Below are 56926 nucleotides of genomic sequence, written 5' to 3'. Positions count from 1 at the left end.
TGCGGGGACGATTACGGGCGGGGCCGGGACGAATGCGGGCTCCAGCACCGATGGCGGCACCGGCGTCCAGGTCAATGCATCGTCATCGCGCGTGATCAACAACGGAACGATCGCCGGAGGTCTCGCGGGCGATGGGGTGAGCCACGGAAATGCCGTCACTTTGGCCGGCACGAACAATACGCTCGAGCTTCGGACTGGCTACGCATTCATCGGCAACGTCGTCGCCACAGGCAGCAATGCGACGCTTGCATTTGGCGGCAGCAGCAATGCCAGTTTCGACATGTCGGACATCGGGGGCGCTGCGCAGTATCGCGGCTTCGCGACCTACGCGAAGATCGGAAGCAGCACATGGACGCTGACCGGCACGACGGCAGTGGGAGGCAACTGGTCGGTCGCCGAAGGCATATTGCAGGCGGGCGGCCAGCGCGCCTTTGCCGCCAACGGGCTTATGAGGTCGCGACCGCTGCGACGCTGGATCTGAATGGCTACAATCAGACCATCGGCTCCCTGACCGGGGCTGCCGGTGCAACAGTCGCGCTGGGCTCGGCCGCGTTGACTGTGGGCGGTGACAACAGCAGCACGACCTATGCCGGCGCCATCACCGGCTCCGGCGGTGTAATCAAAGCCGGTGCGGGACAACTGACGCTTGAGGGCATCAACGCTTATACCGGCGCAACTAGCGTCGATGGCGGCACGTTGAGCCTGGGTCTCAACGGCTCGATCGCGACGTCCTCGCTCACGACCGTGAATGCGTCAGGCACCATCGCCGGCAACGGCACGGTCGGCAACCTCACCATCAATGGCGGCACGCTGGCGCCGGGCAATTCCATCGGCTTGCTCACGGTGCAGGGCAATCTCTCGCTGACGGCTGCGTCGAGCTACATGGTCGAGGTGTCGCCGACCAATTCGGACCGCGTCAATGTCACCGGCACGGCGACACTCGGCAATGCGACGGTGCATGCGCATTTTGCCCCCGGAAGCTATGTCGCCAGGCAGTACACGATCCTGAATGCGGCCGGCGGGGTGAGCGGCACCTTCGGCACGCAGGTCAACACCGACCTGCCGGCGACCTTCAACTCGACCCTGAGCTACGATGGCAACAACGCGTATCTCAACCTGGCGCTGGCTTTCGATCCGACGTTCGGCAACGGTCTCAATCGTAACCAGCAGGGCGTTGCCAAGACGCTGACGGATTTCTTCAACCGCACCGGCGGCATTCCGCTGGTGTTCGGCGAACTGAGTCCGGCGGGCCTCACACAGGCATCAGGCGAACTCGGCAGCGGCAGCCAGCAGACCACGTTCGACGCGATGAACATGTTCATGGGCGTGATGACCGACCCGTTCGCAGCAGGACGTGGCGAAGGCGCGGCCAGCGCATCCGCTTATGCCTTTGAGGCGACGGTCCCAACCGGCAAGCGCCATGCGACCGATGCCTTCGCCGCAATGCATCGCAAGGCGCCGCCGATGGCGCCGGCCTTTGAAGAGCGCTGGAATGTCTGGGTGGCCGGCTTCGGCGGAACGCAGCGGACCGACGGCAATGCCCTCGCTGGATCGAACAACACCTCATCAAACATCTACGGCACCGCGATCGGTGCGGACTACTGGTTCTCGCCGAACACCATTGCCGGTTTCTCGATGGCTGGCGGCGGCAGCAACTTCTCCGTGAATGGCGGCGGCTCCGGCCATTCCGATCTGTTCCAGGCCGGCGTCTTCGTGCGGCATAGCGTGGGCGCGACCTATGTCACCGCTGCCGCCGCCTATGGCTGGCAGGACATCTCGACCGAGCGCACCATCGCTGCGGCTGGCTTCGAGCGCCTGCACGCGCAGTTCAACGCGAATTCCTATTCCGGGCGCATCGAGGCGGGTCATCGCGTCATCACGCCATGGATGGGCGGCGTCGGTCTCACGCCCTATGCGGCGGCACAGGTGACGGCGTTCGATCTGCCGGCCTATGCGGAGACGGGCGCAGGTGGCGCGGCGACGTTTGCGCTGGCTTATGCCGGCAAGAGCGTCACGGCCACGCGCACCGAACTCGGCCTGCGCAGCGACAAATCGTTCGCGCTCAATGATGCGATGCTGACGCTGCGCGGTCGCACGGCCTGGGCGCATGACTTCGATACCGATCGCTCGGCCTCGGCGACATTCCAGGCACTGCCGGGTGCGAGTTTCGTCGTGAACGGCGCGGCACCGGCCCGCAATGCCGCACTCACCTCGGCATCGGCGGAGTTGAAGTGGATGAATGGCTGGTCTGTGGCCGGGACGTTCGAGGGGGAGTTCTCGGATGTCTCGCGCAGCTACGCTGGCAAAGGCGTGGTGCGATACGCATGGTGATGTAGTGCGCCGAAAGGCGCGTTATCCACCGCGCTTCAGCCAGATCAGATCGACCTGTTTGCCGGCAGCCGTGATGGCCGCAATATCCGCTGGTTCGAGAGAGCCTGACGCGGACAACAGATGCGGATCGAACTGCGCGGCCATGAGCAGGTCGATGACACGTTGCGGTGCCAGTTGATCGCGCAGGCCGGACGATGGATCGAATTCGGTGATGACGGCCCGCGTCCGGTTGAGCGTCGCCGTGGCGCCTGCCAGCACTTCGGGCTCATAGCCTTCGACATCGATCTTGATGAGCAGGACAGGTGCATCCTCGATGCCGAGTGTTTGCAGCGAGTCGTCAAGCGTGACGAGCGGGACGCTGCGGGATCGCAGGCCGTGCTGGAACGCCAGCGAATGACGTCCCTTGTTCGAGGACTTGTAGCTGTGAAGCTCGGCGACGCCCGACGTGCCGCCGACGGCCGCTGCCGTCACGATGACATTCGTTGCGTCGTTCTGCGCGATGTTGCGATCCAGCAGCCAGGCATTGAACGCGTCGGGCTCGTAGGCGACCACGCGCGTGACGGATGCGAGTTTGGCCGCATGGACGGCATGCCAGCCCAGATTGGCACCGACATCGATCACGATGCCCGCGCCGGGGGCGAAGCCGGACAGATGCGTGCGGATCCAGGCGGTCAGAACCGGCTCGTGGGATCCGTATTTGGAGATATGCCGTCCCACGACATCATGAGGCGTCACGAAGAACGCATGGTTCGATGGAACAGCGAACACCTTGTAGGCTGACCGCCATGGTGTGAGGAGGCCGCCGAGATAGCGAAGCGTTCCCGTAATGCTCAGTGATCGTCCCATGCCACGCCCCAGCCGTCGTCGAATCCCGGGCGCGACGGTGCCGCAGCTGGCGCATCAGATCAACGGATCAGGGACGTGAGGCGAAAGTCCCTTGTGCGTGCTGTTGTCGCGCAACGCCGACAACCGGCTCCGTGACGACGATTTTTGGGTCGGTACGATGGTAAACGGCGTTAACCCATCGGGATTGGCCTTCTCCATACTCCGAATCAAGACTTGGTTTCGGAGTGCGAAGACCATGAACACGTTGCTCATTGTCGTATGGACTTTTCTCGGCCTCTGCCTGGTGCCGCTCATCGGCGCGTCGCTGTTGACCGCCGTTGCGGCGACGGTGCGCGATCCGCGTGATTATCACTAGAGCGATCCCAGTCGCGTGGTGTGGGCAGGTTGCCCCGCCCACACCGGTTTTCAACAGTGGACGCTTATTGTGGGCCTAGCAGCCGCAGGCAGCGGCACTCGCGCCGACACCCACGCCCAGATTGAGGCCCTTGCTCAGCAGGCCGCCGACCAGGCCGTTCTTGCCAAGCACCCCGCCAGTGCCGGCGACATTGACGGCAACGGATGGGTTCACGGCGATGGTGCTGTTGAGCAGGCCGGAGGTCGCGACGCCGACGCCGGCTCCAAGTCCGAGGTTCAGCCCCTTGGCGAAGACAGGCGGACTCGCGAGCGAGGCGGCCACCACGACGATGGTTGCAATCTTCTTCATGCGTTCACTCCATTTTATGCGTGCGCTTGCTGCGCACAGACACATGAGAGCGACGCAATGCGATGCCTTCAATGAGATGAAAAGTTTAACGTTAGTAGGGGCGCGTGTCGGTGAATTTGCGTAAGCATGCACCATGATGCGCGTAGCGAAGCACCACGCGGTTGCTATCGATGGCGACGATCAGATGAAGCGGCGTCGCTGTGGCACCGCCAGCACACGGTTGCGGCCGGCATCTTTGGCGCTGTAGAGCGCGCGGTCAGCGCGGGCGAGAACATCCTCGGCGGTGTCGTTCGGTGCAATGCCGCTGATGCCGGCAGACATCGTGAGCGACAGGTCCGGCGCGACGGACGCCCAGTCGAGATCGGCGATGATGCCACGCAGGCGCTCGACGATCTGCAGTGACTGCTCGACCGTATTGTCCGGCAACACCAGCAGGAATTCCTCGCCGCCATAGCGACCGAGTTTGTCCACCATGCGGATATTGGCGAAGATCGAGATGGCGAAGCTGCGCAGTACCTCGTCGCCGACCGGATGACCGTAGCGGTCATTGATGCGCTTGAAGTGATCGAGATCGATGATGGCGACGCTGCAGATCGTGCCCTGCTGCTGCACCTTGGCGATTTCGTCGTTCAGGCATTTCATGATGTAGCGGCGATTGAAGGCGCCGGTGAGTTCGTCGAGCTGCGCCAGTTCCTCGATCCGCGCATTGGCTTCGCGCAGATCGTTGCTGCGGCGATACAGCATCTCGCGCATCGACGAACCGTAGAGGCCGGTGCTGGCACAGCGGCCGAGCGCGGTGACGAAGACTGCGACGGCGAGCAGGCGTTCGGTGGTGCTGCCCACGGGGAGGGTGATGGTGCGGTCGGTCATCAGGAACAAGGCCGCAAGTCCAAGCGTCGCAAAGGTCCAGACCAATGCCGTCTGACGCGCGCTCATCCGCAATGCGCCGAAGCCGAGCACCACGAAGATCAGCAGAATAAAATAGATGCCGACCTGCGGAGCGAGATAGATCGCGAAGAGCTGGATCGTGATGCTGGATACGCAGAGTGGGACAGTGAGGTAGTGGTCGCGGAAGCGATCGTTGAGATGCAGCTCGGACGCGTAGAGCGCGATGCCGGTGACGATCAGACCGGCAGCCAGATAGAGACCGCTTGCGGTCGCCGAGACAACGCCAGCGAAGTGATAGAGCAGCAACAATGCAGCATCGAGCCCGTAGCTCGCTGCCTGGGCGACATAGGCTGGCCGGCGCTGCGCGGCGCGGCGCGCCAGTTCCCTGCGCGCGTCTTCGCCGGCATCGCTTCGGCCGGATATTGCTCTGACGCTGGCGGCAGGTTGCATGATGGACCCGATACCTGAGTTGGTCAGTACTCCTGCGGGTAAAAACCTTGAGGCATGGTAATTCGCCAACGACGTCAGGTAATTAGGTAGCTTTGTTCGGCTTTGTTTGGCTGTTCGGTTAATCAATGGTGAGGCTAGCGCATGCGTTTGTTTGCGTGATCGGCCCTGTGGCGCGGGGTCGCGGCGGTGAACCTCTTTTACCGCCAGCGCGACAGACGGCTGTCTGTTCAGCCGGAAATCGCGAATGAAATTGCTTGTAACGTTCGTCGTGGGGACCACGACGTTACTCGGGTCGTCCTTCGGAACTCATGCCGCTGATCTGCTCTGGCAGGTCGAAAGCCCGTTCCGGTTTTTCAAGAATGCTGCATCCTTCGCGATGTATGAGCGCGGATATCCCGCTGCGCGCAACGAAACCGTGCTGCCGCCCGCCGATGTGGTCTGGCGCACGGAGCGTCGTCTCAACGATCCCGATTGCACCGACAAGACCAGCTTGACCAGCTGCGCCGCGACTGCGCGCGCAGGCTACAATCGCTCGCGGCTGGGCTGGGCATCGCAGACCATCGACGCCGTCTGCTACGACAGCCGGCAGGGTCGTTATCTCCAGACCTGCGACCGGCGCTATTCATGGGGCACGGCCAAGGAAGATTATGTACTGCCGGATGCGCACACCGTTGCGATCCGACTGGCGCCTGAGCGCATCGCCGAAACAGGCGCCTATGATTGCGTCTGGAGCTGGACGCCGCGGCGGCCGGGCAGCAAGACCGAAACCAAGACGCAGTCCTGCGCGACGCCGCTGAAGATCAATCGGCTGCCTTACGCCGTCGATCGCAACGTGTCGGGCGCATCGGTGCAGGTGAAACTGCCGGATGGTCGTACGCTCAGCGAGCCGCAGGTTGCCGTCGAGGATCTGTTCATCGTCGCGCTCGGGGATTCCTTTGCCTCCGGCGAAAGCAATCCCGATGTGCCGGTGACGTTCAGCGCCGTGCGTGAGATGGTCTATGATCCCACGCTGATGCGCGAGGAAATGGCGACGCGCAGCACATCCAAGTCGCTGCAGAAGCTGACGCCCGCCGCGCCTGCGGGAAGTTTCGACTACAAGAATTTGCCGCGGCGAAAACTCTCCGACGAAGAGCAGGAGCTGTATTTCCCGCTTGCGTCGGCGCAGTTCGACAAGGCCTTCAACGCCGCCAATCCGCGCTGGCTGAGTCCCGACTGCCATCGCTCGCAATATGGCTATCCGTTCCGCGTCGGCCTGCAGATGGCGCTGGAGAATCCGCATCGCTCGATCACGCTGGTCAGCCTGGCATGCACGGGTTCGGAAGTGACCGAAGGCCTCTTCCTCGAAAAGAAGGCGCGTGAAGGCGCTGGCAACACGATGGTGCGCTCGCAGCTCGATCAGCTTGCCGATCTCATCTGCAAGACTCCGCAAGGCCGCACCCAACGCGCGACCTATAATCTGCCGACCTATGCGAGCGGCAGCGTGCAGGTGGCCAATATGCCGGTGTCGAAAGCGTGGTGTGCGCCGTCGGAGCGCAAGCGGCCGATCGATACGCTGTTGCTGTCGATCGGCGGCAACGATGTCGGCTTCTCGCCGCTGATGGTCTATGCGATGACGGACTCTGCCGGTGATCTTGCGCCGATCGCGAATTTGCTCGGCAAGCAGATCCGGTTCTCGCCGCAGGTGTCGCGTGCCTATATGGAGCAACTCGACGAGCGCATGGTGGCGCTGCGCGATGCCCTGCGTGACGGGTTCGGCGTGCAGCCGGCGAATGTGTTGCAGACGGCCTATGAGCCGATCCAGTTCGACGAGACCGGTGCCTTGTGCGGCACGCAGCCGACGCTTGGCCTCGACGTCCACAAGAAGCTGTCGCTGTCGCGCGAGCGATTGGGGGAGACCGTCAACTTCCTCAACGATTTCTTCGCGCGCACCGCCTGCATCACCAATGGGCGCGGGGCAGGGTGCCCGGCGCTGGCAACGGGGGCAGGGACGGGTTTCCGGCTGATCACCGATCATCAGGCCGAGTTCACCAAGCGTGGTCTTTGCGCGCGGGATCCGAAGCGGCCGCAGGCCGACGGTGAGGCCATGGCGATGCCGCGGCGCTGGTTCGGCAAGGAGGAGTTCACGCCTTACTCGCCGGCGGCCTATCTGCCCTATGCTTCGAAATGGCGCCTGTTCCGGACCCCGAACGACGCGTTCCTGACGGCCAATGTCCATGCAACCGGCTTCACCCAGTTCGACATCCTGCAGCCGGTCTATGCGGCGATGTATAGCGGGGCGGTGCATCCGACGGCGGAAGGGCACGCCATCGTGGCCGATCATGTGGTGCGGCACGTGCGCTCCCTTGTGCGGAAATAGATCAATGATATCAATGGGCACGGATGGCGGGGGCCCGCCCGGCGGTGACGGCGCGCCGGGTGGCGCCGGTTCCAGCCATCCCCATTGGCGTTCTTGACCTTTTCGCGCCGCGCCCCTACAAAGCACCACTCGCTGTCGGCCCGTTTTGACGGACTTCCGACGCGGCTTCGATCTCCAGACAAACGAGCTCGCTTGGCGGCTCATCCACGGCGAAGATTTCCTTCGGTGATGGATCGGGCGCAAGAGGGCTGTCTGGATTCCTGAAACTATTCAATCGTCTCACGACGGATGCGGATCACTTAACGATGGCATTCAGCCCGTTCAAATTCCTGCAGGAAGTGCGCACCGAGACCAACAAGGTCACGTGGCCTTCGCGTCGCGAGACGACCATCACCACCATCATGGTCTTCATCATGGTGGCGCTGTCGTCGGTGTTCTTCTTCGCCGCAGATCAGATCATTCGCCTGCTTGTGACTTTCTTGCTCGGCATTCGCTAAACGGACCTGAATTATGAGCATGCGCTGGTACATCGTTCACGCCTATTCGAACTTCGAAAAGAAGGTCGCCGAATCCATCAAGGAGCAGGCGAAGCAGCGTGGCGTCGAAGACCTGTTCGAACAGGTTCTGGTCCCGACCGAGAAGGTCACGGAAGTGCGCCGCGGCCGCAAGATGGAAGCCGAGCGCAAGTTCTTCCCCGGCTACGTTCTGGTGAAGATGCAGCTCACCGACGAGGCCTTCCACCTCATCAAGAACACCCCGAAGGTTACGGGCTTCCTCGGCGCCGAGAACAAGCCGATGCCGATCTCGGAATCGGAAGCGATGCGCATCCTGCATCAGGTGCAGGAAGGCGTGGAGCGCCCGAAGACCTCGATCTCGTTCGAGATCGGCGAGAACGTGAAGGTGGCCGATGGCCCGTTCGCATCGTTCTCCGGCGTGGTGGAAGAAGTCGACGAAGCGCGTTCGCGCGTGAAGGTCGCCGTGTCGATCTTCGGCCGCGCAACGCCGGTCGAACTGGAATTCGGTCAGGTCGAGAAGGTCTGATCGCAATAGCGCGAAGCACTGCTTCGCGTTGATGAAGGTCGTGGGAGGAGAGGGCGGTTGCCAACCGCACTTGAACCGCACCACGAAACCTGAAACCGCCGGCAGCCGCCGGCACAACAGGAGTTTAGTATGGCAAAGAAAGTGACCGGATACCTGAAGCTTCAGGTGCCGGCCGGTGCGGCGAACCCTTCGCCCCCGATCGGTCCAGCGCTTGGTCAGCGCGGTTTGAACATCATGGAATTCTGCAAAGCGTTCAACGCGCAGACGCAGAAGGAAGAAAAGAACACCCCGATTCCGGTGGTGATCACGATCTATGCCGATCGTTCGTTCACCTTCGTGCTCAAGACCCCCCGATGTCTCACTTCCTCAAGCAGGCCGCCAAGATCCAGTCCGGATCGAAGCTTCCTGGCCGCGATGTCGCGGGCAAGGTGACCTCTGCGCAGATCCGCGAGATCGCCGAGAAGAAGATGAACGATCTCAATTGCGATTCCGTCGAATCGGCCATGCGCATGGTCGAGGGCTCTGCCCGTTCGATGGGTCTCCAGGTTCAGGGGTAATCGATCATGGCAATCGGAAAGCGTTTGAAGGCTATTCGCGAAGGCGTTGATCGCGAGAAGCTCTACACGATCGATGAAGCGATCAAGATGGTCAAGGAACGCGCCAAGGCGAAGTTCGACGAGACCATCGAAATCTCGATGAATCTCGGTGTCGATCCGCGCCACGCCGACCAGATGGTCCGCGGCGTCGTCTCGCTGCCGAACGGCACTGGCCGTACGCTCCGCGTCGGCGTGTTCGCCCGTGGTGCGAAGGCTGAGGAAGCCAAGGCTGCCGGTGCCGACGTCGTCGGTGCGGAAGACCTGGCCGAGAAGGTGCAGAACGGCGAAATCAATTTCGACCGCTGCATCGCGACCCCCGACATGATGCCGCTGGTCGGCCGTCTCGGTAAGGTGCTCGGTCCGCGCGGCATGATGCCGAACCCGAAGATCGGTACGGTGACCATGGACGTCGTCGGTGCCGTGAAGGGCGCCAAGGGCGGTTCGGTCGAATTCCGTGTCGAGAAGGCCGGCATCATTCAGGCTGGCGTCGGCAAGGCATCGTTCGACGAAGCCAAGCTGGTGCAGAACATCAAGGCTCTCGCCGACGCCGTCGTGAAGGCGAAGCCGGCTGGCGCCAAGGGCACCTATGTGCAGCGCGTGGCCGTGTCCTCGTCCATGGGCGTCGGCATCAAGGTCGAGCCGAACACCGTGCTCAGCTAAGCCGCAACACGGCTTGCAAATATCAGGGCGGGATCAGGCAACTGATCTCGCCCTTTTCTTTTGGGCTGTGATGACCGGGGGCCGTGTCTGTCGTCATTACAGTGGAATCATCGGTGAGGTTGTCAGGGCGTGTGTTGTCGTCTGACAAATCTCAAATTGGTGCTCTGCGCGTCAGTCTGCGAACATCGCGGACTATACCTGTCGTCCCATTCTCTTATCCGAGCGTCCCAGCAGAGCGCATCCATCTTGAACGCCGCAGCGCCTTGGTGAAGGAGTGCTTCAAAATCGGTGCGGGATCGGTGGAGTGTTCACGTTGGGACGTCAAGGCAAGCGCGTTGCTTCAGCGGCGCGGTGGGGTAGTCGATATCTTCGCATGGATGGCGCGGCGACGGATCTGTTGCGACGCGTGCTGCTGGCTTCGACGGCGCTGGTCGCTGTGCCGGTTATCGCCATTTTGGGCGCTGGTCGGGTCGGCGCGCAGGAGCTGATCGTCAATGGAAGCAACTCCCCATACGCCGTGACCAGCGGCATCAACAGCTTCTCAAGTATGAATATCAGTGGGACGGTGAACCAGTCCGGCGGCACTCTGGACGCTGCCAATGCCAGTGGGAACGTCTATATCGGCAGCAACACTGGAGCAGGCACCCTGAACCTGTCGGGCGGCACCTTCTCGGCAGGGCGGGTGGTCATCGCCTTACTCGCCAACGGTAGTGTCAACCAAACCGGTGGCACATTCATTTCCACTGGCGGGATAAATATCGGAACGGTTGCGAGTGGCAGTTATACGATTTCAGGGGCACCGTTAGGGGAGATTTTTATCTGGGCAAGAGCGGCAGCGCCACGCTGACAGTCGGCGGTACCGGATTGGTTGAATCGACGACGCTTCAGATCGGCGCCGGTGCGACCGGTACCGTCAATCTCGATGGAGGCACGATCTCTGCCGAACGTGTCACGACGAATGCCGGGCTATCGACGATCAATCTGAATGGGGGAACGCTGCAAGCAGCAGCCTCATCGACGACGTTCATGCAAGGACTGAATGTCGCCAATGTCCGTGACGGCGGCGCGGTGATCGACACCAGCGGATTTGACGTCACCATCGCGCAATCCTTGCTTCACTCGACGATCGGCGGCGATGCCGCGATCGACGGCGGGCTGACCAAGCACGGTGCGGGCACGCTGACGCTGACCGGGACCAACACCTATACGGGCGGCACGACGTTTCAGCAGGGCACGCTCAATGTCGGCAGTGCCGATGCGCTCGGAACGGCCGGCACGCTGTCCTTCACTGGCGGCACGCTGCGATATAGCGCTGCCAACCAAATCGACTATTCGAGCCGTTTCTCTAGCGCAGCCAATCAAGCTTACAGCATCGACACCAACGGCCAGAATGTCAGCTTCGCCAGCGGTCTCGCTTCCGCGGGCGGAAACCTGACCAAACTGGGCGCCGGCACACTCACATTGTCCGGGGGCAACAGCTATACGGGCACGACCACCATCGATGGCGGCACGCTGACGGGCGGCGCTGCAAATGCATTCAGCGCAGCAAGTGCCACCACGGTGAACACCGGCGGCACACTCGATCTCGGCGGCGTCGCGCAGACGATCTTTGCGGTTGCACTGGCAGGTGGCACGCTGACCAATGGTCAACTCACCGGCTTCGTTACATCGACAGGCGGCACGATCAATAGCATCTCCGGCGGGGCGACGCTGACGACGACCAGTGGCATCACGACGATCACGGGCATCAATACGTTTGTAGGTCCGACCACGGTCAATGGCGGCACGCTGGTGGTCAATGGTTCGCTCACAGATCCCGCAATCATTGCCGGCGGCACGCTGACCGGCATCGGTTCGGTCGGTGACACCACGGTCAATGCCGGTGGCACCTTTGCGCCGGGATCAGGCCTTGCGGGCACGTCGATGACGGTGAATGGTGCGCTCACGCTGCAAGCTGGCGCGACCTATCTCGTCCAGGTCAGTCCCGCGACCGCAAGCTTCGCCACCGTCACCGGCCCCGCAAATATTGGCGGTGCGACGGTCAGTGCGAACTTCGCATCCGGCAGCAACATCAAGAAGCAGTACACGATCCTGACGGCCGGTGCCGTGCAGGGGACATTCGCGGCGCTCGCCAACACCAACCTGCCGGCAAATTTCAGCAACGCGCTGAGCTATGATGCGACCAATGCCTATCTCAATCTCGCGCTCGATTTCGGCATTTCCGGCGGAACGCTGAACACCAACCAGCGGAATGTCGGCAACGCGCTGACCAACTACTTCAACACGACGGGCGGCATTCCCGCAGCATTCGGATCGCTTACCGCGGCAGGCCTGACGCAAGTCTCCGGCGAGACGGCAACGGGATCGCAGCAGGTGGCCTTCGATGCGATGAACCAGTTCCTGGGCATCATGACCGATCCGTTCACGGCGGGGCGGGGGGATTCAGCGAGCGCGATGAGCTATGCAGCGCCATCGAACCCGACGAATGCGTTTGCGATGTTCGCAAAAGCGCCGCCGAAGGCGTTCGCAGAACGCTGGAACGTGTGGGCGGCGGGCTTCGGCGGATCGCGATCAACCGATGGCAATGTTGCGCTCGGATCGAGTAACACGACATCGAACATCTACGGCAGCGCCGTAGGCGCAGACTACTGGTTCTCGCCGGCGACTGTCGCCGGCTTCTCGATGGCAGGCGGCGGCACGAACTTCTCGGTGGCAAATGGTGGATCGGGTCGCTCCGATCTGGTGCAGGTCGGTGCGTTCGTTCGTCATAGCCAGGGCTCGGCCTATGTCGCCGCAGCGGCAGCCTATGGCTGGCAAAGCATCACGACGGATCGGCTCGTGCTTGCAGGTGTGACCGATCGTCTGCAGGCCGCGTTCAACGCCAATGCCTATTCCGGGCGTGTTGAAGCCGGCAATCGCTGGCTGCTGCCGACGCTGGGTGGCATCGGCGTCACGCCCTATGCGGCCGTGCAGGTGACGGCATTCGATCTGCCGACATATGCCGAGACCTCGGCTAACGGCGCCACGACCTTCGGTCTGACCTATGCGGGCAAGACGGTGACGGATACGCGCACCGAGCTTGGTCTGCGCACCGACAAGTCCTTTGCCGTCAACGATGCGCTGCTGACGCTGCGCGGGCGTGCGGCCTGGGTGCATGACTTCAACACCGATCGCGCGATTGCCGCCACCTTCCATTCGCTGCCTGGCGCAAGCTTCACCGTGAACGGCGCGCAGGCCTCGCGCGATGCGGCGCTGACCTCGGCGTCGGCTGAAATGAAGTGGAGCAATGGCTGGGCAGTCGCCGCAACGTTTGACGGCGAGTTCTCGGACACCACCCGCAGCTATGCCGGCAAGGGCGTCGTCCGTTACGCGTGGTGATGCAGGGGCTTGCAGGCATCGAGGGCGGGACCGGGCAATCGGTCCCGCTTTCTTGGCGCAGTGCGTTAAGCGGCGACGGACGGGCCGGCGATCGGGCTGAGATATTTCATCAGATCGGGTGAGACCAATAGTTGCACGTCGCGTTCCTTCGATTGCCCCGCCAGCATCTGGACGTCCGTCGGTGACAGGCCGAAAAACTCCTTGAAGGCGCGGGTGAAGGCCGAGGGGTGGCTGAAGCCGACATCGAAGGCGAGTTGCGAGATGCGCTGCCTTGGCTGCAGCGTGTCGGTGATGAGGCGGAAGGCGCGGTGCAGCTTGCGCTGGGTGATATAGGCGCTGACGCCGCCGAGCGGTTCGAATAGCCGGTACAGCGTCGAGCGCGTGACGCCGAACTCGTCGATCAGCGTTTGCGGTTTGAGATCGGCATCCGACAGGTGCCGTTCGATAAACGACTTGATGGCGACCAGCGAAACGGTGCTGCGGCCGGATTTGGTCTCCACCTGCTGGCGCGACAGCGGTTCGAGGCAGGCGGCTGCGAGATCGATGGTTGCGCTCGCCATGGCGCGCGCATCGACCACCGGGATGGCAGGGCCCATGGCCATGATATTCTCCATCGTGTCCAGCAGCAGCCGCGACAGCGGGCCGGGTTCGCGGATGAAGCCGTGTGCGTCATCGATGAAGGGCACCATCGTCTCCAGCTTGCGCCGTGACAGAGCGAGGCTGATATTTGCGACGGCAGTCGCCTCGATGGTGATTTCCTGCGACAGGTCGATGAAGGCCAGTTCGCCGGCCTGAACCTGTTTGGTGTCGCTGGCTGTCGTCATCGTGAAGGAGCCGCTGGTGTAGCAAACGACCAGGATCTGGTCGGTGCCGCGTTCGGCGATGGTCCTTGCCGTGCGCGTGAAGCGGGCGGCGGCGCTGCGCGCACGCGAGAGTGTCACATCAGGCAGGATATAGACGTCCGAGCGGGCGGAGAATGGTGTGGACTGTGCGAAGGCCGGCACATCGAAGTCGAACACCGCTGACAGCATCTGCCCGTAGGACGCTGCGCTCTCGGGATCGCCTTCCGGAAACTCCGCTGTGTAGCAATCGATGAAGGTTACAGGCTGGTCGTCAGGCGGGGGCATGCGGATTCTCGGGCTTGTCGCGAAACACGCTGTCATATCGCCGGATGAACTTCAAATCGCTGCTTGATCCGTGTCCACCACGCCGCCGGCTTTACCTGCCGTCCCATTTGCTTAACCCAGCGTCCCAACGGCCATATTCGCCTTGAAAGAAGCGGGCCTCCTGCGGAAACAGTCGAAACAGGAATTTTGAAGCGGCTGTCAGTGAATGGGAATTTCCTGCACCGCTTGGTTGGGAATAGGCAATCGTCATGCGCAAGCGGCGTGTTCGGGATGGCAAGACGGCCAATTTTATCGCAACGACTTTCTCTCCGTCGATTTTGAAAACTGGAAGATTCTCGTCCCGAGGCATTTCAGCTCTGCTTGCTTTGCTTCTGGCAGCGACGGCGCTGTCCAGTCCGGCACTGGCCAATGGCGGCAATGGCGGCGCGTCAGGACGCGGCAATTCTGGTGGCATCGGCGGAGGTGACGGTGCCGACGGCACGACGCCGGGCGATGGTCTTTTTACGCCTAGCGGCGGCGGCGGCGGCGGTGGCGGCGGTGCGGGCGGCGGCCATGGCGCTGATGGTGGCCTTGGTGAAGACGCTGGCGCTGTTGTTGGGACCGGGGGGCAGGAGGAACTGCCGGGACGCCGAACGGAGCGGCCGGCAATCCGGGGGGAGACACCAGCCTCGTAGCAGGTGCCGGCGGCGGCGGCGGCGGCGGCGGATATAACGGAAATGGAGCAGGCAGCCCGATCGGCACCAATGCAGGTGTCTTGCAGGGCGGCTCAGGTGGTGCTGGCGGGCACGGCGGCGATGCCAACGGTGAAACATCCGGTGGCGGCGGTGGCGGCGGTGCTGGCGGATATGGCGCTATTGCCTCCGGCGGCGGACTGGTTACGAACACCGGAGGGTTGGTTGGCGGGGCAGGTGGCGCGGGCGGTCGAGGTGGAAACTCCGGATTTGGAGCCGGAGCCAGATGGGCCGGTATGGGCGGTAATGGTGGCGATGGCGGCATCGGTCTGTCGATGTCAGCTGGTATGGTTCTCAACAATCAAGGTACCATCGAAGGCGGCAGTGGCGGCGCTGCGGGCGCTGCCGGAACAGGTGGTATTCCCGGCCGCGCCGGCGCGAATGGTGTCGGCGGCGCTGGTGTCGTCGGCGCGGGTCTGACGGTCATCAATTCCGGCACGATCACCGGCGGGATGGGTGGTGACGGCCTGACCCAGGCCAATGCGATCACCTTCACCGGTGGCGCCAATACGCTGACGCTGCAGACCGGCTCGGTGATCAACGGCAATATCGCTGTAGATGGGAGTCTGACCTTCAATCAATCGACGGCGCAGACGCTGGGCAGTGCCATCACCGGCAACGGCGCAGTGATCCAGAACGGCACCGGCACGCTGACATTGACGGGGCCAACAACTATAGCGGCGGCACGACGATCACTCTTGGAGCGATCAGCGCCGGGAACGCCAGCGCGCTCGGCTCCGGCGCGGTGACGCTCAATGGTGGCACATTGCAGCAGGGCAGCGGCATCACCCCCCTGACGCTGACGAACACGTTCCGCATCAACACCGCTGGCGGCAGCATCGATGCTGCGGGCGGAGAAGTGATCCTGACGGGGGCGATCACCGACGGAAATGGTCCGGGCGGTGCGCTGACGATCCTCCGCAACGGTGTCGTCGGTTCCGTCGCTTTCGATTCGTCGGGCGTGAACACCTATAGCGGGGCGACCATCATCGGTGACGGGACGACCGGCGGTGCCGCCGCGCTGCTCGGCCGGCAGAGCAATGCCTTCAGCGCCAATTCAGCAGTGACCGTCACCGCGAACTCGTTTCTCGATGTCGGCAATGTCAGCCAGACGATCGGCTCGCTGGCTGGGGCGGGGACGGTCAATGCGAGCGGCATCGGCGCCACCGGCACGCTGATCACGGGCGGCGACAATTCATCGACGACGTTTTCCGGCCTGCTGTCGAATGGCGGCGCCACTCTGGCCCTGACCAAGACCGGCACCGGCACGATGACGCTGACAGGCAACAACACCTATAGCGGCGCGACGATCGTGAATGGCGGCACGCTGGCGGTGAACGGCGCGATCGTCTCGGCGACGACCGTCAACAATGGTGGCACGCTCGGCGGAACCGGTACGCTCGGCAACACCACGATCGCGGCGGGCGGCACGTTGGCGCCGGGCAACTCCATCGGCACGCTCGCAGTGACCGGCGATCTCCTTTTCGGCGCGGGCGCGAATTACAGTGTCGAGGTCTCGCCGACGCAGGCCGATCGCACCGATGTCAGCGGCACCGCGACGCTCGCCGGTACGGTCCGTGCCAGCTACGCTGCAGGGACCTATACGGCGCGGCAATATACGATCCTGAATGCGGCGGGCGGGCGCTCGGGCACCTTTGACGCACTGGTCAATATCGGGATGCCGGCCTCCATCAGTTCAGCGCTGAGCTACGATGCGAACAATGTCTATCTGAACCTGACGCTCAGTTTCGTCGCTCCCGGCGGCCTCAACACCAACCAGCAGAATGTCGGCAATGCGCTGACGAACTATTTCAACACCACCGGAGGCATTCCGACGGCGTTCACCACGCTTGGCCCGAATGGCCTGACGCAAGTCTCCGGCGAGACGGCGACGGGATCGCAGCAGGTGACGTTCGACGCGATGAACCAGTTCATCGGCGTCATGACCGATCCGTTCACGGCGGGGCGAGGCGATACAGCGAATGCGATGGGCTATGCCGCGCCATCGAAGCCGATTGACGCATTTGCGATGTTCACTAAGGCGCCGCCGAAGGCGTTCGAAGAGCGCTGGAACGTATGGGCCGCGGGCTTCGGCGGATCGCGCACGACGGATGGCAATGCTGCGCTCGGATCGAACTACACGACGTCGAATATCTACGGCGCGGCTGTGGGTGCTGACTACTGGTTCTCGCCAGCGACTGTTGCCGGTTTCGCGATGGCGGGCGGCGGCACCAACTTCTCGGTGGCGAATGGCGGCTCCGGTCGCTCGGACCTGATGCAGGCTGGCGCTTTCGTGCGTCACAGCGAAGGTTCGGCCTATGTCACTGCGGCTGCAGCCTATGGCTGGCAGAGCATCACGACGGACCGTCTTGTGTCGGCCGGCGTGACGGATCGTCTGCAAGCTGCGTTCAACGCCAATGCGTATTCCGGGCGCGTTGAGGTCGGCAATCGCTGGCTGTTGCCAACGCTCGGTGGCGTCGGCATCACACCCTATGCAGCTGTTCAGGTGACGGCATTCGATCTGCCCGCTTACGCCGAGACTTCGGCGACAGGCGCCACGACCTTCGGCCTGACCTATGCAGGCAAGACGGTGACGGATACGCGCACCGAGCTTGGTCTCCGCACCGATAAATCCTTCGCGGTGAATGATGCGCTGCTGACGCTGCGCGGACGCGCGGCATGGGTGCATGACTTCAACACCGATCGGTCGATCGCAGCGACCTTCCAGTCGCTGCCCGGTGCCGGCTTCACCGTGAATGGCGCACAGGCCTCGCGCAACGCTGCGCTCACCTCGGCGTCGGCGGAAGTGAAATGGGGCAATGGCTGGGCGGTCGCTGCGACCTTTGACGGGGAATTCTCCGACACCACCCGCAGCTATGCCGGCAGGGGCGTCGTCCGCTACGCGTGGTAACCGGGGCCTTCACCGGAGGGGCGGGCATCGAGGTTGAGCCGGGCAGCATGCTCGGCTAAGCCGGTACGCGGCTTGCAAGGATCCAGGGTGGAATCGGGCAACCGGTTCCGCCCTTTTGTTTTCGCGTCTTTACCGCAGCAGGAATGAGCATATGGCCGAGAAGGTTCTGATCTATTCGCGTTTCCCGAAGGCCCAGATGGTGCGTATCGGCGAGCGCTTCGATCTCCTCGATGCCGGCGGCAAGCCGCCGCTGAGTGTTTTCTCGGCAGACGAACTGAAAGACGTGCGCACCATGATCACTGCAGGCGGGCACGTGCTGCCGGCTGAGGTGATGGACATGATGCCGGCGCTCGGCGCCATCATCTGTTACGGCACCGGCTATGATGGCGTGGATTTCAAGGCGGCCGCCGAGCGGAAGGTCGTGGTCGGCAACAGCCCCGGCGCCAATGCCGCCTCTGTGGCCGATCTTGCACTGACGCTGATGCTGGCGGCGACGCGGCGCCTCATTCCTGCGGATCAGTATGTGCGCGAAGGCGGCTGGTCGGATCGCAAGCCGTCGCCGCTGATGGCGCCGCAGCCGGGCAATCCCGGGCGAAAAGTGGGCGTCTATGGCATGGGCGAGATCGGCCGCAAGATCGCTTCGCGCGTCGCCGCTTTCGAATGCGACGTCGCCTATACCAACCGCACGAAATATGACGAGCTGCCGTATCGCTACGAGCCGGATCTCGCTGCGCTGGTCGAATGGTGCGACGTGCTGATGATCGCCGTGCGCGCCGGCGCGGAAACGCATCACATCATCGATGCCAAGATGCTGAAGAAGCTCGGCCCGAATGGTTATGTGGTGAATATCTCGCGCGGCTCGGTGATCGATCAGGCGGCGCTCACGCAGGCACTGGCCGACAAGACGATTGCGGGTGCTGGCCTCGACGTGTTCGAGACGGAGCCGCATGCGCCGGACGCGCTGACGGCGTTCCCGAATGTCGTGCTGACGCCGCATATCGGCGGGCACACGCTGGACTCGCATATCGGCATGCAGGACTGCGTCATCGCCAATCTCGATGCGTTTTACGCGGGGAACACGTTGCCTTACGCGGTGAAAGCCTAGTTTCTGGCGACAGCTAGCATGCGGAGCAGGTGGGGGCGCTGACGGGTTCCCGCCGGACGCTGTTTTTGTTGCCAAAGCAAAATTGATTTGGAGCAATTCCAAATGTCGGCGATGCTCGGGGAAAGGCGATATGCGCCGCTACCTCGAGGCAATGCGATGGCGAACCTCACGATCAACGGCCGGACCTACGATATCGATGCCGAGCCGGATACGCCGCTGCTGTGGGCGATCCGCGAAAATGCCGGCCTGACCGGGACCAAATATGGCTGCGGTGTTGCGCAATGCGGCGCCTGTACCGTTCACGTGGATGGCCAGCAAGTTCGCTCCTGCAGCATGCCGCTCAGCGAAGCGGTGGGGAAGCAGATCACCACCATTGAAGGGCTCGCTGCCAATGGTGTGATGCACAAGGTGCAGCAGGCCTGGATCGACCACGACGTGCCGCAATGCGGTTATTGCCAGAGCGGCATGATCATGGCCGTCGCAGCGCTGTTGGAGATGATCCCGCAGCCCACCGATGAGGACATCGATCATGCGGTGACCAATATCTGCCGTTGCGGCACGTTCCAGCAGGTGCGTGAAGCCATCCACTCCGCAGCCGGCGTTTGAGGGAGGCGATCATGGCTCATGGTTCTCTCTCGAAGTCTCCGGTCCTTAACCGTCGCGCTTTCGTGCTGGGCACCGCCGCCGTCGGCAGCGGGCTGGCGCTCGGTTTCGATCTTCACCTCGGCGGCCCCGTGGCAGCTCACGCCGCGGATATTCCGCCCGAGGTGAATGCCTGGGTGGTGATCAAGCCCGACGATACGGTGGTGGTGCGTATCGCGCGCTCGGAGATGGGGCAGGGCACGTTGACCGGTCTCGCGCAGCTCGTGGCCGAAGAACTCGAATGCGATTGGTCGAAAGTCACGACCGAATATCCGACGCCGGGCCAGAGCATTGCGCGCAAGCGCGTATGGGGCGACTTCTCCACCGGCGGCAGCCGCGGCATCCGCACCTCGCATGACTATGTCCGCAAGGGCGGCGCCGCAGCGCGGATGATGCTGATCCAGGCAGCGGCCAACGAGTGGGCCGTGCCGGCGGCGGAATGCACGGCCGCGAACAGCGTGATCACCCATACGCCGTCAGGCCGGACAGTGACCTTCGGCAAGGTAGCTGACGCTGCGGGCAAGCTTGAGCCTCCGAAAGACGTTCCGCTCAAGGACCCGAAGGACTGGAAGATTGCCGGCAAGCCGCTGCGACGTCTCGACACCGTCGAGAAGGTCAATGGCAAGATGATCTACGGCGCCGATGTCACGATGCCCGGCATGCTGAATGCCGCGATCAAGGATTGTCCCGTATTCGGCGGCAAGCTGAAGAGCTTTGACGACAGCAAGATCACCGGCATGAAGGGCGTCAAGAAGGTTGTCCGGGTTGGCGATACGGCGGTGGCCGTCGTGGCCGATACCTGGTGGCGCGCCAAGACGGCGCTCGAGGCGCTGCCGGTGGTGTGGGACGAGGGCCCGAACGCCAATGTCACCAGCGCCTCCATCGCCAAATGGCTGGAAGAGGGGCTCGATCCCGCACAGCCCGCCTTCATCGCCAACAAAAACGGCGACGCGAAAGCGGCGATTGCCGGTGCGGCGAAGAAGGTGGAGGCGGTCTACGCATATCCGTTCCAGAACCACGCCACCATGGAGCCGATGAACGCCACGGCGCTTTATACAGCGGACAAATGCGAGGTCTGGACCGGCACGCAGAACGGCGAGGCGGTGTTCGCTGCAGTTGTCGAAGCGTCGGGCCTGCCGAGCGACAAATGCGAGGTCTACAAGATCATGCCCGGTGGCGGCTTCGGCCGTCGCGGCATGACCGATTATGTCCGGCAGGCCGTGGCCATCGCCAAGCAGATGCCCGGCGTCCCGATCAAGCTGATGTGGACGCGCGAAGAGGACATGTTGCATGGTCGCTATCACCCGATCACGCAGAGCAAACTGGTCGGCGCCTTCGATGCCGACAACAACCTGATAGGCCTGCATCTGCGCATCTCGGGCCAGTCGATCCTGGCCAGCGTGCGGCCCGAGGGCATGCAGAACGGCATGGACCCTGTGGTGTTCCAGGGGCTCAACACGTCAGGCGAAGCGGCAATCGGCTACACGATCCCCAATCTCCTGATCGACCATTCGATGCGCAACCCGCATGTGCCGCCCGGCTTCTGGCGCGGCGTCAATGTAAATCAGAATGCGATCTATCTCGAATGCTTCATGGATGAGCTGGCGCATTCGGTCGGACAGGACCCAGTGGAATTCCGCCGCAAGCTTATGTCGAAGCATCCCAAGCATCTCGCGGTGCTGAATGCGGTGGCCGACAAAATCGGCTGGACGACGCCGGCGCCGCAGGGCGTGTTCCGCGGCATCTGCCAGCATATGGGCTTTGGCAGCTATGTGGCGGCAGCGACCGAAATCTCGGTGACCGATGGCAACAAGATCAAGATCCATCGCATCGTCGCCGCCACCGATCCCGGCCATGCGGTGAATCCATGGCAGATTGATCGCCAGATCGCAGGCTCCTTCGTCTATGGCCTGTCGGCGCTGTTCTACGGCGAATGCACGGTGCAGGGCGGCCGTATCGAGCAGGAGAATTTTGACACCTATCAGTCGATGACGCTGAAGGAGATGCCGAAAGTGGAATCGATCCTGATGCCGTCAGGCGGTTTCTGGGGCGGTGTCGGCGAACCCACGATCTGCGTCGCGGCGCCGGCGGTGCTCAATGCGTTCTTCGCAGCGACGGGCAAGCGGATCCGTTCTGTGCCGCTCAAGAGCCACGACATCACTTTCGCATAGGGATGCTATGACAAGGCGTTTCGCAGATCGGGCTGGATATCTTGATGTGAGAGCGCTGGCTGCCACGCTGGCCGTCATTTCTATTGGCCCGGCGATGGCGGCTTCCGCGCCACCGCCCGGCGCGGCTTCATGCTCAGGCTGCCATGCGGTGCAAGGCGCGGCATCGTCGGCAATCCCACCCATCCATGGGCGCGATGCCGGCGAGATCACGGAGGCAATGACTGGCTTCCGTAACGGTACAAGGCCTGCCACAGTGATGGGCCGGATCGCCAAGGGTTTTTCCGATGATGAGCTTCGTCCGATCGCGGCCTGGCTCGCGGAACAGAAGTAGCGTGCGCCGATGACCCAACCTCATCTGACATCCCGACGGACGTTCCTTGGTCAGACGGCCGCTGCCGCGGCGGCGTTGATGGTGACAGGGCCGGCGATCGCACAGACGCGCCCTCGTGTGGTGGTGATCGGCGGCGGCTTCGGTGGCGTCAGCTGTGCACGGACGCTGCATGCTCTCGATGGCAAACTCGACGTCACATTGGTCGAGCCCAATCGCACGTTCACGGCATGCCCGATGAGCAATGAAGTCATTGCCGGGGATCGTGCCATCGAGGCGCAGCAGTTCGGCTATGACAAGGTCGTGGCCGGCGGCGTGAAGATGGCGACAAAGGCGGCCACCAAGATCGACGCTGCGGCACGCAGCGTCGGGCTCGCGGACGGTACAACGCTCGCATATGACCGTCTGGTTCTGTCGCCGGGGATCGACCTGCGCTTCGACGCCTTGCAGGGCTATGACGAAGCGGCGGCCGCGCGCATGCCGCATGCCTGGAAGGCTGGAGAGCAGACGCTGCTGCTGCGACGCCAGTTGGAAGCTATGGACGATGGCGGACTGGTCGTGATCTCGGTGCCGGCCAATCCCTATCGCTGCCCGCCCGGACCCTATGAGCGCGCCAGCCTGATCGGGCACTATCTGAAGACGAAGAAGCCGCGCTCCAAGCTGATCATTCTCGATTCCAAGGATGCCTTCTCGAAGCAGCGGCTGTTCCTGCAGGCATGGCAGGAGCTTTATCCCGGCCTCGTCGAATGGGTCGGGCTGTCGCATGGCGGCAAGGTCACGTCGGTGGATGCCGCGACCAATACGCTCGTCACCGAATTCGACAAGCACAAGGCGGCTGTCGCCAATGTGCTGCCGCCACAGCGGGCAGGGCAGATCGCCGCCATTGCGGGCGTGACCGATCGCTCCGGCTGGTGCCCGATTGATCCCGTCACGTTCGAGTCGAAGCAAGTTCCGAACATCCATGTCATTGGCGACGCCTGTATCGCCGGCGGCATGCCGAAATCGGCTTTCTCCGCCAATGCACAGGCAAAGGCTTGCGCGAGCGCGGTGGTGTCATTGCTGGCGGGTGCCGCGCCGGCTGCACCCAAGTTGATCAACACCTGCTACAGTCTTGTTGCGCCGGATTACGGGATTTCCATCGCCGGCGTCTATCAGCCGAAAAACGGCTTACTGACCGATGTCGAGGGCGCGGGCGGCACCAGCCCGCTCGAAGCGACGCTCACGTTCCGCAATCAGGAAGCCGTCTATGCGCGCTCCTGGTTCGACACCATCACAGGCGAAGTTTTTGGCTAGGCGCAAGCGTGACATCGCAATGGGAGTGGGTGCTGTCACTTTCTTGCTGGCCGGTACGGCGATGAGCGAGGCGTTGCGTCCATACGATGTCATCGACGATGCCATTCCAGCGTCGCTGACGGGACGTTCGGGCGACGTTGCGCGTGGGCGTGCGATCGTTGTCGCCCGGCAGAACACCTGCCTGCTGTGCCATAGTGGCCCTTTCGCCGAGCAGAAATTCCAAGGAAATCTGGCTCCGGATCTGACCGGCACCGGCATGCGGTGGTCGCAGGGGCAGTTGCGGCTGCGACTGGTCGATGCTTCGCGCCTCAATACGGCGACGATCATGCCGTCTTATTACCGGACCGAAGGTCTTGAGCGCGTCGGTGCGAACTGGCGTGACAAGCCGATCCTGTCGGCAGAGCAGATCGAGGATGTGGTGGCCTATCTCGAGACACTGAAAGACCCATGACGCAGACAGCAGCGATACAGAAACTCGACGATGCGGATCGCCGTCGGCTGTTGGCCCTTGGTGCCGGCGCCGTGGTGGCCCTAGTCGGTCACCGCCCGGCGCAGGCGACGCCCGACATGATGAAGGCGGCCATCCGCGATGTCGTCAAAGGTGCGGTTGTTCGCAGCGGAAAGGTGAAGCTCGACGTGCCGCCGCTCGTGGAGAACGGCAACACCGTTCCGCTCACGGTATCGGTGGCGAGCCCGATGACCGAGGCCGAGCATGTGGTCAGCATCCATGTTTTCAATGAGAAGAATCCGCAGCCGAATGTCGGCAACTTCTATATCGGTCCGCGCGCGGGGCGCGCTCAGGTCTCGACGCGTATCCGGCTCGCCGATACGCAGACGTTGACGGCTATCGCGAAACTGTCGGACGGTTCGTTCTGGTCGGCCACTGCGGATGTCGTGGTGACGCTCGCGGCTTGCACCGAGGAGGCGAGCTGATGGCGGCCGCATTGGTCAATGTGCCGGCGACCGCGAAGCGCGGAGACGTCATCGAGATCAAGGCGCTGATGTCGCACGTCATGGAGACGGGCTACCGCCACACCGAGACCGGCGAAATCATTCCGCGCAACATCATCACCAGCTTCACCTGCCGCTATGATGGTGTCGAGGTGTTTCGCGCCGATCTGTTTCCTGCCTCGTCGGCCAATCCGTTCATTTCGTTCTTCACCATGGCCACCGAGAGTGGCACGTTCGAATTCAAATGGATCGGCGATCGTGGTTTCCAGGAAACCGCTTCGGCGAACATCACTGTTTCATGATCTCCGCGCGTGCGATCATTGCTTTTCTGCTGGTGTGGCTGGCGATGCCGCTATCCAGTGACGCTGCCGAGATCGCGCCTGACCAGCGCAGATCCGGATCGTCTTTCATGGCGCCGGAAACACGGGCCATGCAGGACGACGACACGTCCAATCCCGGCATGTTGTGGGTGCTGGATGGCTATGCACTGTGGAAGGCCAAGAGCAGTCCGTCAGAGAAGTCCTGCACGGATTGCCATGGCGACATCGGTGCCATGCGCGGCGTCAGCGCAAAATATCCGGCCTTCGACGAGGTGTTGAAGCAGCCGGTCGATCTCGAACAGCGAATCAATCTTTGCCGCACACGTCACCAGGATGAGGCGCCGCTTGCCGATGACAGCCGTGAACTGCTGGCGTTGACGGCCTTGATCGGACGCCAGTCTCGCGGGCTGCCGATCGAAGCGGGCAATGATCCGCGGGTTGCGGACTTCGTCGCCAAGGGGCGCGACCTGTTCACGCGCCGGCAGGGGCAACTTAATCTCGCCTGCAGCAACTGCCATGACGATAACTGGGATCGGCAGCTGGCCGGTTCGTCCATCACCCAGGCGCATCCCACGGGTTATCCGCTCTATCGGCTCGAGTGGCAAAGTCTCGGATCGCTCAAGCGCCGTCTCCGCAATTGCATGACCGGCGTGCGCGCGCAGCCTTATGCCAACGACTCAGAGGAGTTGATCAATCTGCAACTCTATCTCGCGTCTCGCGCCAATGGTCTGGCGGTCGAGACGCCGGCAATCCGTCCCTAGATCGCCGGGAAGGTCAGAAAAGCCCCGCTAAACGTTGGCAACAGACTTTCGTTCCCGCGCGGTACAAAAATAATTGAGTAGGCCATCCCGCACTGCGGCTGTAATTGTCGAATGCGTTTTAGAAGCAATCGAATGTAGGCGTACATTCGACGACAAGGACAACAGCGATGGCTGCGTTCACCCTCAAGATCAATGGGGAGTCGCGTCAGATCGACGTCGCCCCCGATACCCCGCTCCTTTGGGCTATCCGAGACGGCGCCGGGCTGACCGGCACCAAATATGGCTGCGGCGTCGCGCAATGCGGTGCCTGCACGGTCTATCTCGATGGCCAACCCGTGCGCTCCTGCTCGATGCCGGTCTCGGCTGTCGGCTCAAGCGAGGTCACAACCATCGAAGGGGTGACCAGCAAGGAAGCCAAGGCAGTGCAGGCCGCATGGGTCGCCCACGATGTGCCGCAATGCGGCTACTGCCAGTCCGGCCAGGTCATGAGCGCAGCTGCGCTGCTCGGCCTCAATCCCAAGCCCACTGATGAAGACATCGACTTGGCGATGAACGGCAATATCTGCCGCTGTGCCACCTATGTCCGCATCCGCGCCGCGATCCATAGCGCCGCGAAAACGCTGGAGGGCTGAGCCATGACTGTTCACGACACCAAGCTCTCGCGTCGCACGCTGCTCAAGGCCGGTGCAGGCCTCGTCATCGGCGCCTATGTGGCGCGCGGCGACAAACTGTTTGCGCAGGCCGCAGCACCGCCGAAGGTCAATATCGCGCCGAATACGTTTTTGATCATCAAGCCTGACAACACCGTCACGGTGCTGTGCAAGGGCATTGAGTTCGGGCAGGGGCCGTTCACCGGCATGGCGACGCTTGTCGCCGAAGAGCTCGATGCCGACTGGTCGCAGATGCGCGCCGACCATGCGCCGTCGAATCCGGTCCTCTACAAGAATCTCGCTTTCGGCATGCAGGGCACTGGCGGCTCCACCGCTATTGCGAATTCCTACGTCCAGATGCGCCAGGTCGGGGCGGCCGCTCGGGAAATGCTGGTCGCTGCCGCTGCCGAGGCGTGGCAGGTGCCCGCTGGGGAGATCACCGTCGAGAAGGGCGTGATCAAACATGGATCGGACAAGGAAGGTCGGTTCGGTGAGTTCGCCGAAAAGGCGATGGCCATGCCGGTGCCGGCCGATCCGAAGCTGAAGGACCCGGCGAACTTCAAGCTCATTGGCAAGGAAGGCGTGGTAAAGCGCCTCGACAGTGCCGACAAGAGCAATGGCAAGGCATTCTTCACGCTCGATATCAACGAGCCCGACATGCTCACGGTGGTCGTGGCGCGCTCGCCGAAATTCGGCGGCAAGGTGAAGTCGTTCGATGCGACGGCAGCGAAAGCTGTTGCGGGTGTGGTCGATGTCAAGCAGGTGCCGACCGGCGTGGCAGTCTACGCCAAAGGCTTCTGGGCGGCGAAGACGGGCCGCGAGGCGCTGAAGATCACCTGGGATGACAGCAAGGCCGAGAAACGTGGCAGCGCGGAATTGCTGCAACAATTCCGCACGCTGTCGAAAACGCAGGGCAAGCTGGTCAAGGCTGAAGGCAAGTTCGAGGAATCCATGGCCAAGGGCGGCCGTGTCGTCGAAGTCGAATATGTCTTCCCCTATCTCGCCCACGCCGCGATGGAGCCGCTGAACGCGTACCTCAAATGGGACGGTGACACGGCTTACGCGAAATATGGCTGCCAGTTCCCAACGCCGGACCATCAGGCGATCTCGAAGGTGCTCGGTCTGCCCATCGAGAAAGTGAAGATCGATGTGATCCTTGCCGGCGGCAGCTTCGGTCGCCGCGCGCAACAGACCACGCATCAGGCTGCCGAACTGGCTGAAGTCGCCAAGGCGATCGGGCCGGGCAAGGGCATCAAGCTGGTCTGGACTCGCGAAGACGATATGCGTGGTGGCTATTATCGGCCCTATGCCATTCACCGCATGCGTGGCGCGGTGCGCGACGGAAAGATCGAGGCCTGGAGTGACACCATCGTTTCACAGTCGATCATGAAGGGCTCGTTCTTCGAACAGATCATGTTCAAGGACGGCCTCGATCCGACCTCCTATGAAGGCTCGAACGAGATCCCCTACGAAGTCGCGAATTTCCGTTGCGACATGCATCAGGTCGATGTTGGCGTTCCGGTGTTGTGGTGGCGCTCGGTGGGCCACACCCATACCGGCTACGTGGTCGAGGCCTTTGTCGATGAGTTGCTGGAAGCTGCCGGCAAGGATCCGGTGGAAGGCCGGCTCGAACTGCTCGGCAAGAAGCCGCGTCATGCCGGCGTGCTGAAAGCCGTCGCCGAACTTGCCGACTGGAAGAACTACAAGGTGCCGGAAGGCCGCGCCCGCGGCGTTGCCGTGGTCGAGAGTTTTAAAACTTTTGTCGCGCAGGTGGTCGAACTGTCGATGACCGAGGATGGGCCAAAAGTACACAAGGTCTGGTGTGCCGTGGATTGTGGTGTCGCCGTCAATCCTGACATCATCCGTGCGCAGATGGAAGGCGGCATCGGGTTTGGCCTCGGCCACATCCTCTATGCCGAGCAGACGCTCGATGCCGGCGCGCCAGTGTCCGGCAATTTCGACACCTACCGCTCGCTGCGAATTAACGAGATGCCGGAGGTCGAGGTGGTGATCGTGAAGTCGACCGAAAAACCTTCGGGCGTCGGTGAGCCCGGCGTGCCGCCGCTCGGGCCGGCCGTTGCCAATGCCATGGCCAAGCTCGGCCTCGGACGACCGCGACAACTGCCCATCGTACCCGGAGCCTCGGCATGAACAAACTGGTGAAGTATGCAATGCTGGCGCTGGTCGCCGGTGGGCTGTCGGCTGGCGCGCTGTCCGTTGCGCAGTTCGGCACAAACGAAGCCGATGCTGCGGTCAGCAATCCGAAAACGCTGCAGCCGGTCTCGGCTTTTGCCAAGATCAAGAACAAGAACGAGCGCGCGGTCGCGCTGTTCAATGAGGCCGGCAAGGTGATCCAGTCGCCGCGCTGTTTGAACTGCCATCCGGCCGGCGATCGTCCAACCCAGACCGATCGCATGCGTCCGCACATCCCGCTGGTGGTGCGCGGCGAGGGCGGCATGGGCGCGGCTGGCGGTCTCGCCTGCACGACCTGTCACCACGAAGAAAATTTTGACGCCGCTAATGTGCCGGGCAATGCGAAGTGGTCGCTGGCGCCGATCGAGATGGCCTGGCAGGGCAAGACGCTTGGTCAGATCTGCGCGCAGATCAAGGACAAGGAGCGCAACGGCGGCAAGGACATGGCTGCGCTCGTGCACCACATGGCCGAGGATGAGCTGGTCGGCTGGGGCTGGAAGCCCGGCGGCAACCGCACCCCGGCGCCGGGCACGCAAAAACAGTTCGGTGAACTGATCAAGGCGTGGGCGGATGCGGGGGCAGCTTGTCCGAAGGGGTGACCAATCTGTCAAGGGGCGCCGCGCAAGCGCGCCCCTTACTATTCTTGTTCGCGTAGCTCGGTCTCGAAGTCTCGTCCACCATAGGCGATCGTGACAATCTGCACCTGCGTGTCTGTGACTTGAAAAATGATCGTTGCCCGCCGTTCGAAGCCAATCGTGCGAAGGTTGGGACGAATATCGTCGCGCCTCGTGCCGCGCTCGGGAAAATGGGCCAAGGCCATGCAGGCTGCGTAAAGTCGGTCGAGATAGCGGCTGGCGATCGCTTCGCCAGCTTGGCTACCGATGTAGACTGACAATGACGTCAGGTCATTGCTCGCTTTGTCGAGAAATATGACGTCATGTGTCACGCTTCGCGGCCTTTGCTTGGCTCGCTATCGCGGCGCGTGCGCGCCTGAAGGCCTCATCGATCGGCACGGATGGCGCCTTGCTGGCGAACGCCGCTTCGACCTCGCGGCGTAGAAAGTGGTCGAAAGCTTTGTTCCGCTCGTCCAGAGCGTGTAAGGCGTCGCCGATCACATCGCTCGGGCTTTCATATTCGCCATTATCGAGGTGACGCTGCAGCAGTTCTTGCTGTTCAAGGGTCAGTTCGACCTGCAATGCTTTCGCTACCATCGTCGCTCATCCCTGTCTCGCAGCGCAGTCTAGCACGGGCTGGGCCCGTCGGGGATTAGAGTTCCCCGGCAAAAACGATGCCAGTTCGGCACTTCCCACTTGGCAAGCCGATAAAGACTCGTTAAACAGCCGCCTCTGGACTTGCTGGCCTATGCTGGCACGTCTGTGTTCGTATTCCGACAACCCGGTATCTAGGAGACCTTTCCTTTCAGGCTATCCGCATGGATCGCTCGAAGGGCGCGGGATCTACGACCCGGTTTTGACGAAAGCGAGCAGGGGTCTTTGAGAGGTCAATCATGGCCGATCGATGATCTCGAATCCTGTCCAAGACTGCTGGCGCCCGCGACAAATTCACGTGCTGAACGTGAGTTCGATCAACGGCTTAATCCTCAAGCCAGCATAGATGGGTGAAGACTGATTTCGCCAATGCCGCCATGCGGCTGACAGCGTATTTGGTTCGAACCTCGACACCCCGCGCTTTGGCTGCTTGCAGCCTGGGTTCGGGAGGGCAGGCTATCATGATCGTCTCGCCCGAGATGTCTGGAGGCTGTGTGTCTCGAGGTCATGTCGGTGGGGCGGTTGGGTGCAAACCGGCGGTCTCATCTCGATCGAGACTGCCAACCGGAGAGAGCTTGCTGTGGAAAGAGCGGCTAAAAAGGACGCGGTCGAAGCGCTGAACGGGGTCTTCAAGACCACCGGCGTTGCGGTCGTCGCCCATTATTCCGGCCTCACCGTTGCCCAGATGCAGACCCTGCGTAAGCAGATGAAGCAGGCGGGTGCCTCGGTGAAGGTCTCGAAAAACCGTCTCGCCAAAATTGCTCTTGAAGGCACGGATGTTGTTGCCATCGGTTCCCTGCTGAAGGGCCCGACTGTGATCGCCACTTCGGACGATCCGGTAGCTGCACCGAAGATTGCCGTCGAATTTGCCAAGGCGAACGACAAGTTCGTCATTCTTGGCGGCTCGATGGGCAAGACAGTCCTGAACGTCGACAGCGTCAAGGCCCTGGCCGCGCTGCCCTCGCTCGACGAACTGCGCGGCAAACTCGTTGGCCTCCTTGTGGCGCCGGCGACCAAGATCGCTCAGCTGTCGACAGCACCCGCGGCAAAGGTCGCGCGCGTTGTTCAGGCCTATGCCTCAAAGAGCGAAGCGGCCTGACGCCCTTCGCAATCAAACTGGTTCGAACCAAATACGCTTAAGGATATAGACAATGGCTGACCTCAATAAGATCGTTGACGACCTCTCGAGCCTGACCGTGCTCGAAGCCGCCGAACTCGCCAAGCTGCTCGAAGAGAAGTGGGGCGTTTCGGCTGCCGCTGCCGTGGCTGTTGCCGCTGCTCCGGGCGCTGGTGGCGGTGCTGCTGCTGCTGAAGAAAAGACCGACTTCACGATCGTCCTGGCTTCGGCTGGCGACAAGAAGATCGAAGTCATTAAGGAAGTCCGTGCGATCACCGGTCTCGGCCTCAAGGAAGCCAAGGACCTGGTCGAAGGCGCGCCGAAGCCCCTCAAGGAAGGCGTTGCCAAGGACGAAGCCGAAAAGATCAAGGCTCAGCTCGAGAAGGCTGGCGCCAAGGTCGAGCTCAAGTAAGACCTTTGAGTTCCCGGGAAGGGCGGCCTTCGGGCCGCTCTTCCTACGGGGCTTACGTGTATCCAGCGATGGCTGCACACAAGAAAGTGTGGGGAAGCTGAGGGAACGACCCTCGAATCTCCATGATTGCCGCCCCATATCGGGTCGGCGGCAGATAAGCGCGGTTTGACGGCGAGAGCGGTAACGTTCTATCCTAAGCCGTTGGGAGATTGGCCAATTTCGGGCTTTTCGGTCCGCAGCTAGATGGTTTTGGACGGGCGAGGTGCTGTCAGGCATCGCGCACGTCGTTTTGCGTTCTGGGGTTTGAACGCTCGATTTAGGGATTTTGTTCCTGAATCTGGGCGCGGATTTCGGGGCGGTGTCGGAAAAATTCAACCCGGAGGCGGCGGCAGCTGTGCTCTGGAAGGTTCGCCCCTCCCGGGCGACGCAATGAGAGGCCACGATGGGTCAGCAGACGTTCACCGGTCGCAAGCGCGTTCGTAAGTTCTTCGGTCACATCAAGGAAGTCGCCGAGATGCCGAACCTCATCGAGGTTCAGAAGGCGTCCTACGACCAGTTCCTGATGGTTGACGAGCCCACGGGCGGCCGCCTGGATGAGGGCCTGCAGGCTGTTTTCCGTTCGGTGTTCCCGATCTCGGATTTCGCCGGCACCTCGATGCTCGAATTCGTCCGCTACGAATTCGAGCCGCCGAAATATGACGTGGACGAGTGCCGCCAGCGCGGCATGACCTATGCTGCGCCGCTGAAGGTGACGCTGCGCCTGATCGTGTTCGATATCGACGAAGAAACCGGCGCCAAGTCCGTCAAGGACATCAAGGAGCAGGACGTCTACATGGGCGACATCCCGCTCATGACGATGAATGGCACCTTCGTGGTGAACGGCACCGAGCGCGTCATCGTCTCGCAGATGCATCGTTCGCCGGGCGTGTTCTTCGATCACGACAAGGGCAAGACCCATTCGTCGGGCAAGCTGCTGTTCGCTGCGCGTGTCATCCCGTATCGCGGTTCGTGGCTGGACATCGAGTTCGACGCCAAGGACATCGTGTTCGCGCGTATCGACCGTCGCCGCAAGATTCCGGTGACGTCGCTGATGTATGCGCTGGGCCTGGACGGCGAAGAGATCCTGTCCACGTTCTACCAGAAGATCATCTACAAGCAGATCAAGGAAGGCGGCTGGCGCGTTCCGTTCGATCCGTCGCGGTTCCGCGGCTATTCGACCGTCAACGACCTGATCGACGCCGACACCGGAAAGGTTGCGCTCGAAGCCGGCAAGAAGCTCACCGTGCGCGCTGCCCGTCAGCTCGCCGAGAAGGGCCTCAAAGCGCTGCAGCTCACCGATGAAGATCTGATCGGCAGCTATCTTGCCGACGACCTGGTCAATGCGAAGACCGGTGAAATCTACGCCGAAGCCGGCGAAGAAATCACCGAGAAGCTGCTCAAGGCGCTCGACGAAGAGGGCTACAAGGAGCTGCCGCTGCTCGACATCGACCATGTCAATATCGGCGCCTACATCCGCAACACGCTCGCGGCCGACAAGAACGTGACGCGTGAAGACGCGCTGTTCGACATCTATCGCGTGATGCGTCCGGGCGAGCCGCCGACCCTCGAGTCCGCGCAGAACATGTTCCAGTCGCTGTTCTTCGACGCCGAGCGCTACGACCTCTCGGCCGTGGGCCGCGTGAAGATGAACATGCGCCTCGAACTCGATGCGCCGGACACCCATCGCACGCTGCGCAAGGAAGACATCCTCTCGGTCATCAAGACCCTGGTGGACCTACGTGACGGCAAGGGCGAAATCGACGACATCGACCATCTCGGCAACCGCCGTGTGCGTTCGGTCGGCGAGCTGATGGAGAATCAGTATCGCGTCGGTCTGCTGCGCATGGAGCGCGCCATCAAGGAGCGCATGTCGTCGGTGGATATCGACACCGTGATGCCGCAGGACCTCATCAACGCGAAGCCTGCCGCCGCAGCCGTGCGTGAATTCTTCGGCTCGTCGCAGCTGTCGCAGTTCATGGACCAGACCAACCCGCTGTCGGAAATCACCCACAAGCGTCGTCTCTCGGCGCTTGGACCGGGCGGTCTGACCCGCGAGCGCGCCGGCTTTGAAGTCCGCGACGTGCATCCGACCCACTATGGCCGTATCTGCCCGATCGAGACGCCGGAAGGCCCGAACATCGGTCTGATCAACTCGCTCGCCACCTTCGCGCGCGTGAACAAGTACGGCTTCGTCGAGACCCCGTATCGCAAGGTCAAGGAAGGCCGCGTCACCGACGAGGTCGTGTACCTGTCGGCGATGGAAGAGGGCCGTTACTCGGTGGCGCAGGCCAACGTTCCGCTGGATGCCAAGGGCCACTTCACCGATGAAATGGTGATCTGCCGTCACGCCGGCGACGTGATGCCGCTGCCGGCCGACAAGGTCGATTACATGGACGTGTCGCCGAAGCAGCTCGTTTCGGTCGCCGCGGCACTGATCCCGTTCCTCGAGAACGACGACGCCAACCGCGCGCTGATGGGCTCGAACATGCAGCGTCAGGCCGTGCCGCTGGTGCGTGCTGAAGCGCCGTTCGTGGGCACCGGCATGGAAGCTGTCGTGGCCCGCGACTCCGGTGCTGCGATCGCCGCCCGCCGCTCGGGTGTCATCGACCAGATCGACGCAACCCGCGTGGTTATCCGTGCGACCGAAGATCTCGATCCGACGAAGTCGGGCGTCGATATCTATCGTCTCATGAAGTATCAGCGCTCGAACCAGTCGACCTGCATCAACCAGCGTCCGCTGGTGAAGGTTGGTGACGTCGTGCGCAAGGGCGACATCATCGCCGACGGTCCGTCGACCGATCTCGGTGAACTCGCGCTCGGCCGTAACGTGCTTGTCGCGTTCATGCCGTGGAATGGCTACAACTTCGAAGACTCGATCCTGCTCTCCGAGCGGATCGTGAAGGAAGACGTCTTCACCTCGATCCACATCGAGGAATTCGAAGTGATGGCCCGCGACACCAAGCTCGGTCCTGAGGAAATCACCCGCGACATTCCGAACGTGTCGGAAGAAGCGCTGAAGAACCTCGACGAAGCTGGCATCGTGTATATCGGCGCAGAAGTCCGCGCCGGCGACATCCTGGTCGGCAAGATCACCCCGAAGGGCGAGAGCCCGATGACGCCGGAAGAAAAGCTCCTGCGCGCCATCTTCGGTGAAAAGGCGTCGGACGTTCGCGATACCTCGCTCCGCGTGCCTCCGGGCGTGCAGGGCACCATCGTGGAAGTCCGCGTGTTCAACCGCCACGGCGTCGACAAGGACGAGCGCGCGCTGGCGATCGAGCGCGAAGAGATCGAACGTCTCGCCAAGGACCGTGACGACGAACAGGCCATCCTGGATCGTAACGTCTATGGCCGTCTGGCTGATCTTCTGGAGAACAAGGTCGGCATCGCCGGTCCGAAGGGCTTCAAGAAGGACAGCAAGATCACGCGCGCCGTGCTAGACGAGAATCCGCGGTCGCAGTGGTGGATGTTTGCCACCGCGAACGACAAGCTGATGACCGAAATCGAAGCGATGCGTAAGCAGTACGACGAATCGAAGAAGGGCCTTGAACAGCGCTTCCTCGACAAGGTCGAGAAGCTGCAGCGTGGCGACGAACTGCCCCCGGGCGTGATGAAGATGGTCAAGGTCTTCGTCGCTGTGAAGCGCAAGATCCAGCCGGGCGACAAGATGGCCGGCCGTCACGGTAACAAGGGCGTCGTGTCGAAGATCGTTCCGATCGAAGACATGCCGTTCCTCGAAGACGGTACCCATGCGGACATCGTGCTCAATCCGCTGGGCGTGCCGTCGCGCATGAATGTCGGTCAGATCCTCGAGACGCATCTCGGTTGGGCCTGCGCCGGCATGGGCAAGAAGATCGGCGAAACCATCGACGCCTTCTACCAGCGTCAGGATCTCAAGCCGCTGCGCGAGACCCTCAAGAACGTCTATGGCGATGATGAAGTCATCAAGTCGCTGAACGACAACGAACTGATCGAGCTTGCGCGCAACCTCAAGCCGGGCGTGCCGATCGCAACGCCGGTGTTCGACGGTGCGAAGGAAGCCGACATCGAAGACATGCTGAAGCTGGCAGGCTTCGACAAGTCGGGCCAGTCGACCGTCTATGACGGCCGCACCGGCGACCAGTTCGATCGCAAGGTGACCGTGGGCTACATCTATATGCTCAAGCTTCACCATCTCGTGGACGACAAGATCCACGCGCGTTCGATCGGTCCGTACTCGCTCGTCACGCAGCAGCCGCTGGGTGGTAAGGCGCAGTTCGGCGGTCAGCGCTTCGGTGAAATGGAAGTGTGGGCACTGGAAGCATACGGCGCGGCTTACACGCTGCAGGAAATGCTGACAGTGAAGTCGGACGACGTCGCGGGCCGTACCAAGGTCTACGAGGCGATCGTACGCGGCGACGACACGTTCGAGGCCGGTATCCCGGAATCGTTCAACGTGCTCGTGAAGGAAATGCGCTCGCTCGGCCTCAACGTCGATCTGCACAATTCCAAGCTGCCGGGCCCGACCTCCGAGGCTGCCGAGTAATTCAATGCGTCACGCCCGGCCTCGCGGCCGGGCGTCTGCGCCGCAGCCCGGACGTATGGCAGCGCGCGTGACTAAAGAATTTCGAATTTGCTGCTGATGGCGATCGGCACGCGAGGAGAAGACCATGAACCAAGAAATTATGAATCTCTTCAACCCGACGACACCGGCTCAGGTCTTCGACCAGATCCGGATCTCGATCGCGAGCCCCGAGAAGATTCTGTCCTGGTCCTACGGCGAGATCAAGAAGCCGGAAACCATCAACTATCGTACCTTCAAGCCCGAGCGCGACGGCCTGTTCTGCGCCCGCATCTTCGGGCCGATCAAGGATTACGAGTGCTTGTGCGGCAAGTACAAGCGCATGAAGTACAAGGGCATCATCTGCGAGAAGTGCTCGGTCGAAGTGACCCTGTCGCGCGTCCGTCGCGAGCGCATGGGTCACATCGAGCTGGCTGCGCCGGTCGCTCATATCTGGTTCCTGAAGTCGCTGCCGTCGCGCATCGGCCAGCTGCTGGACATGACGCTCAAGGATCTCGAGCGCATCCTGTACTTCGAATATTACGTCGTTCTCGAGCCGGGTCTCACCGCGCTCAAGGACCGTCAGCTGCTGTCTGAAGACGAGTATCTGAAGGCCCAGGACGAATACGGCCAGGACTCGTTCACCGCCATGATCGGCGCGGAAGCGATCCGCGAGCTGCTGCGTGGCCTCGACCTCGAGAAGCTCGACGTCGAACTGCGTGCCGAGATGAAGGAGACGGAATCCGACATCAAGCACAAGAAGCTCGCCAAGCGCTTGAAGATCGTCGAAGCCTTCCGCTTCTCCGGCAACAAGCCGGAATGGATGATCCTTACCGTCGTGCCGGTGATCCCGCCGGATCTGCGTCCGCTGGTGCCGCTCGATGGCGGCCGCTTCGCGACGTCGGACCTGAACGACCTGTATCGCCGCGTCATCAACCGTAACAACCGCTTGAAGCGTCTGATGGAGCTCCGCGCGCCGGACATCATCATCCGCAATGAAAAGCGTATGTTGCAGGAAGCCGTTGACGCGCTGTTCGACAACGGCCGCCGCGGCCGCGTCATCACCGGCGCCAACAAGCGTCCGCTGAAGTCGCTCGCCGACATGCTGAAGGGCAAGCAGGGCCGCTTCCGTCAGAATCTGCTCGGCAAGCGCGTCGACTACTCCGGCCGTTCGGTTATCGTGGTCGGCCCCGAGCTGCGCCTGCATCAGTGCGGCCTGCCGAAGAAGATGGCGCTCGAACTGTTCAAGCCGTTCATCTATTCGCGTCTCGACGCCAAGGGTCTGTCCACCACGGTGAAGCAGGCGAAGAAGCTCGTGGAGAAGGAACGTCCCGAGGTTTGGGACATCCTCGACGAGGTCATTCGCGAGCATCCCGTGCTGCTGAACCGCGCGCCGACGCTGCATCGTCTGGGCATCCAGGCGTTCGAGCCGGTGCTGATCGAAGGCAAGGCGATCCAGCTGCATCCGCTGGTCTGCTCGGCCTTCAACGCCGACTTCGACGGCGACCAGATGGCCGTGCACGTTCCGCTGTCGCTTGAAGCGCAGCTGGAAGCGCGCGTCCTGATGATGTCGACCAACAACATCCTGCATCCCGCGAACGGCCAGCCGATCATCGTGCCGTCGCAGGACATCGTGCTTGGTCTGTACTACCTGTCCACCATGCGCGCCGGCCTGCCGGGCGAGGGCAAGGTGTATCGCGAGATGTCGGAGATCGAGCATGCGCTGCATGCGAAGGTCATCCACCTCCACACCAAGATCAAGTATTCGTGGACCGGCCTCGACGCCGACGGCAAAACCGTCACGCGTCTGATCGAAACCACCCCGGGTCGCGCGATGCTCGGTCAGGTTCTGCCGAAGTCGCCGAAGGTGCCTTACGAGACCATCAACAAGTTGATGACGAAGAAGGAAATCTCCGGCGTCATCGATCAGGTCTATCGTCACTGCGGTCAGAAAGAGACCGTGATCTTCTGCGATCGCATCATGGCGCTCGGCTTCTACAACGCGTTCAAGGCCGGCATCTCGTTCGGCAAGGACGACATGGTCGTGCCCGCCACGAAGTGGAAGGTCGTCGATGCCACCCGCGCGTTCGCGAAGGACTTCGAGCAGCAGTATAACGACGGTCTGATCACCCACGGTGAGAAGTACAACAAGGTCGTGGATGCCTGGTCGAAGGCTTCGGAAGAAGTCGCCAAGGAGATGATGAAGGAAATCTCCTCGGTGAAGACCAATGCGCAGGGTGAAGAAGCCCAGATCAACTCGATCTACATGATGGCGCATTCCGGTGCTCGTGGTTCGCCGGCCCAGATGCGTCAGCTCGGTGGTATGCGCGGCCTGATGGCCAAGCCGTCGGGCGAGATCATCGAAACGCCGATCATCTCGAACTTCAAGGAAGGCCTGTCGGTTCTCGAATACTTCAACTCGACCCACGGCGCTCGTAAGGGCCTCGCGGACACCGCGTTGAAGACCGCGAACTCGGGTTATCTCACCCGTCGTCTGGTTGACGTCGCGCAGGACTGCATCATCACGCAGACCGATTGCGGCACCAATCTCGGCATCAAGATGCGCGCCATCGTCGATGCGGGCTCGGTGGTCGCGTCGCTGGCGTCGCGCATCCTCGGTCGCTCGGCTTGCGAAGACATCGTCGATCCGAACAGCGGTGAAGTGCTCATCAAGCGCAACACGCTGATGGAAGAGCGCGATGTGGATCGTCTGCAGAAGGCCGGCATCCAGGAAGTGAAGATCCGCTCGGCACTGACCTGCGAGCTGGTCGCTGGTATCTGCGCCACCTGCTACGGCCGCGATCTCGCGCGCGGTACGCCGGTCAACCACGGTGAAGCTGTCGGCGTTATCGCCGCGCAGTCGATCGGTGAACCCGGCACTCAGCTGACCATGCGTACGTTCCACATCGGCGGCGCTGCTCAGCTCAACGAGCAGTCGGTCATCGAGTCGAACTTCGACGGTAAGGTCACCATCCGCAACGAGGCTCTCGCCAAGAACGGCGAAGGTCACACGGTGGCAATGGTCCGCAACATGGTGATCGCGATCAGCGATGCCGATGGCACCGAGCGCGCGACGTATCGTATTCAGTACGGTGCCCGCGTTCACGTGGCCAATGGCGACACCGTCAAGCGCGGCCAGCGCATCACGGAATGGGATCCGTATTCCCGTCCGCTGCTGACCGAAGTCGACGGCACGATCGCGTTCGAGGATCTCATCGACGGCCAGTCCGTCACCGAAACCCTCGACGAATCGACTGGTATCGCCAAGCGCGTCATCATCGATTGGCGCTCGTCGCGCGCAGGTGCAGACCTGCGTCCGGCCATCGTCGTCAAGGGTTCGGATGGCAAGGTGCTAAAGCTGGCTCGCGGTGGCGATGCTCGTTACATGCTCTCGCCTGATGCGATCCTCTCGGTCGACGTCGGTGCCAAGGTTCAGGCTGGCGACATTCTCGCCCGTGTCTCGACCGAAAGCGCGAAGACGCGTGACATCACCGGCGGTCTGCCGCGCGTTGCCGAACTGTTCGAGGCCCGCAAGCCGAAGGACGCGGCGATCATCGCAGAGATCGGCGGCACCATCCGCTTCGGACGCGACTACAAGAACAAGCGTCGCATCTCGATCGAACCGCTCGACAAGCTTGAGGAGACTCGCGAGTACCTCATTCCGAAGGGCAAGCACATCCATCTGCAGGATGGTGATATCGTCGAAAAGGGCGACTTCATCGTCGAAGGCAATCCGGCGCCGCACGACATTCTGGCGATCAAGGGCATCGAGGAACTCGCTGCCTATCTGGTCAACGAAATCCAGGAAGTTTACCGGTTGCAGGGCGTGCTCATCAACGACAAGCACATCGAAGTGATTGTCCGTCAGATGCTGCAGAAGATCGAGGTCACCGATCAGGGCGACACCGACATGATCTCGGGTGAGCAGGTCGACAAGATCGAGTTCAACGCGCTCAATGCGAAGGCGGAAGAGGAAGGCAAGAAGCCGGCGACCGGAAATCCGGTGCTGCTCGGCATCACCAAGGCCTCGCTGCAGACGCGTTCGTTCTTCTCGGCGGCATCGTTCCAGGAGACCACCCGCGTCCTCACCGAGGCGGCGGTCAACGGCAAGGTCGATCCGCTCGAGGGTCTCAAGGAGAATGTCATTGTCGGCCGCCTGATCCCGGCCGGTACGGGCGCCTCCATGGCCAAGATCCGCGAGGTCGCCATGAAGCGCGACACGATGATCCAGGACGAGCGCGAGCGGCAGGCAGCTGTTGTTCCGTCGGCCCCGGAAGCCGAGCCGCTGGCTCTGCCGCCGGCCGAGTAAATCGATCACGCCTGACAAGAATCAAAAGGGCCGGCTTCACGCCGGCCCTTTTTTGTTGCGGGTTAGCCCATTTTGACTCATCGCATGGCGCTTGCGACCTCCGTTCATCTTTCCTTCAGGTCGAAAATGGTCTTAGTTGGAATGGTTTAGTGCGATCCGACGTAGGCAGGGGCAGTTCTGCAGCGGTCCGGATTCCGCCGTAGCGGTGAATGCGCTACAGCGATTTTTGCCGGGCGCGGCCGGCAGGCATTCAAGGCGCGAAAGAATTTAGATGCTTGATCTTGCGATTGTTGGTGGTGGTCCGGGCGGCCTGATGAGCGCCTGGTATCTCAAGAAGAAACTCGGCGATCTCTGCCGTGTCACCATCTATGAGGCTTCCGATCGTCTCGGCGGCAAGATCGTCACCCGCAAATTCGACTCGTCCCCGGCGATGTACGAGGCCGGCGTCGCCGAGATCTATGACTACTCGATGATCGGCCCGGACCCGCTGCGCGAACTGATCCAGCATTTCGGCCTGCAGACAATTCCGATGGATGCCGAGCAGGTGATGCTCGATGGTGAATTGCTCGATGACGTTCCGGGCATGCGCAAGAAGTATGGCGCCAAGACCGCGGCGGCCATCGAGGCGTTCCGCAAGAAATGCGCGAAGATGATCTCGCCGCTGGAATATTATGAAGGCGTCGGCGCCCACGACAACGAGAATCCCTGGGCATGGATCACGGCCGAAGAACTGCTCGACCGGGAAGTCAGCGATCCCACGGCGAAGCGCTTCTTCAAGGCGATGGCACGCTCGGATATCGCGACCGAGGCGCACAATACCAATGGCCTCAATGCGCTGAAAAACTTCGTGATGGATGTCGATGGCTATATCGGCCTGTATTCGATCCAGAACGGCAATGAACAGCTGATCGAATGCCTGCGTTCCGAAGTCGCTGCCGATATCGAGCTCAATCATCGCGTCCTCAAGGTCGGCAAGACCGGAGAGGGGCGCTACCGCCTCGACATGATGAACGGCAAGGGCCCGGAGACGCGCGACTTCGATCTGGTCGTGATGTGCCTGCCGCATTCCTGGCTCGCCACCATGCGCTGGGACGGCGAGGACCTGCGCAGCTCGATGGTCAAGCATATCGCTTATTTCGATCGTCCCGCGCATTACCTGCGCGTCTCGCTGCTGTTCGACACCCCGTTCTGGGGCGACCAGATCCCCGGCGCGTGGTTCATGTCAGAAGCCTTTGGCGGCTGCTGCGTCTATAATGAAGGTGCGCGCCACGATGTCGGCAAGCACGGTGTGCTGAACTGGCTGATTGCTGGCTCCGATGCGCTGGCCTTCGCCAATCTCTCCGATGAAGAGCTGATCGATGCTGCGATCAAGTCGCTGCCGGCTTCGTTCGGCGATGCGCAGTCGCATCTCGTCGAGGGCAAGATCCATCGCTGGTTGTCGTCGGTGAACTCCATCCCCGGCGGCATGCCGGTGCGTGACGTGATGACAAATCATCGTCCGGAGCCGAAGGGGCATCCGGGCATCGTCGTGGTCGGCGATTATCTGTTCGACTCCACGCTGAACGGACTGCTCGATTCTTCGGACGCAGCCACCGACATCATCGTCACCGAGATGATGAAGCTGCGCCGTGCGCAGGGCGTGAATGGCATCGTCGCGTCCGACAAGATCGACAACGCGTATTTCAAGAACTATCGCAATGTCGGGCCTTACAGCGAAGTCTGGAGCCAGTTCACCGATCCCGATTATCTGACCAAGCTGATCAAGATCGTCTGGGGCCGCGCCAAGGGCTACAAGCTGCTGGTGGCGGGCTCGGCATCGGGCGAGTTGGTCGGCGCGCTGCGTGCCAAGGGCATCGATGCCTGGGGCGTCGAGAACAACAAAGCGATCCACGCCAAGACGCCGAAGGCGCTGCAGAAGTTCAACAAGCTCGGCTCCATCACCGATCTGCCGTTCAAGGACGAGCAGTTCGATTTCGTTTTCGAAACCAGCCTGTGCCACGTCGCCGACAAGCAGGTGACCACGGCCATCGAAGAGCTCAACCGCGTCATCAAGACCGGCCTCATTTTCGGTTCGGTGACTTCCGACATGGCGCCGGCGGTGATCGACCGCTACGACCTGCTGCGCGGCGTCAAGAAGCTCGGCACCTGGTGGGAGTGGTCGGAATTGTTCTTTGGCAACGGTTTCGACCTCTCGATGCACCGCCGCGATTGCACCGAGCAGGTGTGGGAAGCGACCCTCGCAGCCGGGAAGGGCCCCGGCCACTGGTATGCCGACGCGGACAGCCTGCGCTATTCGTTCTTCGACAAGGTCGAGGCGGACGACGAGGATTGACATTTCGCTCTGATTGTCATCCCCCGCGAAAGCGGGGGATCCAGTAAGCGGCGACGTTCCGGCTCAATCACATCCGCCAGTGCCTACTGGGTCACCCGGTCAAGCCGGGTGACGACAGTGGCAGCCCTTTTGCGGAACCTATCCTGATCGCATAGACTTCATGCCGTGGCGCTAATAAGCCACGGCATGATTCTTTCGGCCCGGATTCCGGGCCTCCAGCAACGGTCCGGTTCATGGCGTCGAAGCCTCCTGAGAAACCCATCTCCGACGACAACAAAGCGACCGATCCGCTGGACGACAAGTTCGCGCTGCCTGTCGGCGCCGCTGCTGCGCAGGTGCCCAGCACGAAGCCGCCGGCACCGGAAAAGCTCGTTGCCGACAAGAACGCCAAGGCCAAACCCGTCGATGACGACGAGGATGAGGACGAAGACGACGATGATGATGACGACGAGGAACTCGTCGTATTCACGGCGCGCGAAGCGGCCGGCGCCTTTGGCACCATCTACGCCTTCACACGTCCGTTCCTCGCCAACCGCCGCAAGATGCTGGCTTTCGTCGGATTCGGCGTGCTTGTCGAGACGTTGTTCAACGTCATCATGCCGCTCAGCCTCAAATTCCTCATCGACGACGCGCTCGGCGAAGAGGATTTTGACGCGCTGATCAAGATCCTTTCTGTGCTGGCTGTGGCCGGTATCATCACCTCGATCGTGGCAATCTGGTATGAACGCTGGGATGCGCGGCTGGCATCATCCATCATCTCCAGTGCGCGCGAACGCCTGTTCGGCCACGTGCAGGAACTGCCATCGGCCTATTTCGCGCGGACCAAGCGCGGGGAGACGCTGTCGCGCTTTTCCGTGGACATGGCTTCCTTCGAGACTTGCATCAAGAGCTTTGCCAATAGCGCCTTGCTGCCGTTCCTGGAACTGATCGCCGGCATCCTGCTGATGTTCTATCTGAACTGGCAGTTGGCGCTTGTGGCGCTGCTGATCTTCCCAATCACGCTGATCGGCCCGCGCATCCTGACGCCGAAGGCGGTGCAGGCCAATTACGAGCAGAAGCAGAGCGAAGCCTCGATCCTCGGCACGATCCAGGAAAACATCGCCGCACAGGCGGTGATCAAGGCTTTCAGCCTGCAGCGCCGCACCATGGGCTGGTTTCGCCTTCGCAACGACGACACCGGCAAGCGCATCGCGGCGGCGACCTTCCTGTCCACCATGGTCGAGCGCTCGGTCACGATTTCGGTGTTGATGCTGCATCTCGTGGTGCTGGCCATCGGCGCCTATCTTGCCACCAAGGGCCAGATCACCGTCGGCACCTTCGTGACCTTCGAAAGCGCGTTCTGGGAGGTGTCCTATAACATCGCCCATGTGATGCATTTCATCCCGGTGTCGATCCAGACCGCGGCCGCCGTGCAGCATATGAACGAGATGCTGGATGAGCCGACCCGTGGCTCCGACAAGCCCAATGCGCCGGAACTGCCGCGCGTCGAGAACAACATCAGTTTCGACCGCGTGACGTTTCAGTATGAGAACAGCCGCGCGCCGGTTCTCGACAATCTCAGTCTCAAGCTCGATGTCGGCAAGAAGATCGCCATTGTCGGCCCGTCCGGCTCGGGCAAGAGCACGCTGCTCAATCTGATCCTGCGGCTCTATATGCCGGACGAAGGCAAGGTGACCATCGACGGCGTCGATATCCGCAAGGTGACGCGCGAGTCGCTGCGCAGCCATATGGCCGTCGTGTTCCAGGAGAACATGCTGTTCAACATGTCGATCCGCGAAAATATCCGGCTCGGCAAGGAAGGCGCGACCGACGAGGAGGTGGTGGAGGCGGCCAAGAAGGCCGAGATCCATCGCTACATCATGGGCCTGCCAGACAAATACGACACGCAAGTGGGAGAGCGGGGCGACACGCTGTCCGGCGGCCAGCGCCAGCGCATCGCCATTGCGCGCGCCATCGTCCGCAATCCCTCGGTGCTGTTGCTGGACGAGGCGACATCGGCGCTCGACCAGACGACGGAAGCGGCGCTGAACGCGACTTTGTTCAAGCTTGCCGAAGGCCGCACCATGATTTCATCGACGCACCGGCTGACATCGGTGGTGGAGATGGATGAGATCATCGTCATCAGTGGCGGGCAGGTGATCGAGCGCGGCTCGCATGCCGAGCTGCTCGCGCTCGGCGGCACCTATCGCGAACTCTGGGACAACCAAGGTCGTCACACCGCTGACGAGGATGATGACGACGAAGAGGATGACGAGGACGAGGACGACGAGGATGAAGACGACGAGGAGTGAGCGTCGTCCTCGACTGTCGCATCCTCTCCGATTGTCGTCGCCCGGCCGTGCGCGCAATTGCGCGCTAGGACCGGGCGATCCAGTAGACACCGGCGGTCGTGATGGAGTTGCACTGACAGCGTCTACTGGATCCCCGCTCCGCGCACGCCTTCGGCGTGCTAGGCGGGGATGACAGGCGAGTGCGGATCATCGCTCCGCCCGCAACAATCCCGACGCCAATTCCCGAAACGCCTCCACGGCCTTCGGTAACACCGCCGCTGGCTCCTTCGCCGCCGCCACCCACAGCGCGGCATTCAGCGCGGCGCCATTGATCAGCCGTGCCGCAGCCTCGGGATCCATGTCCTTCACCACCCCATCTGCGATCAGCTGCTCGATCGCCTGCGTGGTCGTTCGCAAACACGCCGTCTGGTTCGGCCATTGCGAGGGATCGCCGAGCACGGAGGGGCCGTCCAACAGCATGATGCGCTGGATTTCGGGCTCGAGCGCCATTTCGATATAAGCGACACCTTCGGTCATGAAGCCGAGCCACGGCGTTTCGGCCTGACTGGACGCCACGCGCATGCGCGCCAGCATCTCGGCATCGATCTGGTCGATCACCGCCTGCAGTAGGCCCTTTTTGTCGCCGAAGTTGTGGTAGAGCGCGCCGCGCGTCAGGCCGGCGGCCGCGGTGAGGTCATCCATGGAGGAGGCGGCATATCCCTTGTCAGCAAAAGCCTTGCGAGCAGCCGCGATCAGCTTGCCCCGCGTCTCCTCGACCATCTGCGCACGCTTACCGGTGGCCACGTCCATTCTCCAAAATTACATACATTACGTATGTCAGTATTGACATACGATCCGTATGCTCCCAGCTAATCACATACGGCGCGTATATCAACTGGCGCGTCGATTGGGAACAGGAGAGACATCATGGCCAAACGCGACGCAATCTTCCCTGCCGGCCGGCAGGCGCTTTACGAAATCAATAGCTATTCGGCGGCCATCCGCTCGGGAGACCTTCTCTTTGTCTCCGGACAGGTCGGCAGCCGCGAGGACGGCTCACCGGAGCCCGACTTCGCCAAACAGGTGCAACTGGCCTTCGACAACCTCGGCAACGTCCTGAAGGCGGCGGGGGCCTCGTTCGACGACATCGTCGATGTCACGACCTTCCACACCGACCCCAAGGTCCAGTTTGAGACGGTGAATGCTGTCCGTTCTAGGATCTTCCCGGAAAAGCCCTATCCGAACTGGACCGCCGTGGGCGTCAACTGGCTCGCGGGCTTCGATTTCGAGATCAAGGTCATCGCCCGCCTGCCTTAACGAACAGGTAATGGCCTGAACCGCGATTCTCCCGATTCTGACTGCGCGATGACTCGGGAATCGGGAGGAGGGGCAAGAATCGTCTGTTTCGAGGTCCACAAATCTCATCAAGCCTCCATCCAGCCGTCATCAAACTGCAGTTTTCGACTCTGCCCAGTGAGTAGTGGATGACCTTGAATCCATACGGATTCCGCGTGATTTTCGGGGGCTTGGCATGCTAGAAAATGCTGTGCCACAAGCGTATTTTGCACGCGGATAGGTGTTGACTTGCCTAACCCCTGCGGATACAACCCGGCCACTTAACGACAGGCGGTGAGCATCGCCAGTGTCGGTACGGATCACCCAAGTGGCTTTGCCACGCGGGCACCAACCTCGACCAAGACGCTCAAACGCTGCCGTTTAAATCTAGGCAATGCCAAACGACGTTTGATTTTACGGAAAAATCCGGGAAATCGAATTCAGTGCATGACCAAGGTAACGACTGACGGCGACAGCCCGATGTCACCATCGTGGTCCTCTGCGGCGTTAGCGCTATCCACTCAGCGATGAGTGGTTGGCGTTATTTCGTTTTGCGCGAAGAAATTCGTGTGCGGCGAGACCGGTGGGGCCGGAAGCTCCGAGCAATTTTTGCGAAGCCATGAGGTTTCGCGCGAATAAAGGGTGAAGGCTGACATGCCGACGATCAACCAGCTGATCGCAAATCCGCGGGTCATTCAGAAGGCGCGCAAGAAGGTGCCGGCTCTGCAGCAGTCGCCGCAGAAGCGTGGTGTTTGCACGCGCGTCTACACCACGACCCCGAAGAAGCCGAACTCGGCGCTTCGTAAGGTCGCCAAGGTGCGTCTGACCAATGGCTTCGAAGTCATCGGTTACATCCCGGGCGAAGGTCATAACCTGCAAGAGCATTCCGTGGTCATGATCCGCGGCGGCCGCGTCAAGGATTTGCCCGGCGTTCGTTACCACATCCTCCGCGGCGTGCTGGATACCCAGGGCGTCAAGAACCGTAAGCAGCGTCGTTCGAAGTACGGCGCGAAGCGTCCGAAGTAAGTCGGGGATTATCGATGTCTCGTCGCCATTCAGCTGAAAAGCGCGTTGTGAACCCGGATCCGAAGTTCGGGAACATCATCGTCACCAAGTTCATGAACTCGATCATGTATGACGGCAAGAAGTCTGCCGCCGAACAGATCGTCTACGGTGCCTTCGATCTGATCGAAGCCAAGACCAAGCAGGGCCCGCTGGCCGTGTTCGAGCAGGCGCTCGAAAACGTCATGCCGACCATCGAGGTCCGTTCGCGCCGCGTCGGTGGTGCAACGTATCAGGTGCCGGTCGAAGTGCGTAGCGTGCGTCGCCAGGCTCTCGGCATTCGCTGGCTGATCACTGCTGCCCGCGCCCGCAACGAAAAGACCATGACCGAGCGCCTCTCGGCTGAGCTTCTCGATGCATCGAACAGCCGTGGCAACGCCGTGAAGAAGCGCGAAGACGTGCACAAGATGGCCGAAGCCAACCGCGCATTCTCGCATTATCGCTGGTAACGGCGAAACTCCGGAATTTAAGGAACATCCCATGCCTCGCGTACATGCCATTGAGGACTACCGTAACTTCGGTATCATGGCGCATATCGATGCCGGTAAGACGACAACGACCGAGCGCATCCTTTTCTACACCGGCAAGAGCCATAAGATCGGCGAAGTGCACGAAGGTGCCGCGACGATGGATTGGATGACGCAGGAGCAGGAGCGTGGCATCACCATCACGTCCGCTGCCACCACGGCATTCTGGAATGGCAAGCGCCTGAACATCATCGACACCCCCGGCCACGTCGACTTCACCATTGAAGTCGAGCGTTCGCTGCGCGTGCTCGACGGCGCCGTGTGCGTTCTCGACTCCAACCAGGGCGTCGAGCCGCAGACCGAAACCGTCTGGCGCCAGGGCGACAAGTACAAGGTTCCGCGGATCGTTTTCGCGAACAAGATGGATAAGACCGGCGCTGACTTCTACAAGTGCCTGCAGGACATCATCGATCGTCTCGGTGCGAAGCCGGTTGCGATTCAGCTGCCGATCGGCGCTGAGAACAACTTCAAGGGCCTCGTCGATCTCGTCACCATGAAGGGCATCATCTGGAACGATGAATCCCTCGGTGCGAAGTATGACATCGTCGATATTCCGGCAGACATGGTCGAGAAGGCCAAGGAGTATCGCGAGAAGATGCTCGAAGCCGCCGTCGAACTCGACGACGACGCAATGGCCGCTTACCTCGACGGCAACGAGCCGGACGAAGCGACGCTCAAGCGTCTGCTCCGCAAGGCCGTGCTGACTGGCGCGTTCTATCCGGTGCTCTGTGGCTCGGCCTTCAAGAACAAGGGCGTGCAGCCGCTGCTCGACGCCGTTGTCGACTATCTGCCGTCGCCGGTTGATGTTCCTGCCATCAAGGGCACGGACGAAGACGGCAACGAGATCGTCCGCAAGGCCGACGACAAGGAGCCGCTGGCTCTGCTCGCATTCAAGATCATGGACGACCCGTTCGTCGGCACCATCACCTTCTGCCGCATCTATTCGGGCGTGCTGATGAGCGGTACCGGCGTCGTGAACTCGACCCGCGAGAAGAAAGAACGTATCGGCCGCATGCTGCTGATGCATGCGAACAACCGTGAAGACATCAAGGAAGCCTATGCCGGTGACATCGTCGCTCTGGCTGGCCTCAAGGAAGCCCGCACCGGTGACACGCTTTGCGATCCGGACCAGCAGGTCATCCTCGAGCGCATGGAATTCCCGGAGCCGGTGATCGAAATCGCAATCGAGCCGAAGTCGAAGGCCGACCAGGAAAAGCTGGGCGTGGCGTTGGCGAAGCTCGCTGCGGAAGATCCGTCGTTCCGCGTGTCGACCGACCACGAGTCTGGCCAGACCATCCTGAAGGGCATGGGCGAACTCCATCTCGACATCAAGGTCGACATCCTGAAGCGCACCTACAAGGTCGATGCCAACATCGGCGCTCCGCAGGTGGCGTTCCGTGAGAAGATCACGAAGCGCGCTGAAGTCGATTACACCCACAAGAAGCAGACCGGTGGTACCGGCCAGTTCGCCCGCGTGAAGTTCGTGGTCGAGCCGGGCGAGCCGGGTTCGGGCTTCGTGTTCGAGTCCAAGATCGTCGGCGGTGCTGTTCCGAAGGAATACATCCCGGGCGTTGAAAAGGGCCTGAACAGCGTCATGACCTCGGGCGTCGTCGCCGGCTTCCCGGTTGTCGACGTTCATGTCCAGCTGGTGGACGGCGCTTACCACGACGTCGACTCGTCGGCTCTCGCCTTCGAAATCGCCTCGCGTGCGGCTCTCCGTGACGCTCTGCAGAAGGGCAAGTCCGTTCTGCTCGAGCCGATCATGAAGGTCGAGTGCGTGACGCCGGAAGACTACACCGGTTCGGTCATCGGCGACTTGAACTCCCGCCGTGGCCAGATCCAGGGCCAGGACATGCGCGGCAATGCCAACGTCATCAACGCGATGGTGCCGCTCATGAACATGTTCGGTTACGTGAACACGCTGCGCTCGATGAGCCAGGGTCGTGCAACGTTCTCGATGTCATTCGATCACTACGCTGAAGCGCCGGCAAACGTGTCGGCCGAAGTCCAGAAGAAGTTTGCCTGATCGTCGTAGGCGCGAGCTTACGACCCAGAGGAGAGAATCATGGCCAAAGCAAAATTTGAACGTAACAAACCGCACTGCAATATCGGCACGATCGGTCACGTTGACCACGGCAAGACGTCGCTGACCGCCGCGATCACGAAGGTGCTGGCTGAGTCCGGCGGTGCGTCGTTCACCGCTTACGACCAGATCGACAAGGCGCCGGAAGAGAAGGCCCGCGGCATCACCATCTCGACTGCACACGTCGAATACGAGACCGCGAACCGCCACTACGCCCACGTCGACTGCCCCGGCCACGCCGACTATGTGAAGAACATGATCACCGGCGCAGCCCAGATGGACGGCGCGATCCTGGTCGTGTCGGCTGCCGACGGCCCGATGCCGCAGACCCGCGAGCACATCCTGCTCGCCCGTCAGGTCGGCGTGCCGGCGCTCGTCGTGTTCCTGAACAAGTGCGACATGGTCGATGATCCGGAACTGCTCGAGCTCGTGGAAATGGAAGTCCGCGAACTGCTCTCGAAGTACGACTTCCCGGGCGATGACATTCCGATCGTCAAGGGTTCGGCTCTGGCCGCTCTCGAGGACTCCTCGAAGGAGCTCGGCCACGACGCGATCCTGAAGCTGATGGAAAACGTCGACAGCTACATCCCGCAGCCGGAGCGTCCGGTTGACCAGCCGTTCCTGATGCCGGTCGAAGACGTGTTCTCGATCTCGGGTCGTGGTACGGTTGTGACCGGTCGCGTCGAGCGCGGCATCGTCAAGGTCGGCGAGGAAATCGAAATCGTCGGTATCCGCGCCACCCAGAAGACGATCTGCACCGGCGTTGAAATGTTCCGCAAGCTGCTCGACCAGGGCCAGGCCGGCGACAACATCGGCGCGCTGCTGCGCGGCACCAAGCGTGAAGACGTCGAGCGCGGCCAGGTGCTGTGCAAGCCGGGTTCGGTGAAGCCGCACACCAAGTTCAAGGCTGAGGCTTACATCCTCACCAAGGACGAAGGTGGCCGTCACACCCCGTTCTTCACCAACTACCGTCCGCAGTTCTACTTCCGCACCACCGATGTGACCGGTGTCGTGCATCTGCCGGAAGGCACCGAAATGGTGATGCCGGGCGACAACATCGCCATGGAAGTGCACCTGATCGTGCCGATCGCGATGGAAGAGAAGCTGCGCTTCGCCATCCGTGAAGGCGGCCGCACCGTCGGTGCAGGCGTCGTCGCTTCGATCATCGAGTAATAGCGAATAGCGAATAGGGGGTGGCGAATGGAGTTCATTCGCTACTCGCCACTCACCAATCGCATTCTAAGGAAGACACGGCAATGAACGGCCAGAATATCCGCATTCGACTCAAGGCGTTCGACCATCGCATCCTCGATGCGTCGACCCGCGAGATCGTGAGCACGGCGAAGCGCACGGGTGCACAGGTCCGCGGACCGATCCCGCTGCCCACGCGCATCGAGAAGTTCACGGTCAACCGTTCGCCGCACGTCGACAAGAAGAGCCGCGAGCAGTTCGAGATGCGCACCCACAAGCGTCTCCTCGACATCGTCGATCCGACCCCGCAGACCGTCGATGCTTTGATGAAGCTCGATCTGGCCGCCGGCGTCGACGTCGAAATCAAGCTCTAAGATTTATTAGTCCCGTCCGGTCAAACGGACAGAAAGAACAGGAAGCACGCCGATGCGCTCCGGAGTGATCGCACAGAAGGTCGGAATGACGCGGGTCTTTACAGAGGCCGGCGAACATATCCCCGTGACCGTTCTGAAGCTTGGCAATTGCCAGGTGCTGGGTCATCGCACCACCGAGAAGAACGGCTATGTCGCTCTGCAGCTCGGTTCGGGTTCGCGTAAGACCGTCTATATGCCCAAGGCCGAACGCGGACAGTTCGCGGTCGCCAATGTCGAACCGAAGCGCAAGGTCGCCGAGTTCCGCGTGTCGGAAGACGCGCTGCTCCCGGTTGGCGCCGAGATCCAGGCTGACCACTTCGTCGTCGGCCAGTTCGTCGACGTCACCGGCACCTCGGTCGGTAAGGGTTTCGCCGGCGGTATGAAGCGCTGGAACTTCGGTGGTCTTCGCGCCACGCACGGTGTGTCGGTTTCGCATCGTTCGATCGGTTCGACCGGTGGCCGCCAGGACCCAGGCAAGACCTTCAAGAACAAGAAGATGCCCGGTCACATGGGCGTTGATCGCATCACCACGCTGAACCTGCGTGTTGTGCAGCTCGATGTCGAGCGTGGCCTGATCCTCGTCGAAGGCGCCGTTCCCGGCTCCAAGGGCGGCTGGATCTCGGTCCGCGACGCCGTGAAGAAGGAACTGCCGAAGGACGCGCCGAAGCCCGGCAAGTTCAAGCTGGCAGGTGAGGGTGCTGTTGAAGCGCCGGCCGCTGAGCAGGAAGGAGCGTGAGATGAAACTGAACGTCACCACGCTTGAGGGCAAGGAAGCCGGTTCGGTCGAGCTGAACGAAGCCATTTTCGGCCTCGATGTTCGCACCGATCTGATCCAGCGCTGCGTCAACTGGCAGCTGGCCAAGCGCCAGGCCGGCACTCACAAGGCCAAGGGCCGTGCGGAAATCAACCGCACCGGCAAGAAAATGTACAAGCAGAAGGGCACCGGCGGTGCTCGTCACGGCTCGGCCCGCGTGCCGCAGTTCCGTGGCGGTGGCCGCGCCTTCGGTCCGGTCGTTCGCTCGCATGCGACCGATCTGCCGAAGAAGGTTCGTGCTCTCGCGCTGAAGCATGCTCTCTCGGCCAAGGCCAAGGACGGCTCGCTGATCGTGATCGAGAATGCGACCCTCGAGGCAGCCAAGACCAAGGCTCTTCTCGGTCACTTCTCGGGTCTCGGCCTGACCAATGCGCTGATCATCGATGGCGCCGAGGTTCATGTCGGTTTCGCTCAGGCGGCCCGTAACATTCCGAACATCGACGTGCTCCCGATCCAGGGCATCAACGTCTATGACATTCTGCGTCGTCAGAAGCTGGTTCTGACCAAGGCGGCGCTTGATGCGTTGGAGGCGCGCTTCAAATGAAGAATATCGATCCGCGCCATTACGACGTGATCGTGGCCCCGGTGATCACCGAAAAGGCGACCACCGCGTCCGAGTTCAACAAGGTCGTGTTCAAGGTCGACGGCAAGGCTACCAAGCCGCAGATCAAAGAGGCCGTCGAAAAGCTGTTCGACGTCAAGGTGAAGAGCGTGAACACGCTGGTGCGCAAGGGCAAGACCAAAGCCTTCCGCGGCACTTTCGGTTCGCAGTCTGATGTCAAGCGTGCGGTTGTCACCCTCGAAGAGGGCCACCGCATCGACGTCACGACCGGTCTATAAGGGCGACGAGCAATGGCACTTAAGACATTCAATCCCACGACGCCCGGCCAGCGCCAGCTGGTCATGGTCGATCGTTCGGCGCTGTACAAGGGCAAGCCGGTCAAGACTCTGACCGAAGGCAAGCACTCGGCTGGCGGTCGTAACAACACCGGTCGTATCACCGTTCGCTTCCGCGGCGGTGGTCACAAGAAGTCCTACCGTCTCGTCGACTTCAAGCGCACCAAGTTTGATGTCCCGGCGAAGGTGGAGCGTCTCGAATACGATCCGAACCGCACCGCGTTCATCGCGCTGATCAAGTATGAGGACGGCGAGCTGTCCTACATCCTGGCTCCGCAGCGTCTGGCCGTCGGCGACACCGTGATCGCCGGCAACTATGTCGACGTGAAGCCGGGCAATGTCATGCCGCTGGGCAACATGCCGATCGGCACGATCGTGCATAACGTCGAGATGAAGATCGGCAAGGGCGGTCAGATCGCCCGTTCGGCTGGCACCTATGCCCAGCTGGTCGGCCGTGACCATGACTACGTGATCATCCGTCTGAACTCGGGCGAACAGCGCCTGGTTCACGGTCGTTGCACCGCCACCATCGGCGCTGTGTCGAACCCGGATCACATGAACACCTCGATCGGCAAGGCCGGTCGTACCCGCTGGCTCGGCTGGCGCCCGCATAACCGCGGCGTCGTCATGAACCCGATCGACCATCCGCATGGTGGTGGTGAAGGTCGTACCTCGGGTGGTCGTCACCCGGTTACGCCCTGGGGCAAGCCGACCAAGGGCAAGAAGACCCGTTCGAACAAGTCGACAGACAAGTTCATTCTCATCAGCCGCCACAAGCGGAAGAAGTAAGGATCGCCGGACATGGTTCGTTCAGTCTGGAAAGGCCCGTTCGTTGAGGGTTCTCTGCTCAAGAAGGCAGATACCGCTCGTTCGTCTGGCCGTCATGAAGTGATCAAGATCTGGAGCCGTCGCTCGACGATCCTGCCGCAGTTCGTCGGACTGACCTTCGGCGTCTACAATGGTCAGAAGCACGTTCCTGTCGCTGTCAGCGAGGAAATGGTGGGTCACAAGTTCGGCGAGTTCTCGCCGACTCGTACCTTCCATGGCCACGCCGGCGACAAGAAGTCCAAGAAGTAAGGCGCACAGCTATGAGCAAACCAAAGCGCGAACGGGCCCTCCCGGATAACGAAGCCAAGGCAATCGCCCGCATGCTGCGCGTCAGCCCGCAGAAGTTGAACTTGGTGGCGCAGATGATCCGTGGTCGAAAGGCCTCGGCCGCACTTGCTGATCTGCAATTTTCGCGCAAGCGGATCGCAGTTGATGTAAAGAAGTGCCTCGAATCGGCGATTGCAAACGCCGAGAACAATCATGACCTCGATGTTGACGCTCTGATCGTCTCCGAGGCTCATGTTGGCAAGGGCATTGTTATGAAGCGTTTCTCACCGCGCGGCCGTGGTCGCTCGGGTCGTATCTTTAAGCCTTTCGCTCAGCTGACGATCGTCGTTCGTCAGGTCGAAGCTGAAGCAGCGTAAGGGCAGGAGAGTAAGATGGGTCAAAAGATCAATCCAATCGGTCTGCGCCTCGGCATCAACCGTACCTGGGATTCGCGCTGGTATGCCGGCAAGAACGAGTACGGCAAGCTGCTGCACGAAGACATCAAGATCCGTGAGATCCTGCACAAGGAGCTCAAGCAGGCTGCTGTCGCCAAGATCATCATCGAGCGCCCGCACAAGAAGTGCCGCGTCACGATCCAGTCGGCTCGTCCGGGTGTCGTGATCGGCAAGAAGGGCGCTGACATCGACAAGCTTCGCAAGAAGGTTGCCGACATCACCTCGTCGGACGTCGTGATCAACATCGTCGAAATCCGCAAGCCGGAACTCGACGCGACCCTGGTTGCAGAGTCGATCGCGCAGCAGCTGGAGCGCCGCGTTGCGTTCCGCCGTGCCATGAAGCGCGCCGTTCAGTCGGCGATGCGTCTCGGCGCCGAGGGCATCCGTATCAACTGCTCGGGTCGTCTGGGCGGTGCAGAAATCGCACGTATGGAATGGTATCGCGAAGGTCGCGTGCCGTTGCACACGCTGCGCGCCGACATCGATTACGGTGTGGGTACCGCGTTCACGACCTTTGGCACCTGCGGCGTCAAGGTCTGGATCTTCAAGGGTGAGATCCTCGAGCACGATCCGATGGCCCAGGACAAGCGTATGGCTGAAGGCGACAATTCGCGCCCGCGCCGCGACGCTGCCTGAGCGTACAAATTTAGGGATTGAGGCGTTACAGCCATGATGCAACCAAAGAAGACCAAGTTCCGCAAGGCGCACAAAGGCCGTATCCACGGCGTTGCGTCGTCTGGCGCGACACTGGCTTACGGCCAGTTCGGCCTGAAGGCGATGGCCCCTGAGCGGATCACCGCCCGTCAGATCGAAGCTGCTCGTCGTGCACTGACCCGTCACATGAAGCGCGCCGGTCGCGTTTGGATCCGGATTTTCCCGGATCTGCCGGTGTCGAAGAAGCCTGCCGAAGTCCGCATGGGCTCCGGCAAGGGTTCGCCGGAATTGTGGGTGGCGCGCGTGAAGCCGGGCAAGCTGATTTTCGAGATCGACGGCGTGACGCCGCAGATCGCGAAGGAAGCAATGACCCTTGCCGCCGCCAAGCTGCCGATCAAGACGCGCTTCGTGTCGCGTATTGCCGAGTAAGGATTGAGCCATGGCTGAAATGAAGACCAGCGATATCCGCGCGATGAGCCAGGACCAGATGGACGACGCCGTCCTCAACCTGAAGAAAGAGCGCTTCAACCTGCGTTTCCAGCGCGCCACCGGGCAGCTGGAAAATACCTCGCGCCTGCGTGAAGCTCGGCGCGACATCGCACGTATCAAGACCATCGCCGCGCAGAAGCGCGACGGCAAGTCGAAGTAAGGGGCCGCACATGCCGAAACGTACTCTGCAGGGCGTGGTCGTCAGCGACAAGCAGGCGAAGACCATCGTGGTCCGCGTTGACCGTCGCTTTACCCACCCGATCTACAAGAAGACCATTCGCCGCTCGAAGAACTATCACGCGCACGACGAGAACAACCAGTTCAAGCCGGGCGACACCGTGTGGATCGAAGAGAGCAAGCCGATCTCGAAGCTGAAGCGCTGGACCGTGGTCCGGGGCGAACAGAAAACTACCGCTTAATCCGCGCTTAGCGCATAATCAGAGGACGAGGTGCATCAATGATTCAGATGCAGACCAACCTCGACGTGGCCGATAATTCTGGCGCACGCCGTGTCATGTGCATCAAGGTGATTGGGGGATCCAAGCGCCGTTATGCATCCGTTGGCGACGTTATTGTCGTTTCGATCAAGGAAGCCATCCCGCGCGGGAAGGTGAAGAAGGGCGACGTCATGAAGGCCGTCGTGGTGCGTGTCCGCAAGGACATCCGCCGTCCGGACGGATCCGTCATCCGCTTCGATCGCAACGCCGCCGTGCTGATCAACAATCAGTCCGAGCCGGTCGGTACCCGTATTTTCGGGCCCGTGCCGCGTGAACTGCGTGCCAAGAACCACATGAAGATCATTTCGCTCGCGCCGGAGGTGCTGTAATGGCTGCCAAGATCCGCAAGGGTGACAAGGTCATCGTCCTGACCGGCCGCGACAAGGGTCGCACCGGTGAGGTGTTCGAAGTGCGTCCGACAGAAGGCAAGGCGCTGGTGCGCGGTGTCAACATGGTCAAGCGTCACCAGAAGCAGTCGCAGAGCCAGGAAGGCGGCATCATCTCGAAAGAGGCGCCGATCCAGCTGTCGAACATCGCCATCGTCGGTGCTGACGGCAAGCCGACTCGCGTCGGTTTCAAGATTCAGGCAGACGGCACCAAGGTGCGTGTCGCCAAGCGTTCGGGAGCTGAGATCTAATGTCCGAGACCGCTTACACTCCGCGCCTGCGCGCGCAGTATGACGAAAGCATTCGTGCCAA

Annotated in this window: 55 protein-coding genes and 1 pseudogene (2 of these 56 running past the window's edge); 49 read left to right on the top strand and 7 right to left on the bottom strand. The window is 61.7% G+C overall.

The genetic code is table 11. From position 1 onward, the window contains the following. Positions 1-481, top strand: the 3' portion of a protein-coding gene (locus RPMA_RS28060; protein WP_249225267.1) for a hypothetical protein. The gene continues 38 nt to the left of window position 1, outside the view; the window shows 481 of its 519 coding nt (coding positions 39-519); its start codon lies beyond the left edge, outside the window; its stop codon occupies positions 479-481. A 77-nt stretch (positions 482-558) separates the two neighbouring features. Then, entirely contained in the window at positions 559-2331 is a 1773-nt protein-coding gene (locus RPMA_RS18000; RefSeq protein ID WP_249225737.1) for an autotransporter domain-containing protein, read from the top strand. Positions 2332-2352: 21 nt separating this feature from the next. On the opposite strand, the gene RPMA_RS17995 is transcribed toward RPMA_RS18000, so the two are convergent. From RPMA_RS17995 to RPMA_RS17985, 3 genes are all read right to left on the bottom strand, one after another. Beyond that, a complete protein-coding gene (locus RPMA_RS17995) occupies positions 2353-3177 on the bottom strand; it encodes an FkbM family methyltransferase (protein ID WP_211909064.1) in 825 nt (274 codons plus the stop codon). A gap of 430 nt (positions 3178-3607) precedes the next feature. Further along, positions 3608-3880 (bottom strand): hypothetical protein, encoded by a 273-nt coding sequence (locus RPMA_RS17990; protein WP_211909063.1) that lies wholly within the window; start codon positions 3878-3880, stop codon positions 3608-3610. Positions 3881-4060: 180 nt separating this feature from the next. Continuing rightward, the gene (locus RPMA_RS17985) at positions 4061-5218 is read right to left on the bottom strand and encodes a GGDEF domain-containing protein (RefSeq protein WP_211909062.1); all 1158 of its coding nucleotides are present in this window, start codon (positions 5216-5218) and stop codon (positions 4061-4063) included. A gap of 244 nt (positions 5219-5462) precedes the next feature. Between RPMA_RS17985 and RPMA_RS17980 the strand changes: the two genes are divergently transcribed. The 7 genes and pseudogenes from RPMA_RS17980 (at position 5463) to RPMA_RS17950 (ending at position 13249) form a co-directional block, all read left to right on the top strand. After that, complete coding sequence (locus RPMA_RS17980; protein ID WP_211909061.1) at positions 5463-7574, top strand: hypothetical protein; 2112 nt, start codon at positions 5463-5465, stop codon at positions 7572-7574. Positions 7575-7879: 305 nt separating this feature from the next. Continuing rightward, entirely contained in the window at positions 7880-8071 is a 192-nt protein-coding gene (gene secE / locus RPMA_RS17975; RefSeq protein ID WP_211909060.1) for a preprotein translocase subunit SecE, read from the top strand. Between the two features lie 13 nt (positions 8072-8084). Beyond that, on the top strand, positions 8085-8615 hold the full coding sequence (gene nusG, locus RPMA_RS17970; protein WP_211909059.1) for a transcription termination/antitermination protein NusG: 531 nt from the start codon (positions 8085-8087) through the stop codon (positions 8613-8615). Between the two features lie 129 nt (positions 8616-8744). After that, positions 8745-9172, top strand: a pseudogene (gene rplK / locus RPMA_RS17965) (50S ribosomal protein L11). Positions 9173-9178: 6 nt separating this feature from the next. Beyond that, positions 9179-9871, top strand: a complete 693-nt coding sequence (gene rplA / locus RPMA_RS17960) for a 50S ribosomal protein L1 (protein WP_211909058.1) — start codon at positions 9179-9181, stop codon at positions 9869-9871. A 373-nt stretch (positions 9872-10244) separates the two neighbouring features. Then, complete coding sequence (locus RPMA_RS17955; protein WP_211909057.1) at positions 10245-10718, top strand: hypothetical protein; 474 nt, start codon at positions 10245-10247, stop codon at positions 10716-10718. 17 nt (positions 10719-10735) lie between these two features. Beyond that, positions 10736-13249, top strand: coding sequence for an autotransporter outer membrane beta-barrel domain-containing protein (locus RPMA_RS17950; RefSeq protein WP_211909056.1), 2514 nt, complete (start codon positions 10736-10738; stop codon positions 13247-13249). 65 nt (positions 13250-13314) lie between these two features. Here RPMA_RS17950 and RPMA_RS17945 read toward each other — a convergent pair whose 3' ends face one another. Next, positions 13315-14376: a helix-turn-helix domain-containing protein gene (locus RPMA_RS17945; RefSeq protein WP_211909055.1), complete on the bottom strand. Its 1062-nt coding sequence runs from the start codon at positions 14374-14376 to the stop codon at positions 13315-13317. 248 nt (positions 14377-14624) lie between these two features. On the opposite strand from RPMA_RS17945, the gene RPMA_RS17940 reads away from it, so the two are divergent. The 15 genes from RPMA_RS17940 (at position 14625) to RPMA_RS17875 (ending at position 29031) form a co-directional block, all read left to right on the top strand. Then, positions 14625-15050: a hypothetical protein gene (locus tag RPMA_RS17940; RefSeq protein ID WP_211909054.1), complete on the top strand. Its 426-nt coding sequence runs from the start codon at positions 14625-14627 to the stop codon at positions 15048-15050. 293 nt (positions 15051-15343) lie between these two features. Further along, positions 15344-15856, top strand: coding sequence for a hypothetical protein (locus RPMA_RS28055; RefSeq protein WP_249225266.1), 513 nt, complete (start codon positions 15344-15346; stop codon positions 15854-15856). Continuing rightward, a complete protein-coding gene (locus RPMA_RS17935) occupies positions 15853-18018 on the top strand; it encodes an autotransporter outer membrane beta-barrel domain-containing protein (protein WP_249225265.1) in 2166 nt (721 codons plus the stop codon). The genes RPMA_RS28055 and RPMA_RS17935 overlap by 4 nt, the downstream gene beginning before the upstream one ends. 151 nt (positions 18019-18169) lie before the next feature. After that, positions 18170-19123, top strand: a complete 954-nt coding sequence (locus RPMA_RS17930; RefSeq protein WP_211909053.1) for a 2-hydroxyacid dehydrogenase — start codon at positions 18170-18172, stop codon at positions 19121-19123. 156 nt (positions 19124-19279) lie between these two features. Beyond that, positions 19280-19729 (top strand): (2Fe-2S)-binding protein, encoded by a 450-nt coding sequence (locus tag RPMA_RS17925; protein ID WP_211909052.1) that lies wholly within the window; start codon positions 19280-19282, stop codon positions 19727-19729. An 11-nt stretch (positions 19730-19740) separates the two neighbouring features. After that, positions 19741-21936, top strand: a complete 2196-nt coding sequence (locus tag RPMA_RS17920) for a xanthine dehydrogenase family protein molybdopterin-binding subunit (RefSeq protein WP_211909051.1) — start codon at positions 19741-19743, stop codon at positions 21934-21936. A 46-nt stretch (positions 21937-21982) separates the two neighbouring features. Next, entirely contained in the window at positions 21983-22267 is a 285-nt protein-coding gene (locus RPMA_RS17915) for a c-type cytochrome (protein WP_249225264.1), read from the top strand. A gap of 9 nt (positions 22268-22276) precedes the next feature. Continuing rightward, positions 22277-23557, top strand: coding sequence for an NAD(P)/FAD-dependent oxidoreductase (locus RPMA_RS17910; RefSeq protein WP_211909050.1), 1281 nt, complete (start codon positions 22277-22279; stop codon positions 23555-23557). Between the two features lie 19 nt (positions 23558-23576). After that, a complete protein-coding gene (soxX, locus tag RPMA_RS17905) occupies positions 23577-24008 on the top strand; it encodes a sulfur oxidation c-type cytochrome SoxX (protein ID WP_211909049.1) in 432 nt (143 codons plus the stop codon). Then, positions 24005-24490, top strand: a complete 486-nt coding sequence (locus RPMA_RS17900; protein WP_211909048.1) for a SoxY-related AACIE arm protein — start codon at positions 24005-24007, stop codon at positions 24488-24490. The genes soxX and RPMA_RS17900 overlap by 4 nt, the downstream gene beginning before the upstream one ends. Next, on the top strand, positions 24490-24810 hold the full coding sequence (gene soxZ / locus RPMA_RS17895) for a thiosulfate oxidation carrier complex protein SoxZ (protein ID WP_211909047.1): 321 nt from the start codon (positions 24490-24492) through the stop codon (positions 24808-24810). Before RPMA_RS17900 ends, soxZ begins: the two co-directional genes overlap by 1 nt. After that, positions 24807-25589 (top strand): sulfur oxidation c-type cytochrome SoxA, encoded by a 783-nt coding sequence (gene soxA, locus RPMA_RS17890; RefSeq protein ID WP_211909046.1) that lies wholly within the window; start codon positions 24807-24809, stop codon positions 25587-25589. Before soxZ ends, soxA begins: the two co-directional genes overlap by 4 nt. 167 nt (positions 25590-25756) lie before the next feature. Next, on the top strand, positions 25757-26221 hold the full coding sequence (locus RPMA_RS17885) for a (2Fe-2S)-binding protein (RefSeq protein ID WP_211909045.1): 465 nt from the start codon (positions 25757-25759) through the stop codon (positions 26219-26221). Positions 26222-26224: 3 nt separating this feature from the next. Beyond that, a complete protein-coding gene (locus tag RPMA_RS17880) occupies positions 26225-28390 on the top strand; it encodes a xanthine dehydrogenase family protein molybdopterin-binding subunit (protein ID WP_211909044.1) in 2166 nt (721 codons plus the stop codon). After that, on the top strand, positions 28387-29031 hold the full coding sequence (locus RPMA_RS17875; RefSeq protein ID WP_211909043.1) for an Isoquinoline 1-oxidoreductase subunit: 645 nt from the start codon (positions 28387-28389) through the stop codon (positions 29029-29031). Before RPMA_RS17880 ends, RPMA_RS17875 begins: the two co-directional genes overlap by 4 nt. Positions 29032-29069: 38 nt before the next feature. Here RPMA_RS17875 and RPMA_RS17870 read toward each other — a convergent pair whose 3' ends face one another. Both RPMA_RS17870 and RPMA_RS17865 read right to left on the bottom strand, forming a co-directional pair. Continuing rightward, complete coding sequence (locus RPMA_RS17870) at positions 29070-29378, bottom strand: type II toxin-antitoxin system RelE/ParE family toxin (RefSeq protein WP_211909042.1); 309 nt, start codon at positions 29376-29378, stop codon at positions 29070-29072. After that, positions 29368-29643 carry a ribbon-helix-helix domain-containing protein gene (locus RPMA_RS17865; RefSeq protein ID WP_211909041.1) on the bottom strand — a complete coding sequence of 92 codons (276 nt, stop codon included), beginning with the start codon at positions 29641-29643 and terminating at the stop codon, positions 29368-29370. The genes RPMA_RS17870 and RPMA_RS17865 overlap by 11 nt, the downstream gene beginning before the upstream one ends. A 637-nt stretch (positions 29644-30280) precedes the next feature. On the opposite strand from RPMA_RS17865, the gene rplJ reads away from it, so the two are divergent. The 6 genes from rplJ (at position 30281) to RPMA_RS17835 (ending at position 44737) form a co-directional block, all read left to right on the top strand. After that, the gene (gene rplJ / locus RPMA_RS17860) at positions 30281-30799 is read left to right on the top strand and encodes a 50S ribosomal protein L10 (protein ID WP_211913721.1); all 519 of its coding nucleotides are present in this window, start codon (positions 30281-30283) and stop codon (positions 30797-30799) included. A 52-nt stretch (positions 30800-30851) separates the two neighbouring features. Beyond that, a complete protein-coding gene (gene rplL, locus RPMA_RS17855; protein ID WP_211909040.1) occupies positions 30852-31229 on the top strand; it encodes a 50S ribosomal protein L7/L12 in 378 nt (125 codons plus the stop codon). A 442-nt stretch (positions 31230-31671) separates the two neighbouring features. Continuing rightward, positions 31672-35790 carry a DNA-directed RNA polymerase subunit beta gene (rpoB, locus tag RPMA_RS17850; protein ID WP_211909039.1) on the top strand — a complete coding sequence of 1373 codons (4119 nt, stop codon included), beginning with the start codon at positions 31672-31674 and terminating at the stop codon, positions 35788-35790. A 124-nt stretch (positions 35791-35914) separates the two neighbouring features. Continuing rightward, the gene (gene rpoC, locus RPMA_RS17845) at positions 35915-40114 is read left to right on the top strand and encodes a DNA-directed RNA polymerase subunit beta' (protein WP_211909038.1); all 4200 of its coding nucleotides are present in this window, start codon (positions 35915-35917) and stop codon (positions 40112-40114) included. Positions 40115-40385: 271 nt separating this feature from the next. After that, positions 40386-42446, top strand: coding sequence for an FAD-dependent oxidoreductase (locus tag RPMA_RS17840; RefSeq protein WP_211909037.1), 2061 nt, complete (start codon positions 40386-40388; stop codon positions 42444-42446). Positions 42447-42679: 233 nt separating this feature from the next. Then, positions 42680-44737, top strand: a complete 2058-nt coding sequence (locus RPMA_RS17835) for an ABC transporter ATP-binding protein (RefSeq protein ID WP_211909036.1) — start codon at positions 42680-42682, stop codon at positions 44735-44737. 186 nt (positions 44738-44923) lie between these two features. Here the strand turns inward: RPMA_RS17835 and RPMA_RS17830 are convergent, their stop codons facing one another. Beyond that, on the bottom strand, positions 44924-45496 hold the full coding sequence (locus RPMA_RS17830; protein ID WP_211913720.1) for a TetR/AcrR family transcriptional regulator: 573 nt from the start codon (positions 45494-45496) through the stop codon (positions 44924-44926). Positions 45497-45643: 147 nt separating this feature from the next. Between RPMA_RS17830 and RPMA_RS17825 the strand changes: the two genes are divergently transcribed. The 19 genes from RPMA_RS17825 to rplE form a co-directional block, all read left to right on the top strand. Then, entirely contained in the window at positions 45644-46033 is a 390-nt protein-coding gene (locus RPMA_RS17825) for a RidA family protein (RefSeq protein WP_211909035.1), read from the top strand. A 672-nt stretch (positions 46034-46705) separates the two neighbouring features. Further along, the gene (gene rpsL / locus RPMA_RS17820; RefSeq protein WP_211909034.1) at positions 46706-47077 is read left to right on the top strand and encodes a 30S ribosomal protein S12; all 372 of its coding nucleotides are present in this window, start codon (positions 46706-46708) and stop codon (positions 47075-47077) included. A 14-nt stretch (positions 47078-47091) separates the two neighbouring features. Continuing rightward, on the top strand, positions 47092-47562 hold the full coding sequence (rpsG, locus tag RPMA_RS17815) for a 30S ribosomal protein S7 (protein WP_211909033.1): 471 nt from the start codon (positions 47092-47094) through the stop codon (positions 47560-47562). Between the two features lie 31 nt (positions 47563-47593). Then, entirely contained in the window at positions 47594-49666 is a 2073-nt protein-coding gene (fusA, locus tag RPMA_RS17810; RefSeq protein WP_211909032.1) for an elongation factor G, read from the top strand. A gap of 39 nt (positions 49667-49705) precedes the next feature. Beyond that, a complete protein-coding gene (gene tuf, locus RPMA_RS17805) occupies positions 49706-50896 on the top strand; it encodes an elongation factor Tu (RefSeq protein ID WP_211909031.1) in 1191 nt (396 codons plus the stop codon). Between the two features lie 83 nt (positions 50897-50979). Next, complete coding sequence (gene rpsJ, locus RPMA_RS17800) at positions 50980-51288, top strand: 30S ribosomal protein S10 (protein WP_013166261.1); 309 nt, start codon at positions 50980-50982, stop codon at positions 51286-51288. Positions 51289-51340: 52 nt separating this feature from the next. Then, positions 51341-52063, top strand: a complete 723-nt coding sequence (rplC, locus tag RPMA_RS17795; protein ID WP_211909030.1) for a 50S ribosomal protein L3 — start codon at positions 51341-51343, stop codon at positions 52061-52063. 1 nt (position 52064) lies between these two features. Further along, complete coding sequence (gene rplD / locus RPMA_RS17790; RefSeq protein WP_211909029.1) at positions 52065-52685, top strand: 50S ribosomal protein L4; 621 nt, start codon at positions 52065-52067, stop codon at positions 52683-52685. Beyond that, positions 52682-52981: a 50S ribosomal protein L23 gene (locus RPMA_RS17785; RefSeq protein WP_211909028.1), complete on the top strand. Its 300-nt coding sequence runs from the start codon at positions 52682-52684 to the stop codon at positions 52979-52981. The genes rplD and RPMA_RS17785 overlap by 4 nt, the downstream gene beginning before the upstream one ends. A 12-nt stretch (positions 52982-52993) precedes the next feature. Further along, positions 52994-53827: a 50S ribosomal protein L2 gene (gene rplB, locus RPMA_RS17780; RefSeq protein ID WP_211909027.1), complete on the top strand. Its 834-nt coding sequence runs from the start codon at positions 52994-52996 to the stop codon at positions 53825-53827. A gap of 12 nt (positions 53828-53839) precedes the next feature. After that, a complete protein-coding gene (gene rpsS, locus RPMA_RS17775) occupies positions 53840-54115 on the top strand; it encodes a 30S ribosomal protein S19 (protein WP_211909026.1) in 276 nt (91 codons plus the stop codon). 11 nt (positions 54116-54126) lie between these two features. Beyond that, a complete protein-coding gene (rplV, locus tag RPMA_RS17770; protein WP_211909025.1) occupies positions 54127-54510 on the top strand; it encodes a 50S ribosomal protein L22 in 384 nt (127 codons plus the stop codon). 15 nt (positions 54511-54525) lie between these two features. After that, positions 54526-55224: a 30S ribosomal protein S3 gene (rpsC, locus tag RPMA_RS17765; protein WP_211909024.1), complete on the top strand. Its 699-nt coding sequence runs from the start codon at positions 54526-54528 to the stop codon at positions 55222-55224. Positions 55225-55257: 33 nt separating this feature from the next. Then, complete coding sequence (rplP, locus tag RPMA_RS17760; RefSeq protein WP_211909023.1) at positions 55258-55671, top strand: 50S ribosomal protein L16; 414 nt, start codon at positions 55258-55260, stop codon at positions 55669-55671. Between the two features lie 10 nt (positions 55672-55681). Then, complete coding sequence (gene rpmC / locus RPMA_RS17755; protein ID WP_211909022.1) at positions 55682-55891, top strand: 50S ribosomal protein L29; 210 nt, start codon at positions 55682-55684, stop codon at positions 55889-55891. 10 nt (positions 55892-55901) lie between these two features. Then, the gene (rpsQ, locus tag RPMA_RS17750) at positions 55902-56150 is read left to right on the top strand and encodes a 30S ribosomal protein S17 (RefSeq protein WP_211909021.1); all 249 of its coding nucleotides are present in this window, start codon (positions 55902-55904) and stop codon (positions 56148-56150) included. A 38-nt stretch (positions 56151-56188) separates the two neighbouring features. Next, entirely contained in the window at positions 56189-56557 is a 369-nt protein-coding gene (rplN, locus tag RPMA_RS17745) for a 50S ribosomal protein L14 (RefSeq protein WP_211909020.1), read from the top strand. Next, positions 56557-56865: a 50S ribosomal protein L24 gene (gene rplX / locus RPMA_RS17740; RefSeq protein ID WP_211909019.1), complete on the top strand. Its 309-nt coding sequence runs from the start codon at positions 56557-56559 to the stop codon at positions 56863-56865. The genes rplN and rplX overlap by 1 nt, the downstream gene beginning before the upstream one ends. Next, positions 56865-56926 carry the start of a 50S ribosomal protein L5 gene (gene rplE, locus RPMA_RS17735; protein ID WP_211909018.1) on the top strand. Its footprint extends 499 nt past the window's final position, so 62 of the gene's 561 nt are visible here — the first part of the coding sequence; its start codon is at positions 56865-56867; its stop codon lies beyond the right edge, outside the window. Before rplX ends, rplE begins: the two co-directional genes overlap by 1 nt.

The organism is Tardiphaga alba (genome assembly GCF_018279705.1).
Taxonomy (GTDB): Bacteria; Pseudomonadota; Alphaproteobacteria; order Rhizobiales; family Xanthobacteraceae; genus Tardiphaga; species Tardiphaga alba.
The sequence above is the reverse complement of the archived record's forward strand: the minus strand, read 5'-3'. Positions and strand labels throughout refer to the sequence as shown.

Excerpts from the sequence above, each read along its gene's own strand:
- soxA (WP_211909046.1), top strand. The coding sequence starts at position 24,807 with ATGATCTCCGCGCGTGCGATCATTGCTTTTCTGCTGGTGTGGCTGGCG.
- rplL (WP_211909040.1), top strand. The coding sequence starts at position 30,852 with ATGGCTGACCTCAATAAGATCGTTGACGACCTCTCGAGCCTGACCGTG.
- soxX (WP_211909049.1), top strand. The coding sequence starts at position 23,577 with ATGGGAGTGGGTGCTGTCACTTTCTTGCTGGCCGGTACGGCGATGAGC.
- rplN (WP_211909020.1), top strand. The coding sequence starts at position 56,189 with ATGATTCAGATGCAGACCAACCTCGACGTGGCCGATAATTCTGGCGCA.
- fusA (WP_211909032.1), top strand. The coding sequence starts at position 47,594 with ATGCCTCGCGTACATGCCATTGAGGACTACCGTAACTTCGGTATCATG.
- rpmC (WP_211909022.1), top strand. The coding sequence starts at position 55,682 with ATGGCTGAAATGAAGACCAGCGATATCCGCGCGATGAGCCAGGACCAG.
- RPMA_RS17825 (WP_211909035.1), top strand. The coding sequence starts at position 45,644 with ATGGCCAAACGCGACGCAATCTTCCCTGCCGGCCGGCAGGCGCTTTAC.
- rpsS (WP_211909026.1), top strand. The coding sequence starts at position 53,840 with ATGGTTCGTTCAGTCTGGAAAGGCCCGTTCGTTGAGGGTTCTCTGCTC.
- rpoC (WP_211909038.1), top strand. The coding sequence starts at position 35,915 with ATGAACCAAGAAATTATGAATCTCTTCAACCCGACGACACCGGCTCAG.
- secE (WP_211909060.1), top strand. The coding sequence starts at position 7,880 with ATGGCATTCAGCCCGTTCAAATTCCTGCAGGAAGTGCGCACCGAGACC.
- RPMA_RS17830 (WP_211913720.1), bottom strand. The coding sequence starts at position 45,496 with ATGGTCGAGGAGACGCGGGGCAAGCTGATCGCGGCTGCTCGCAAGGCT.
- RPMA_RS17930 (WP_211909053.1), top strand. The coding sequence starts at position 18,170 with ATGGCCGAGAAGGTTCTGATCTATTCGCGTTTCCCGAAGGCCCAGATG.
- RPMA_RS17920 (WP_211909051.1), top strand. The coding sequence starts at position 19,741 with ATGGCTCATGGTTCTCTCTCGAAGTCTCCGGTCCTTAACCGTCGCGCT.
- RPMA_RS17940 (WP_211909054.1), top strand. The coding sequence starts at position 14,625 with ATGCGCAAGCGGCGTGTTCGGGATGGCAAGACGGCCAATTTTATCGCA.
- RPMA_RS17840 (WP_211909037.1), top strand. The coding sequence starts at position 40,386 with ATGCTTGATCTTGCGATTGTTGGTGGTGGTCCGGGCGGCCTGATGAGC.
- rpsL (WP_211909034.1), top strand. The coding sequence starts at position 46,706 with ATGCCGACGATCAACCAGCTGATCGCAAATCCGCGGGTCATTCAGAAG.
- rplV (WP_211909025.1), top strand. The coding sequence starts at position 54,127 with ATGAGCAAACCAAAGCGCGAACGGGCCCTCCCGGATAACGAAGCCAAG.
- RPMA_RS17995 (WP_211909064.1), bottom strand. The coding sequence starts at position 3,177 with ATGGGACGATCACTGAGCATTACGGGAACGCTTCGCTATCTCGGCGGC.
- RPMA_RS17990 (WP_211909063.1), bottom strand. The coding sequence starts at position 3,880 with ATGAAGAAGATTGCAACCATCGTCGTGGTGGCCGCCTCGCTCGCGAGT.
- rpoB (WP_211909039.1), top strand. The coding sequence starts at position 31,672 with ATGGGTCAGCAGACGTTCACCGGTCGCAAGCGCGTTCGTAAGTTCTTC.
- RPMA_RS17980 (WP_211909061.1), top strand. The coding sequence starts at position 5,463 with ATGAAATTGCTTGTAACGTTCGTCGTGGGGACCACGACGTTACTCGGG.
- rpsJ (WP_013166261.1), top strand. The coding sequence starts at position 50,980 with ATGAACGGCCAGAATATCCGCATTCGACTCAAGGCGTTCGACCATCGC.
- RPMA_RS17985 (WP_211909062.1), bottom strand. The coding sequence starts at position 5,218 with ATGCAACCTGCCGCCAGCGTCAGAGCAATATCCGGCCGAAGCGATGCC.
- rpsC (WP_211909024.1), top strand. The coding sequence starts at position 54,526 with ATGGGTCAAAAGATCAATCCAATCGGTCTGCGCCTCGGCATCAACCGT.
- rplB (WP_211909027.1), top strand. The coding sequence starts at position 52,994 with ATGGCACTTAAGACATTCAATCCCACGACGCCCGGCCAGCGCCAGCTG.
- rpsQ (WP_211909021.1), top strand. The coding sequence starts at position 55,902 with ATGCCGAAACGTACTCTGCAGGGCGTGGTCGTCAGCGACAAGCAGGCG.
- RPMA_RS17835 (WP_211909036.1), top strand. The coding sequence starts at position 42,680 with ATGGCGTCGAAGCCTCCTGAGAAACCCATCTCCGACGACAACAAAGCG.
- RPMA_RS17945 (WP_211909055.1), bottom strand. The coding sequence starts at position 14,376 with ATGCCCCCGCCTGACGACCAGCCTGTAACCTTCATCGATTGCTACACA.
- RPMA_RS17955 (WP_211909057.1), top strand. The coding sequence starts at position 10,245 with ATGGATGGCGCGGCGACGGATCTGTTGCGACGCGTGCTGCTGGCTTCG.
- rplD (WP_211909029.1), top strand. The coding sequence starts at position 52,065 with ATGAAACTGAACGTCACCACGCTTGAGGGCAAGGAAGCCGGTTCGGTC.
- rplA (WP_211909058.1), top strand. The coding sequence starts at position 9,179 with ATGGCAATCGGAAAGCGTTTGAAGGCTATTCGCGAAGGCGTTGATCGC.
- rplC (WP_211909030.1), top strand. The coding sequence starts at position 51,341 with ATGCGCTCCGGAGTGATCGCACAGAAGGTCGGAATGACGCGGGTCTTT.
- RPMA_RS17925 (WP_211909052.1), top strand. The coding sequence starts at position 19,280 with ATGGCGAACCTCACGATCAACGGCCGGACCTACGATATCGATGCCGAG.
- rplX (WP_211909019.1), top strand. The coding sequence starts at position 56,557 with ATGGCTGCCAAGATCCGCAAGGGTGACAAGGTCATCGTCCTGACCGGC.
- RPMA_RS17910 (WP_211909050.1), top strand. The coding sequence starts at position 22,277 with ATGACCCAACCTCATCTGACATCCCGACGGACGTTCCTTGGTCAGACG.
- nusG (WP_211909059.1), top strand. The coding sequence starts at position 8,085 with ATGAGCATGCGCTGGTACATCGTTCACGCCTATTCGAACTTCGAAAAG.
- RPMA_RS17885 (WP_211909045.1), top strand. The coding sequence starts at position 25,757 with ATGGCTGCGTTCACCCTCAAGATCAATGGGGAGTCGCGTCAGATCGAC.
- RPMA_RS17785 (WP_211909028.1), top strand. The coding sequence starts at position 52,682 with ATGAAGAATATCGATCCGCGCCATTACGACGTGATCGTGGCCCCGGTG.
- RPMA_RS17880 (WP_211909044.1), top strand. The coding sequence starts at position 26,225 with ATGACTGTTCACGACACCAAGCTCTCGCGTCGCACGCTGCTCAAGGCC.
- RPMA_RS28055 (WP_249225266.1), top strand. The coding sequence starts at position 15,344 with ATGGGCGGTAATGGTGGCGATGGCGGCATCGGTCTGTCGATGTCAGCT.
- soxZ (WP_211909047.1), top strand. The coding sequence starts at position 24,490 with ATGGCGGCCGCATTGGTCAATGTGCCGGCGACCGCGAAGCGCGGAGAC.
- rpsG (WP_211909033.1), top strand. The coding sequence starts at position 47,092 with ATGTCTCGTCGCCATTCAGCTGAAAAGCGCGTTGTGAACCCGGATCCG.
- RPMA_RS17865 (WP_211909041.1), bottom strand. The coding sequence starts at position 29,643 with ATGGTAGCGAAAGCATTGCAGGTCGAACTGACCCTTGAACAGCAAGAA.
- rplP (WP_211909023.1), top strand. The coding sequence starts at position 55,258 with ATGATGCAACCAAAGAAGACCAAGTTCCGCAAGGCGCACAAAGGCCGT.
- RPMA_RS17900 (WP_211909048.1), top strand. The coding sequence starts at position 24,005 with ATGACGCAGACAGCAGCGATACAGAAACTCGACGATGCGGATCGCCGT.
- tuf (WP_211909031.1), top strand. The coding sequence starts at position 49,706 with ATGGCCAAAGCAAAATTTGAACGTAACAAACCGCACTGCAATATCGGC.
- RPMA_RS17875 (WP_211909043.1), top strand. The coding sequence starts at position 28,387 with ATGAACAAACTGGTGAAGTATGCAATGCTGGCGCTGGTCGCCGGTGGG.